This window comes from Gluconobacter vitians, from assembly GCF_015244565.1.
Classification (GTDB): domain Bacteria; phylum Pseudomonadota; class Alphaproteobacteria; order Acetobacterales; family Acetobacteraceae; genus Gluconobacter; species Gluconobacter vitians.
This window is the reverse complement of record NZ_JABCQG010000013.1, coordinates 56,043-99,647: the sequence shown is the minus strand read 5'-3', so window position 1 is coordinate 99,647 and position 43,605 is coordinate 56,043. Positions and strand designations below refer to the sequence as shown.

The window sequence follows — 43,605 nt, the reverse complement described above, 5'->3', positions numbered from 1 at the left end:
ACGTCGATGGCGGGGGCGTCTCCGACCATGTGTTCGCGCTATGTCATCTGCTTGGGTTCCGGTTCGCGCCGCGTATCCCGAATATCGCCGCACGCCGTTTGCACCTGTTTAGGGGTCGGTACACAGAACGGACCCAGGATGGGGTGCTCGTGCGCCCAGCCTACGAGCTATGCGCTCTGATCCAGCTACGCGAGCGCCTGCGCGCTGGTGACGTCTGGCTGACGGAAAGCCGTCAGTACCGCGCCTTCGACAGCTATCTCTTGCCGGAGGCTACCTTTGCAGCGATGCGTACCCGTGGTCTGCTGCCCCTGGCGATCAACGGAACAGCCGAGGCCTTCCTCTCCCAACGGCGCGCCACGCTGGATACCGCGTTGATGCAAGTATCGGACTTGGCTCGACAGGGGAAACTGCCGCAGGTGCGCCTGGACGGAAGTGGCCTCGTGATTTCGCCGTTGAAAGCGATCACGCCCTCAGTCGTCGAGGATCTGCGGCGGGCTGCGTATAATCGGCTGCCACGGGTCAAGATCACCGATCTTCTGCTGGAGGTCGATTCCTGGACCGGCTTCACCGACTGTTTCACCCATCGGCGCTCCAGCCGTATCGCTGATGACAAGAACGCGCTGCTGACGGTGATCCTGGCGGACGGGATCAATCTCGGGCTGACTCGTATGGCCGATACCTGTCAGGGTGCTACCCTGCGCCAGCTGGCCCATCTGCATGACTGGCACATCAGCGAGACCGGCTATACCGAAGCGCTCGGCCGCCTCATCGAGGCGCATCGCACCGTGCCGCTGGCGGCATTGTGGGGCGACGGCACATCATCGTCGAGCGACGGACAGCAGTTTCTTGCCGGTGGCCGGGGTGCTGCGATCAGCGACATCAACGCGCGTAACGGCAGTGAACCGGGCGTGAGTTTCTACACCCATGTCTCCGATCAGTATGATCCGTTTGCGACCCGGGTAATTGCCGCAACGGCCGGGGAAGCGCCGTATGTGCTGGACGGCCTGTTGTATCACGCGACCGGTGTATCGATCGAGGAACACTATACCGATACGGGCGGCGCCTCGGATCATGTCTTCGGGCTGATGCCGTTTTTCGGCTATCGGTTCGCACCCCGACTGCGGGATCTGAAAGAGCGCAAGCTGCATCTGCTGCCCGGCCAGATCCCGGGTGATCTTTTGGGCGGCATGACCGGTGATCCGATTGCGGCCGATCATGTCGCGGTGCACTGGAACGACGTTCTGCGTCTGACAACGTCCATTCGCAGCGGTACCGTGGCGGCCTCGGCCATGCTGCGCAAACTCGCATCCTATCCCCGGCAAAACGGTCTGGCGGTCGCCTTGCGCGAAATCGGCCGGATAGAGCGCTCGATCTTTATGCTCGACTGGATGCGGGATCTGGATTTGCGCCGACGGACCCAGGCCGGTCTCAACAAGGGCGAGGCCCGCAATGCGCTCGCCCGGGCGCTGTTCTTCAACCAGTTAGGTGAATTGCGGGACCGGCGTTTTGAAAATCAGGCCTACCGCGCATCGGGCCTGAACCTGCTGGTCGCGGCAATCATTCTCTGGAACACGCGCTATCTGCAAGCCGCCATCCAGTCACTCGGCATTCCCGATGATCTGGCGCGGCATATCGCGCCGCTCGGCTGGGAGCATATCTCCCTGACGGGCGACTATCGGTGGAACGTCGAGGAACAACCGGAAACCGGAAAGCTGCGGCCGCTCCGGATGCCTGCTTCCTTGCTGGCTGCATGACTTCGAACGGGATGTTCTTCAGGCGTTCACCCTAAGCGTACGTAAAACGCACTTTCGTGTAGTCAGCCCTATATGCGCGTTTCTTCCGTCGATGAGCGCCAGTCAGTGGACTTGCAGCGCGATGCTCTGGTGCAGGCGGGCGTCGATGAGCGACACATCTTCCAGGACAAGGCTTCTGGAGCACGCGATGACAGACCCGGTCTTAAAAAATGTCTCTCTTATATAAAGAGTGGTGACACACTCGTTGTCTGGAAGCTGGATCGGCTGGGGCGATCTCTTCCGCATCTTCTGACAATCATAGAAGATCTGAAGGCCAAATCCGTGTCCTTCCGTTCCCTGACCGAACAGATGGACACAACAACGTCTCATGGCGAGCTGATGTTCTCCTTGTTTGGCGCTTTGGCTCAATACGAACGCGCTTTGATTCATGAGCGTGTCATGGCAGGGCTTGCGGCCGCAAAACGTCGAGGCCGAATAGGCGGACGGCCTCCGTCGATCAGTCAGGAGCGTTTGGACATGGCGCTCGACTACCTCAACAAGGGTGAGAGTAAGCTCTCCGTTGCGCGACGTCTCACAATTCCACGCACAACCCTGTTGAACACTCTTGAGCGGATAGGCTGGCAACCACGCTCAAAGAGTGAGGAAGGCGACGGTGATGTTGACGAGCGTACCGCAGAAAATAACCAGAAGAAGCCTCTCAACCGCCGCAGACGACAGGCCTGACGGGGATCGGTTCGACCGCAGATATTTCACCCGCGCATACCCGGCCAGGATCAGACTGATCCCAACAATCCCGGATACCATGGCCACACGGTAGGACAATGCCGTCATTGCTGGCGTAGAAATCTGGCTTCTCCTTTAAGGTGTGTCCGCAATGGACACACCACTAAGTCACATTCCCAAAGCACGGCGATAGATGTCCAGAAGGGTTTCCTGTTCCTCGACTTGGGCGGGCTCCATTTTCCGCAGCTTCAGGATCTGTTTGATGATCTTGACGTCGAACCCAGCCGACTTGGCTTCGCTGAAGATGTCCTTGATATCTCCGGCCAACGCCTTTCGTTCTTCTTCCAGGCGTTCAACCCGCTCAATGATGGATCTCAGGCGATCCGCTGCAATTCCTCCGGTCTGAACGGTGGTTTCAGCAGATGCTGTGTCCTGTTCTTCATGTGCCAACATACAGTTCTCCTTTCACTCGCCCAATCTGCCACCTCAGTCTGCGACTGATGCGTCAATGGTAAGTCCGATCAGTCGAAAGGTCCGACGCCAGCCCATAGAGGGTCCGGTCCAGAGCCAGCGTACCGTCAAGGTGGCGCTCGATCATGGCCCGAAGCAGGCCACCAGCCGACCGCACTTTCCCTTTGCGGGACTTCGCGGAAATCACACAGACGGCGACGGCGGCCTCGTATCGGCCCATGACGCTGCACGCCTGGCGCCAAGCATGAGAGGAAATTCCCAGAGAACCTGTCAGCATCTCGACGGCCTCGATCAGCTCGGCCTCATGTGGGCGACTGCTAGTGCACAGGTCTCGCAAGTCAGGAACAAGCTGGAGAAGGAAATTCGGTCCGGCCTTGAAGCCCCGAAGCGGTGAGGCCTTGGAACGGGAGACACTGTCAGACCCAACTACTCCTTCCTCTATGCCAACGCCGGCGCAGCCGGCTCCGCTTACAGTAACTTTAGTTATAGTATTTGGGTTTGTATTAGTATTGTGGGGTCCATCAGTGCGCCCCATGGGGTCCATTTCCACAGGGTCAGCCCCTGCAATCATGGCCTCCAGACGCTCGACCAAACCCTCCATCTGCTCAACCAGCGGCGACAGGATGTCCAGGTCGTGGTCATTACCACGCAACGCCAGGAGCTGATGCCCGTTCTGCTGGATGCTCATGACCGTCGGCCTGTCAGCCGTCGTCTCCAGGGCCGTGGCACAAAGGGCCGTAATACGGCGGCCTAAGACCATCGCCCGCTTGTGCAGACGCTTTCCTTCGCGTTCCCGCTCTCTGAAGGCCTCAACGCGTTGGAGCATTTCGTCGTAGCGCCGAGACAGCGGGGACAGATCGAACCCGTATCCCTCTAGGATCGCACCATTGCGGCCCTCGCGCCTTAGCCAGCGCTGCTGATTCGGGCTATCGCGCATGATGATCCAGCCCAATTCGCTGAGGCCGCGAAGCCAGCGCTTGACCGTGGATCTCTCGATCCCAAACCGCTCGCAGATGTCGCGATTGCGCACAGAGCAGATGGTGAGGTTGTCATCTTCCCAATCCACTGGCTTCGTGCGGCTGATCAGAAAGCCAAGCAGATCGGACTGGCGCGGCTGAAGGCCAAGCGCTCGGGGCTCCGTATGCAAAGCGCTCAGGATCTGAGCCTTGGTGGCACCGCTGCGGGGCAGGGCCTCACACTGCAGTTCAGCCAGAATCATGGCCGGGGTGATGCGTCTCACCCCAGCCTGATGGGGGTCATGCGAAAGAGAACAGGTCATGGAAAACTTCTCAGGATTTCGGGTTTCCGAAGCCCTGCTTTCCAACCCTTCAAACAAGCCCCTCCCGTTTGCAAGAAACTCTTGCATTCGAAGCTGAAATGTAGGATTGAAAAATCAGCGGAAGATATTTCAATCCAGTTCAATCGGTTTGGCGACCGATGGGACTACGTTCTTAGGGCCTCGCGAAAGCGGGGCCTTAAACGTATCTGGGCTCTGGCTAACTCACTCAAACAGTTCCTTCTTCAAGCCCAAATAGGCGATTTGCCTTTATGCTTCTCCTGTAGCGAGAAAGAAAGGCCCTTTTCAGAGTCTCCCGGCCGCTGAGACCTCGCCACAAGGATCTGCGACTTTCATCTGTAACATGAGTCTGTTCCACGCTCGCAAGGGAGTGATGAGAACAAAAGCGGCCTTTCGTAATTTTTTTTCACAATTCGTTAAGGAAACCTTTTTTCTTTGCGCTAGCCCGTGCTAGAGCGAAAGGGAAGAAAGAGAGAGCAGATAAAGTCCATAAAGAGACTGTATCCAGAACTCTGGTGCGATCTGACCTCATGTCCTAGTATTGTGGTAAAGGTGACGGATGGGTTCGGTTTTTATACCAGAGAATAATCAAGCAAGTTCTCTGTCGGATGACTTGAATTTCGCATCCTTCTGCGCTGAAACACGGTCAAGCATAGATTGTGTTATTTATACGCTCTCGATTATTTCAAATATGACAGTCAAATCTCCTTCAGTCCTACAAGACTATGCTTTGCAGGTTACTGAGTGTGAGCGACGCATGCACCGTCTGAAAATGCTAGAGTCCTCCAATCCGATGCTCCAGAAGTGTAAGAACGAGTGTCTCGCAAAATTTGCTATTTTCGAAGCTGATAGCTCTGGCGAGTTTTGTACTTCTTCTCGGGCATCTTCTTTCGATTTCAAGACCGAGATCGTTTCCTGAAGAAAGTCGCAGATGAAGCCTTCAGTCTCCTACGCATCGCAAAGGAGACTGAAGTCATGAAGCATTATCTTGTGTGCATTCCACTGCTACTGGCGCTAGGGGCTTGCTCTGGCAACGTCTCGGCCGATCATGGTCACGGCCCGAAGCCGCCGCCACTCAAACACGCTCGCTATGAGCCGGGCGCGGCCTATGGATCAGCCCGAGCGGTCTGGGCACCACCTGTCTATGATCGGCAAGGTCATATCGTGAAGGTGGAAGATCCCCGCAATTCTGGGGGCCGTGAAGACTACGAGCACGCGGCCTGGGCCGTTGGTGGCCCCAACAACAACTCCACGCACCCACCCGGAACCTTCTAAAAGAAAAGCGGCCCTCTGGGGCCGCTTCCTGTTTCAGGACCGTCGAGGAAAAAGGGTGTCGGCCTCTCTGATATAGGCCAGCATCCCGGCCTTCCTTCGCTGACGAAACTGCCAGTTCATCCACCCATTCTGCAGAATATAGAGCCCCAGGGCGAACCAGAACGGCATCATCTCGATCGCAGTCACAAGCGTCTGACTCCGCCATAACCCGCTGAGGCCGACAATGATCCACGCTGCAAGAAGGCAAGCCCCGATGAGGGCTGCGGCCCAGGCGCGTTGATACGTCCTGGCCTGCTGGTTCTGGAGATAGATCTCTACCGCTGCCGGACTGACATCGTACACTTCTGCCGTCGCAACAATGTCGATGCGGCCCGAATCATCAACGCGAAACCCGTCTTCCGCTTCAGGCTTTCTTCGGACAATGCCCCACAGTGTCCGAAGCAGACTGTAGCCATCCCGAATACTCGCGGCCCCAACCGCAACGGATGGAGAACCTACGACAAATCGGGCTGCCCGGCCTGTTTTGGCCAGGACTCCCTTCTTTTCGTTCGCCCCACTCACTGGCTGACATCCGTCAGGAACTTGTTCAGGTCTGGAGGCACGCCGTCGAGACGCCCCAGAGACCCATCATGATGCTTCCAGAAAAAGGTCGGTGTGCCTGTCAGCGACACCGCTTTAGCCGCTGCCATGTTGGCATCAAGTCGGGACTGCGCTTCAGGAGACGGTTGATCCAGCACATTCGAGAGGCCGCCAGACGTCCAGGCCTGAACCATACTCGCATCCGCAGGCAGCGAGGTCATGGCCTTGGCGTAACGCGTACTTGCGCCGCCATCCTCGTAGTCCAAGAGCGAAAGCGGCACGACCCTCAGACGCAGCTTGCCGCTATCAACGGCAGGCTGAAGGAGCTGCATGGCGCGGATCGAGAACGTGCAGCGCGGATCAATAAACATGATCACTTCCGGCGCACCCTTCTGGCCGACCACACCGGCATAGATCTGCTCGGACAACGAACCGGCCGGGGCCTTTCCACCTCCCGGGACGTCGATCCGAACCGTGGGAACGGCCCCTGGAATGTAGCGGATCTGCTGTCTTGTGATGTTTTTGCCTGCGGTATCCCACACCGTACCGGCAATCGCGGCCTGACCGTCTGGCGTCGCATAAACGACCTGGAAACGGTCGCCGTTGCGCACAAACATGCCCCTGGTGCCATGCCAGACCTCCAGATCTGTCGCCCGCTTACCCATCAGCTCATGAAGACGGTCATAGGGGACGGGAATGAGTGTTCCGCCAATGATGAAGCTGTGATTTTCAGGCGTGAAGAATACCAGAAGCTGGTTATCGCCGTGAGCAACACCTGTCTGAAGGCCGTGCTGTGGCTCTGCCCACAGGATCTCGCTGCCTGCCTGCACCAGCCGCTGGATCGCGTCAGTCGGCTGAGGCCCGAGCGGAGCAGTTTTTTGAGGTGCTGATGTTTGGGCAGGCGAAGAAGGAACAGCGCATTGGGTCTGCGCCATTGCCGGTGCTGCCAGGAGCAGCGATCCGGCGAGATAAAGAGAGGTACGAGAACGCATAATGGGTCTCCTGAAGAATTAAGGAGACCCTATCGAGCTAAGATGCGACTAAGAGCTGCTTTTTGGAGCGTCTGGCAGAGGACCGTAAAGGGAGCGATACTGTTTGAGCGAAGCCTCGGCTTTATCTGCCCAAGCCTTCAACTCGTCGTAGTTAGCTTCCGACTTATCGCCAAAATCTTTCCACTGGTTTGTTAAAGACTGCTGACGCTCCAAATCAGAGCGCGCCTGGACCAGATCTGCCTCAAGAGCCGCAATCTGGTCCTTACGCTCTTTCATGATCCCTTCTTGCCACTTGATATGGTCGAGGAACTCAACACCCTTTGCAGTGAGAGTGTTGATAAGATCCTCTTGTTTGCGGCGTTGTGAGCGATGTTGAATGCGTTCGGCAAATTGACGGTGTTCTAGGTCCGTCTCTGCGGACATGCGTCCGAGAGTATATCCAGCCCAACCGCTCAATCCGTTGCCATCACTGCCCACTGCCTGCACCTTTAGGTCGTTCTTGAAAGAGTTGTATCCACAACTCGTTGCCGATCACCGGAGGCCTGCTGCCCAATCTGATTTTGGCCACCTTCTTTTTTCACCATTGAGTTAAGCGAGCTGTCAATTCCTTTCAGCGTCCCAGCCATACCAACGACGGCCGCGTCCCTAGAAAACTGATCCAGATCGACACGGTTCCCTTCATGGAAGCCGATCATGGCAGGAACACGCTCTGGCAGGATCGCAATCAGCCTGAAGCACATGAGAGCAAGCGTAATATGGACCGTGACGTACATGCCGAGCATGACGACGACACCAATAAGATTGGTCACGATCCAGCCATGCGAGAGCACGAACCCTGCGGCTACGCCGAATGTCTGGTGGATCAGCCAGGACATGGCGTCAAATACGAAGTAGCCGAGGAAAAGCCCGAACAGCATCAGGGTCGGTCGGAAAAGGACGTTGAAGATCAGCGCATATCCTGCTTTCGCGTGCCCATGCAGGCCTTCGCCGGACATTGTCATGTGGGCCAGCATCCAGAGCGGGACAGCGATTACGCCTTCGCACACCAGAATGAGCCAGCCAGCAACGCCCGCCATCCACATCACCCAGGGGATCATCGGCAGCACGAACGCGAGTGTAAGGCCCGGAAGCAGAAGCGCCATTGCGCCTGTGAGAATTGGCGTGCTGAGGAACTGCACGACGACATGCCCCACACCAATGCCAGCAGCCCCCGCGAAATTGCCGGTTAGAGCCGCGCCAGCCGCTGTGACTGCCGATCCTGCGTCTGAACTAAGGAGTGCTGCGGACGCCATGACCAGGAGGGCCGTGGTGATCATCCAGTTCCCGAGGCCCATGAGATTGCCGAACGGATCCGTCCAGTAACCTTCAGCGCCAGACGGTTCGATGAAGGCCATGACCGTCTGGAGCGTGTAGTCGCTCAGATGAAGAGACCGCGCGACCTGAGACAGCACCCCCGCGCCGTCACCGCTCGGAGTAACGCCGGCATAGAGATCACTGCTTCCGCCTGGAGCATTCATGCCGTCCTGCGTGGCGACCATATTGGAGATATTGGCCAGAAGTGCACCAATCGACTGCATCATGGGCGCAATATCTCCGTGAACGTCCTCGCCCAGTCCAACATAGGTCGGGGCACTGACAGTCGGCGTTGACGCCATCAGGGACATGGTTTCCCCATTGAGACGGGCAAACTCAAGGTAGTAGGCCCCCGCACCGGTCCAGCCGAGGCTATCAAGCCGGTTCTTGGTGTTGGCCGCGTCTCCGTTGGTCCCGCTGTTCCACGCCTGAAAGCTGGTGCTACGCTGTGTGACGGCTGCCTGAACCTGCTGGCGGATACTGGCAGCTTTGGCCGTCAGCTTGCTGGTGTAGTCATTGGTCGCCTGCGTCATAAGGGTCACGAGCGGTGCCAGACTGGAGGACTTCTTGGTCTGCCAGAACTGGGTTGCAACCTGCTGGACCTGTGGCCGGATCTCGCCCACCAGAACGCTATCCAGAATCTGCTGCTGCATGGAGGCCGTATCGACCGTGATCCCCAGAATCTTCGTCGCGGCGCGCGGAGCCTGGATGGTGACAGAACCGCAAACGGGCTGCCCGTCTCCCGTGGTCATCTGATACGGATAGGTAATCATACCCAGATCGGAGCCGGATACGGCCTTTACGGTTCTCCCGGTCGGGGCTGGCACGAGGCTCGAATTGGATGAGGCCAGGTTGACCAGATCCCGGCACATTTCATTGGCGATCAGGCCAGCCACAATGGTTTTCGTACCCGGCACCATGGGCTGTGCGATGGTTTTTCCGTCCGGACCAATCGCCTGCACGGCGGAGGAATAGACCGTCTTCGCCATACCGACCCCCCAGAGCGAGCCCTGAACGAACGCAGCCTGACCGGCACTAAAACCCCCTGCGACCGGAAGCATCATGATGGCGCCAAAGGCCATGCGCACGATACTCATGGAGGTCTGATTCGATCCAAGCACCTTCGACGTCTCAGCCGAGCGATGCATGTTCATCATCATGACGTAAGAAACAAAGGCCATGGCCAGCGCCATGACGAAGCCGGAGAGGTCGCCCAGCATGGTCCCGATGACCGTGGCCTCGGTGCCGGTGGACGTCGAGGATGATCCGAAGACCGGAAAGACCGACTTGATCATGGTCGCGGCCCAGTCATCACCGGGATCGAGCATGTTCCAGGTCACGCCATAGGTGGAGTTTCCCGACGTCGAATTGCCTGTGACCGACTGTGCGTGAGCCACCCCTGTCGCGAGTAAGATGGGCAGGACGCTGAGCGCCCTACCCGTGTTTCTGAAGCGTCTGAGAGAAGTCATCACTTATAATCCCAAGCTGGCGCTGGCTGACGCAGAAGGGGACGGCCGGAAAACAGAGGCGACGGCCTCAACCGCCTTTTTCACCAGCTCACGGGCCTTCTTTGAGAGATCTTCGACCATGCTGGTCCCGGCTTCCTTTCCCGGCACCCCCTTGGCAAGCTCGCCAATCTTGCTGTCCAGGCCGTTGAAGCGCTGCTAGACCTGAGCCTCTGTCCCGCGCTGCACCCCAATATCGGCAGCTTTCTCACGATGAGCGCCGTAGGCCGCGACCGCCTCACCCGCTTCCTTCAACTGCGCTGCGAACGCCTGGTTGGTGCTCCGCTCGGCTTGAAATCGCGATTGCAGGCCTTCATGCCGACCTCCCGGCCGCATTTCGCTCAACACACCATCCATACCGTTCGGCTCGGATTTTGCGGCCTCAGCGATTTCCCGCATGACTGACGATGCCGGTGTATTCTGCACGGCTTCCAGAGCACTCTGGGCCTTCAGGCCCAGGGCCTCGGTCTGATCCAGATGATTGGCGTCGGCCTGCTGCCCGTGGGCCGCATTCATCGTCTGGGCCTTGGCCATCCAGTTAGACCCGGGCGTGACGGTCTGCTGCACGGCCTCAGGACGAATGGCCTGTGCGAGACGGGTAAAGAGACCCGGGCCGCGCACCTGATAAACGACCTTCTCATCGGCTTCCTGTTCAGGGGTCTTCGCCTCCTCCTTCGCCGGCCCAGGTCTATTCTGCGCTTTAGCTCCGGTATCAGCTTTGCTCGATGCCTCTGGTGCTGCCTTCTTGTTCTCGGTTGCGCCAGCGTTTACCGGTCGCTCAGGGCGTTGGGCCTGTGGCTGGTCTGCTCCCGGCTCCCCGCCTCCAGGAGAGGCGTGCATCCGTGGATCAGCCTTTTCTCCCGAGGGATGAGTTGGGGTGTCACCCTCTTGCACGCGTGGATCCTCACTATCCTCTGGCTCAGGGGCGTCCGGAATATCATCGAAAGGTGGTGGCTCAGGACTTCCATCAAACTCGGAGGCCGGTTCCACAGGTCTGACGTCTGCCTGTTCGTCCTGTGTAACGGTCTGCGCGTCAGGGTCGTGTGTCGAGAACCGTGCGGCAGTGGCAACCCGCTCGGACAGGGATTGAAGAACCTCGTCAATCTCCGGATTACCCTGCTGATCGGCCCCCATGGAGGCGACGCGCTCCGACACAGAGCGCACCGTGTCCACCAGTCGCTGATCCATCAGATCGGCGGTCTGCCCCATAAAGCCCTTGAGGGTCTCGGACGTCAGGCCGGGCACGCTCATGGCACGCTGTGTCATCTCTTCGCGCAGCCCATTTTCCTGCGGCAGAACCGGTCCGACCAGACGCTCGGCGTCCTGAAGCACATAGGCCACGTTGGTCCGAAACCGCTCATTGGCTGCAAGGTCCGGGTCCTGATGCTTCTGGGCAAGCAGGGTAATCTGACCGGCCAGTTGGGGCGCATCCTTCTCAAGTTGGGGCCGCACACGCTCCAGGCTCTGGAAGACGTCCGCGAGGGCAGGGATCTGCGTATCGTTCTGGGCCATGTCAGCCTCCGGGATTGACGTTTGGGGATGGGATGGGGGCAAGTCTCTTGGCCTCGCTTTCCTCTTCGTGCTGGGCCACCTGCGTTGCGGCGAGCGAAGACTGGAAAAGGCCGAGACGGTAAGTCTGCAGGGCGAGGTAGTTGGCCTGCGCCTGCTCTATCGCCAGCTCACGCATGACTGTTGCGGGCGGCATCTGCTGAAGGTTCTTGTTCCAGGTCACGCCAGAGACACGGCGATTGACCTCAAGACTCATCGACGTCAGCCACGAGGCCTGATCCGAGACAGTCATGCCCTCGGCCTGCATCTCGGTTTTCTGCACGTCGGTCAGGTTGATCGAGGGGATCTCCAGCGAGGTGATGAAATTCATCACGTAGCGCGAGAGCGACATGCGGGCGTTGTAGGCGCGACGACGCAACGCGGCCTCACGTCCGGACGTGGACGTAAGCTGCTCGCCGCGCAATGCGGCCGGAGCCACAGGCTGGATAAGTGTGGTGCTGTAATCGTTGGCGGCGTCCACACCACCATCAGCCGACAGGGTGTCCTGCCCGAACAGGGAAATGGCTCGTTGATCCGCATTGGGCAGACGGGAAAGAGCCGAGCAGAGACCGGCTGTGACGTCCTCCTGCGAGCAATACCGCCGCCCGTGCAGCGCCATGCTCGATGCCACGCCCTGGCCCTTGCCATAGTAAGACGGCGTTCCGGCGTCGGCCTCTCCACGACTGTCCGTAATCGTCGCAATCGCGCGGGTTGCCGTTCTGGCCGACTGAGACGCACCCTGGGTGGCCTGCGCCCCGTCAATCCCCGTGCAGAACTCCGGGTTCATCATATGCTCGTCGCGGATCGTCGTATCCTGCTGGCGGCGAGCAAACTCCGCCATCGCTGTATTGGACGCATCCGCAATACGCTGCTCGGCGGCGACACCCGCCTTTTCGTAGTTACTGAGCTGAGTGAAACCCTTGTTCAGCATCGAGCTAACGGAGTTCGGGTTGCTCAGGCTCTCCATTGAGCTCGTAATCTGGGACGTCAGTGTCTTGGTCATGGAAGACAAAGCGTTGCCGGTAAATTTTTGTAGCCCGCTGATGGCCGCAACCACGGCGGCTTCACCGATGAACGCGTTCGCAGGCTTCGGCATCACAACAAGAACGGTCGTGCAGAGGAGCATCGTTGCGATTGTCGGATTGAGGCGGATCTTCATCAGAATACCCCATCCAGAGAGGTGCTGGTGTAGCCGGTCGGCAGACGTGGCTCCCCCCGGACATACCCGTTTGAGTCGCCATTTCCGAGGCTCCCGGCCGCAAGCTGCGGGCCGCTGCCGCCAAAATTCAGGGAGGGGCACATGAGGCCGTTTCCGCCTGACAGGCCGAGACCGACATTCACACCGTTCAGGCTCAGGCCACATTGTTGCGCGGCCCCGACGGTATTGTCCCATTCGGTCTGGGCGGCCGAACAGATTTCTCCTTCGACCTGCCCGACAACGTCATTGATCAGCGCTGCCGGGTTCGCAATGTTCGTCAGGAGATTGAGGCCCGTCCCATTGAAAAACTTGTCCAGGCAGGAGAGGCCACTGACACTTTCGGGTTGCTTCTCATAAGCATTGTTAGCCTTGATGCGCCCGTTTACGGCGTCCGCTGCCGCCTGCGTGAGGGTTGCGCAGGCCTGACTGCCCTGTGATGCGGCAGATGCGCTCAAAGGGACCGACAAAGCAGCGGCTACGAAAAGAAAGGATGTCCGTTTCATGCGGCCACCCTTTCTGCTTCTGGATCGAGAAGGTCGCGCAGAAGCGCGAGACGATCGTCAGAGAAGACGCGCGCGGACAGCTCTGCCCGCTTCTGGTTGTCTGTCCATGCGACCAGTACAGCACGGCTGGAGACCGCAGATGCTACAAGATCCTCTCCGCCGCTGACGGTCGAGACCACTTCGGAAACAAAGGTCCGTCGCTCCTCGCTCGGTAAAGACACAAGGAGATCGGCCAGAGAGGCGATGATCGCCCCGTCCGTGCCGGAAGTGTGTCCATTCCGGACACGGAAATGCTCAAGCAGATTGTGCCGTGCAAGAGCAAGGTTAGGGGCCAGAGAACTCTGCGGGGTGTCCCTGTGCGGTGTTGGATCGTCTGGTGACATGCCTCTCTCCTGGGTAAGTCCCAGCAGAGAAGCAGTTCGATCTGCGACTAACGCTTATTTCTTCAAAATAGTGACGTGTGCGCGCCCGACCTCGATACGCTCGCCGAGCGGGCTGACCGTTGTGGCCAGAACCTTGTTCCATTCCCGACCGCCCTGCCAGTCAACGGCCTCACCTGGATCAACGCCCGCACCGTAGGTGACACGCACACCTGATGGCACGATCTGCCTGATCGCAAACGAGAGTGGCACCTGATGGCCATAGCCGGACGTCATGCGGAAGTGATGAACCACCTTCGGCGGATCCGTCTGCACGGATGGTTCTGCGGGAGGTGCAAGAGAGACCGGTCCCGAAGGGGCTGGCGAAGGAAGGGGCGGGGGGGCGTGACTGATCTCGAAGGCCGCTTCCGTCAGTATTGCTTTGGGCATCGCTGGAGCTGGCTGCACATGGGCGGGGGGCAAGATTATAAACACATGGTCTCTCCTGAAATAACTTAAAATTCTAAATCGCAGATCGACATGCGACTGAGGAGAAATGTTAAATTCGAACTCAGTTGTCAGGGGCGCTCTCGTGGGTATTTTGCAGTATCCGGACCCGAAGTCTGGTGTGTAAGCCTGCCGAGAGAGAGAACTAGCCATGAACAAGAAAACAGAGACGCAGGTAAGTGACGGCCAAACTGACGAATATCTTGTGGACCTAGGACAGAGAATTAAAGAAGTTCGGGAAGGCAAGGGAATGAATGTGGTAAACATTTGTTTCGTAACAGATTTGGCTGTTGGGACGATTTCAAATATCGAGAGGGGGAAAAATGTATCTTATGTGACCCTTCATAAGATACTTCTAGCCCTTAAGACACCTCCCAATGAAATACTCCCCCCTGATGATCATGATATACTTCCGATCGAAGTAAAAATAAGCGATGAAGACACACAGAAGTATCTGGACTTGGTCAGTGCCTTCCAAAAAACGTCTGCATCTTTATCTCTTCTAATACATAAGCTCCAGCTAGCCCGTGAGCATGACGTTGCCGAGAGCAAGAATGTCACCTCGTCAGAAACTGACCCACGAGAACCTGTTGTGAGGCAGCTTGGTGAACGAATCAGAGATATTCGACTTGCCCGTGGGATGAACGTCTCTGAGTTAGGCGCGGCTAGCGGGCATCAGACGCCCGCTCTGCAACTAATAGAAATCGGTTTGAGAAAGCCCTCAATCGAGTCTCTTCGACGTATCGCAGCGGCCTTGAAGGTCGCTACATTCGATCTATTCCCTGGGCTTCCCAATCAGAAAGAGATTTTCAATTCTCTCCGGACGCTCGGACTCTACAGCAACATTCAGAGCGTCCGCGAGCAGGTGGAATTTTTTAACGATAGCTTCATCGCATTAGGCGCCGCCGTTCAGAAACAGGTGAACTAACGAAAAACTTTTTGTCGTTTCTTGTAATAAGACTTGAAACGGATGATCTATCGTCGGATAAGACCTTACACGTTGAAACGCGATAGGGACTTCCGACGATGTTTGCACACACCCGCTGCTCCCCACTTCCGGCTTCCGGCGTCGTAGCAGGTGGGCTTTTCCAACCGTCACTCGTAGAACGCAGCAATACGCATTCCCCGATTTCCCTTGGGAAAGCTCCTGAGGAAATCAGAACGCTCGTCATCACGATGGCCACCAAGGGCGTAAATGCTGCACACATCGCGGCCGCACTTTTCATAAGCCGCCTGGAGATTGAAGCCATTGCGCGAGAGGAAGGACTTCCTCTCAAGCGCACCCCGCTCAGAAATGGGCCTCGGGCATGGTCTCTTCTCGACATCAGCCGCCTCAGCCGCGCATGGGCCGAGGGCGAAGACCTTTCCGCCATAGCAAAGCGTCTCGACCGCACAGTCATGGCGGTTCGCAAAAAGCGCGCTGCCCTCGGCTTGCCCGCGCGGGAACGCTATGCCGAGGTGGTCTGGACGGACGCCGACGTTGCCACTCTTCTGGCTCACCGTGAGCGTCGCATCGGGCTCCAGCGCATTGCCAAACAGATGGGCCGCAGTGTCCGCAGCCTGCAACGAAAGCTCGTCAGCCTCCGCCCAGGTGCTGACTCTTGCGCCATTCCGGCCGACCCATCCGTCGTCCTGACCTGGGAACAGGCGTCACGCCTGACGCCAGAAGAGCGTCGGGGCCGCAGATGGCAGGTCCGGAACTCACCAACCGGGCTGACCATCGGCTTCAGCCGGAATGCCTGCACCACGCGCTGGTCCGTGGAAATGCAGCACGAGCTGGCCATGCGGCATTTTGCCCACCAGTCTCCTGACGCAGTGGCCGAGGACTTTCTCCTGACCGATCGCACCATCGTCAGTCAGTCCGGATGGCTCCATCTGCCGCGCCGCTCCAAGAAAGACATGCGCAACACGTTCGATCCGGACCTGTATGAGGTCTATCTGAAGAAGATGGATTACGTGCGCCGCGAATGCCTCGGTAAGGCCGGGTTCTATTTCTGGACCACCCGCCGTAACGGCCGCCGTATCAGCCGCTTGCACCAGCAGACCGCCGTCATGCGCTCGGGCGATTAATCCGCAAATATCGCCATTTTTTCAGCTTCAGTCGCAGATCAACGGGTCACGGTGACGATGACACAGTCATCATGAGGTTTGAAATGCCATCCGCAGCCCCGCTGTCGTTCCACGGAGACATCGCGCCATGAGCCGCTCCTCGGGATCCCTGAGCCGACGCCTGACCGATCCTGATTTTCAGGGAAAGATCGTTGAGCGTTCCTTGCAGACGTCCATCGCCCTCTCGGCTGTCGTGGTCGTTCTGGCCGTTCTTCTGGCCCGCGCCTGGTCGTATCATCCACTCCCGAAGTATTTCTTCGTGGATGGGATCAACGCCCCTCGCCCGGCTATCGCGCTGAACAGCCCGATCCTCAGTCAGGAAGATTTCCTGTCGTGGGTCATCAAGTGGTCGCTCAAGCCCTACAACATCAATTACCGGGATTATCCGTCGCAGCTTAACGCAGCCGGGTCGCATTTCACCATCAATGGCTGGAATACGTTCGCGCAGTCCTTCGTCCAGGACGGCAATCTGGCGAAAATGAAAGAGGCCAAGCTGCTCTGCTACGCGCAGCCGACGCGTGCCGCCACCATTCGCCAGCAAAGCATGGTCAACGGTCATCACCATTACGTTGTGCAGTTCCCGTTCGTTCAGACCTGCGAGAACGTCAATGTGGAAAGCTCCCAGACCCTGATTGCAACCGTGCATGTCGAGCGTGTCGATGACGCTGATCACCCTGACGGTATTGCCATCACCCAGCTTGTGGCCAGCCCGCAGTGAGGATCCGTGCCATGAAAAACCGTTCCTTTTCGTTAGCCCTTCTTGGCCTCATGGGCTTCATGCCCTTCACCGCGCTGGCACAGTCGGCCGCCCCTGGTCCGGAGACCCCACCAGCGTCTCCCCCTCTCTCTGCCGAGCAACAGGATCAGCAGGCCGCCGAAGATGAGGCCATCCCCCTGACGCCGGAGATGATCCGTCGCCTCGGCAACCGTCTCAAGGAGAACCAGAAAGCGCGTGAGGATGTCGCTACGGAAGTCGCGGCTCCGACAAGCCGCCCGGCCATTCGCGTGTCTTTCGCACCCGGCCAGCAGACATCGCTGATTTTCACGACCAAGGGCTATCCCACGGCCGTCTCGTTCGTGGACCGCTCCGGAGCACCCTGGCCGATTGCGTGGAACACGACCAGCACGTCCGCCAATCCGGATGGTCTGAAGAACTGCTCGTCTGACGGGGGCAAAGGGGGTTCCCCTGCCGTGCAGACCACGGGTTTTTACACCTGCGTTCCTTATGCTGGCAGCAACACCATCAACATCGAGCCCCTGTCGCTGTCTCCGCGTGGTGGCCTGCTCGTCACGCTCAAAGGCGCCATCAAGCCGATCTCGTTCTTGCTTCTGGCCGGTCGGGGTACCTATGACGACAACCTGACAGTGCGCGTGAACGAAGACGGCCCTAACGCCAAACAGGAAATGGGACCGGAAGCCGCCCCTGGCACGGCAGAGCCCTTTATGAACGCCATGCTGTCGGGGATCGCTCCGGCCTCTGCCGTTCCCCAGAGCGTTGAAGGTCTCTCCCCTGACGACGTGCGGGCTTGGCGGATGGGGAATGAACTCTACATCCGCACGCGGCTGGCGCTCATGACGCCTGCCTGGGACAGTTCTGAGCGCGGTGAAGACGGCTACACCCTCTATGCCTTCCGCCAGACCCCCTACATTCTCCTGTCGGATTCCGGTCGGACCGTGTCCGCGTCTCTCAAGGACATGACGCCATGATGCCGAAGCTTCCCAAGTTCAAATCCGTCCTGTCGAGCGCGACACGCGGCGGAAACCGCCGCCTGGTCCTGCTCGGCGCCTCGGCCGTCTCCGTGATCGCTCTGGTGCTTGTCGTCTCACATCATGAGACCAAGCAGATGCCCAAGTCTGACCCGGGTCAGATCGCAGAGATGAACGCTCTGCCCGCTGGAACCAACACCAATCCGGAACAGGATCGTCTGCGTCATCTGCAGAACACTGAGACCGCGCAGAAGTCCGAAGGCGCTGGCCAGTCCTACACGCCGGATCTGGCACCGGCCGTTGCGCGCGCCGACAAGGGCGAAAAAAAGGATGCGGTCCTGTCCTATGATGGCTCACATGGTCAGCCGCAGGAAGTCGGGTACAACGCGCCGATTACCCCTCCTGCACCGCCGCCAACGCCGCCGCATATCGAAAATGCACCGCAGGCACCGCTTGTGCAGACCGATCCGGCCTATTCCTCTTCTGGCAATGGCGAAACCTCCCAGGCCGAGCAGCAGGAGCGTGAAAAGCGCCGCGCCCGCTATGTCGCCGAAATCGCGCGCATCGAAAGCGGGCTTCAGACCCGGCCCCCTGTCTCGGATCTTCAGGAAGCCGTGTTTAAGCCAGAGCAGGACGGCCAGCCTCAGGCCGAGAAGACAATGGCCACGCGTGGGGCAACGGGCGCATCCGCAGCGGCCACGGCCTCACACGATACGGCAGCTCCGCCAGCTCTGATTCCTGCCGGTCGCGGGATCTATGCCCATACCGTCACCGCGACGGACAGCGACCTGTCCGGTCAGATCGTGCTTGAGGCCGATAGCGGTCCCATCGCCGGCGACCGCATGATTGCGACTGTCGCAAGGGCACCCGGAAACGAGCAGCTCCTGGTCGTGCAGGTCAACAAGATCATTCATCAGGGCCGCAATCTGGCAACCAACGGCGTGGTGATGGCGCCCGACACCATGAAGCAGGGTGTCGCCTCCAGCGTCGATCCCCTGATTTTCCAGCGGTTCGTCATGCCAGCAGCGGCTGCATTCGTGCAGGGCCTCGGCCAGGCCATCGAGACGACATCGAACGTTTCCGGCAGCTACAGCGCTCTGGGTGGCATGAACTATATCCAGCGTCTGAACATGGGCCAGCAGCTCGGCGTCGCCGCAGGAAGTGCCGCCTCGGCCGTCAACAGCGCCCTCACACAGGACACGCCAACCCGCTCGCGGATCATTCTGGCCGCCAATGTGAATGTCGGCGTCATGTTCATGGATCCCGTTGTCGATAAGCCCTGAATTTCCGCACTCAGTCGCAGATCGTTCCCCGATCCTTCTGGCAGTCTCAGCCAGAAGGATCTTTTTTATGAGTTCCACAGTTCATCACCTGAACACCGAAACCACTCCGCGTCGGATGGAGCCCGCGTCGGCCTCACCCCCGCCGCCTTCTCACCACGACACCGTGGCGGACGATCCGGACGGTCACGACGCCGACGCAACGGCCCATGCTGACAGTCACACGGTCGAACCGGCGCCATCCGGCTCTCCTTCTTTTCTCACGCCCCTCATCTCGCGCTACGAGGCGCTGACACCCCGCCAGAAGCTCTACGGCGGTTCGGGTCTCGGGATCTGCGGCGTCCTGCTCGTGGGGATTCTGGCAGCCAGCGGGCATCACCATCGCGCTGTCTCCGCGCCTGGCCAGGAAGTCGGCATGGATCAGTCGGCAGCGCCCGTGGCTCAGGCCCCCGAACCGGCTCCGGTGGCGGCCCCTCCTGCAACCGCCGATCTTGCGGAAATGCAGACCCTCGGCCACCCGAAAGCTGCGGCGAACCCGCCCGCCTCTGCGACCGCCCCGAAAGCGCCGCCTGCGGCCGCCGTTGCCACGCCGTCAGCCGCATCGCAGTCTGCGCCAGCCCAGACTGACGCCCCGGCCGTTGCTCCGCCCACACCTCCTGCCGATCCGGTCAAGACAGCGCAGACCCTTCAGGCCGCGCCCATGGCGACCCAGCAGCAGATCGACGTGCTTCAGCTCGTCACCGAAGAGGCCCGCGTCATCGAACGCGAGCGGGGCGAGGTCGAGAGCCTGCGGCAATCTCTGGCAGGGCGCAGTAAAGCTGAAGAAGACCGCCTGAACGATCTGACACGGCGCATTTCCCTGATTGAAGCCAATCACGCCGTCACGGGTGCTGAAAACTCCGGTGCGGATGAGGCCGCACAGGCCCACGCAGCAGCCGAAAAGGCGCGTGCGGCCTTGAGTGCTGTCATGAACAGGCCTGCGGCTGCGGCCCCGACGTCTTCGAACGCTCCACCCGCTCCGGCCGCCGTGGCCGGCCCGGCTCCAAAGCCTGCCTGGATCCATCACTACCGGATCGTTGCGGCCTCACCACAACTCGCCATGATCGAAGACAGCGCGGCCCCAAGCGGACAAGCCCGTCAGTTCGAGGTCGGCGTTGGCACCGTCATTCCCGGTTACGGCGCCGTCCTGACCATTAGCCAGCAGGGCGCCACCTGGGTTCTGCACACGGCTCATGGCGACCTGAACTGAGGAGGCCAGCATGGAAGGCCTTGTCAATCTCGTCCATGAAATCGCCGTTGGCATGGGCTGGCTTCTGCCCACGGCCTGCTACGCTGCGGCCGTGAGCTGCCTGATCTTCAGTCTGGTCGGAATCTATCAGTATTACCACCCGACCATTCAGGCGCTGCAGGACAAGCCGTGGCTGCCCTACCTGTCGCTCGTTCTGTGCGGTGTCTTCGCCTCGTTCAACGTCATCCTCACCAAAAGCACGGCCTCGGCCGGAACCGACGTGCAGGTCACTCTGGGCGACGCGGCGACCAGTTACAGCACGGCGGACAGCCTGATCACCGGTACCGGCCCCAAAGACGCGATCCTGGCGATCGTCAAAGACTTTGCCCTGTTCTTTCAGATGTTCGGCGCATGGACGTGCTTCTTCGCCGTCCTGACTTGGTTTGCCATCCAAAGAGGCCGTTCAAACCGGGAGCGCCTTGGCTGCGGCATCCAGTACGTCTTTGGCGTCATGCTCCTCAATCCCGTCAAGGACGCCACCTGGATCCTTTCTTTCTGGCCCTGAAACGGGCTGACGAAAAAAAACACCCCTCGCCCGCCTCAGTCGCAGATCACGCGGTCAGATTGGTTGGCAGAGGGGATTGTCCCTCACAACGGAGAAACAACTCATGACATCCCAGACAGCCCCGTCTTCTTCCCGCGCTCTCACCAAGATCGGCGCGACCGTCGCGACAGCAACCATGCTGCCGATGGTGATGGCTGGCACCGCCCTTGCTGCCGCAGGTGGTACGGCCTCCAGCAACGGTCTTGGCAAGCAGATCCAGAACATGGCGCAGGAAGGCACGGACACCATAGGTGTCGGCTCTGCCGCAGCCCTCTACGCACTGGCCATTGCCGCGCTCGTGACGGGTATCGTGCTGTTCTACAAATCCCAGAAGGAAGAGACCAAGCGCCCGGGCATGGCGATTGCCGGCGTCGTCTGCTTCGTTCTGGCCGGTGTGGCGGCTACAGGTCCGAAGTGGATCAACAACTCTGCGAACACGGCCTCCAACGGGAATGCTGAAATCAGCAATACCGCCAAGAGCTACCAGTTCCAGTAAGCTGACATGACCTCCGATCCGTTCTTCCTCCAGCCTGGTCTCGACCAGGAGATCCGGCCCGGGAAAGACGGGTCGGATGGCTCGTTCACCTGCTCCTGCTGCGGTTTGCCGTCGCCCGGAGCAGGTCTTCCCTGGACTGGTCCCTCCTCGGGGGCCGGTCTCAGGGTCTGCCAGGTGTGCAATCTCCTGCAGGACACATCGCGTGCGGCCATCGACGCCGAGGCCATGCTGGTCTGGTGGCCGGAAATGTCCCAGTCGCGCCTGATGTTTCTTGTTCGCACGGCCCACCAGACGCTCCGCCTGATGGCCAGACAACAGGGTCAGTCTGACAGCCAGTTCTGGAACACCGTCCTGAAGGCCATTCCGGACCCTCTGCTCGGCACGCAGTTTTCCCCCTCTTTCCGGACGCCCATGACGCTCCTGCGTCTGCTGGAATCCAGACGTGCGGAAGCCGAGCATCGCCTGCAATCCGGCTCCATCCGTCAGATCACAACGGCCATGCGCCTGTGTGGCAGCGCCGATGAGGCCGTCCAACGCAATCTCGCTCTCCTCCGCGCAGGCCTGCGCATTCTGCCAACCGGCAGGCTGCTTGACGCTGGCGCTGACGTTTACCCGGCCTTCCTCGACAAGGCCCTTGCCCTCACCCCATCCTGACGCGGAGTTTCCAATGTCTGGCTTTTTGACCGAACTGCTTGCCAGCGCGAGCCTCTTTCTTCGTCAGCCCCTCGAATCCTTTTGCGACGTCGAGACCAATCATACGGACGCCGTCCATCAGGACCGGCTCGTGACACTCCGGGGCGAGTATGTCTCTGTTCTGCGCGTGAATGGTCTGCGCACCATGTGCTCGCGTGCAGACGTGGAGGCCGTCGCCGAACAGCAGCGCATCGAACTTCAGGGCCTGCTCGAAGGCACCGGTCATGTGATCGAAGGCTGGTATATCTCCGACCCGGATCAGGCCCGCGTCGCCGTGGATCTGCTGGCGCTCAATGGATGCGAACAGATTTCACGCATGATGAACGCTGACTTCCACGACATCATCAATGAGCGCCGCCTGCGGTGGCCTCAGGTGATGCGGTGGGAGGATGCCTGCTACATCCTGTGGACCCGACCGGCCGTTCTGACCCGCGAAGAAAAGAAGCAGGTGGCGGCCGAGAGAAAAGAGCAGGTCAAGGCGTGGCCAAAAGCGGGGAACGGTCAGCGCTTTACCCTGCGCTCCGAACTCATGGCAGGCCGACATGATGCGTTTGTGGCGCGTGTGCAGGACAGCATGTCCAATCTCGGCATCTCCACAACGCTGCTACGGGCCGATGAATCCATCACGCTGGCGCGTGAAACGCTCTACCGAGAGACGGCCGGAAGCAGCTGGAAGCCCACGCTGGTGGGCGACCCTGTCATGCCGCGTCTTCCGGATGACGAAAAACAGAGCAAAAAGACCGAAAACCTGCTCTGGCCGTCCCTGCGCGATCAGATTTTCAACGCGGATGCCGAAAATCAGGGCGGCCAGCTCGTGACGGTCGGTGACTACACCTATGCCCCCGTGGACATGCTTCTCGGCCCCGAGGATCCGCGCCCGTTCTCGGAACTGCTCAACACTCTGGGCCGCAAGCGTCTGCCCTGGCGCAGTTCCATGATCCTCGAAGGCGGTGGCAAAGCCGCGTTCGCCATCAAGGAAACAGGGGCCACCATGCTCGGCATGTTTCCGGGCAACAAAGACATTACGCGGGCTTTTCAGGCCATCAAACGTATGCGCGAGACGGAAAACCATAATTCCGTCCGGATGCGGATGACCGCCAGCACCTGGGCACCGGTCGGCGAAGACAAGCTGCTGCGTCGCCGTGCGGCCGATTTATCTCAGGGCCTCGAAAGCTGGGGCGGCTGCAAGACCACCCGTGTTCCGGGCGACCCGCTTGAGGCCGCCATGGGGTCGGTTCCCGTGCTCTCTCTGGGCTCCACAGCCACTCCGGCTCTTGCTCCTCTGGGGGATGCGATGGGCATGATGCCGTGGATGCGAAGCGCCTCCCCGTTCCCTCAAGGTTCCATCCTCTTTCGCAAGCCCGATGGCGGGATCTGGCCATTCGATCCGACTGGCGGCGGCGTACGTGAGCATATCGCGGATATCATCGTCGCCCCTCCAGGCAGCGGTAAGACAGTGCTCGGAAACACCATTCTTCTCGGCCTGCTCCTGAGTTCTGCGGCCATGGGCAATAATGGCGTCAAGCTGCCGCTGCTGGCGAAGCTGGACATCGGCCATGCGTCTCTCGGCTTCATCGAGATGGTCCGCAACGCGCTTGGGCCGGATCGTGCCCATGAGGCCATCTTCGTGGAAATGCAGATGGCACCCGGTTTCGAGGTCAACATCTTCGACCTTCAGGTGGGGCTCGAATATCCTCTGCCGCTCGAAGAGGTTGCCATCGAGAACTTTGTGTCCCTGCTGGCTACTCCTCTCGATGGCAAGCCTTTCGAGGGGATGGACCAGCTCGTCGGTGACGTCATCCCGGAAGCCTATCGTCAGTGCACGGGTGTTGCAGGTGGCAATCCGAAGCACTATCGCGAGGGCATCGAGCCTCTGGTGGATGAGGCTATCCACCGTCTCGGCCTCCAGCTTCCGCATCACGCGGCGGCCGAAGGCGATCTTGAAAGCGCGGACCCGACCTGGTGGCGTGACGTGGTGACGGCCCTGATCGCTGCGGGCGAGCATCGTCTGGCAGGGATTGCCCAACGTCATGCCGTTCCGGTTCTTCAGGATCTGATTGCAGCGGCCCGCGCGCCGGAAATCTTTGATCGCTATTCAAAGATCATCCTGCCGACGCAGGAAACGCTCATTCAGGCGTTCGAGCGCTACATCATGGCGGCCATCAAGAAGTATCCAACCCTCTCTGAACCGACCCAGCTTGATCTGGGAGATGCCCGGATCATCGTACTGGATCTAGCCCGCGTCGCCCCGCAGGGATCTGAGAGTGCGAACCGGCAGACGGCCCTGATGTATATGCTCGGCCGCTACCTGATCGGCCGGAACTTCTTCCTGCATCCGGAATATGCGGATCTGCCGGTCATGCCCGAGAATGTGCGGGAGTATCATCGCAGCCGCTTCACCGAGATGAAGGAGACGATCAAGCGTCTCGATTTTGAGGAGTGGCATCGTCCCAAGGAGGCCCCGCAGGTCGATAAGCAGGCGATCCGCGACGTTCGTGAAGGCCGTAAGCACAATGTGCAGCTTTCGTTCATCAGTCAGCGCAGCGGCGACTTCAGCGCTGATCTCGTGGGTCAGTCCACGGCCCGCTGGATCCTGAAATGCGGAGACGAGCGGGAGGCCAACGAGATGATCGAGAACTTCAAGCTCACACCTGCCAGCGCCTATGTGGTGCGGAACCGCCTGCCCGGTCCAGGCCGCAACGGTGCGCCGTTCTTCGTGGTGATGAACGCGGCCGAGGGTAAATATGAGCAGCTTCTGGTCAACGTGCTCGGCCCCATTGAACTCTGGGCCTTCTCCAGCACGCCAAACGATACCGCTCTGCGGTCGCGCCTCTTTGCCCGGATGCCCTCAAGCCGCGCCTTGCGGTGCCTTGCTATCGTGTTCCCGGGCGGGAGTGCGGAAAAGGAACTGGCACGCCGCAAGGCTCTGGCGATGAAAAGCTCGTTTCTTCAGGACGAGCAGGCACAGCAAGGCGTCATGGATGCGCTGGTGGATGAGATCCTGTCAGGCCGGGGCATTGCCGGGGGCTTGTACGAGCGCCTCGAAGCCATGGATGAGCAGCAGCGGGCCGCTGCGTAAGACGCACGATTAAAGAAAGAGGGGGGATAAGGCCCCCTCCTTTTACAATCGGTCTTTAGCAGTTTCATAAACGGCACTTTTGTCGCGCTTGCCGACCGCGATCAAAAGAACCGTGATCTCCTGATCGTGGACCTGATACACCCCACGGATGCCATCATCACGCAGTTTGATTTTATAACAATTCGGTAAACCGCGAAGCTTGCTCTTTGGAACATGCGGGTTATGCAGGATCTTGCGGAGCTTTTTTACGAACCGCTCCGCAACGCTGTAATCCAGCGCGTACAGCTCATCCCTTACGACGTCCGGGATGTCCAGAGAGTAGATCGTCAAGGTTCACGTTCCTCATAATTTCCCCCGGGTTCTTCAGGCGTTTCTTGACCAGATCAAGAAGAACGGCGTCATCATCGCTCACGACTTCCTTGCGGATCGGCAGACGGTTGTTTCTGACGACATATTCAAGAACGTCCCGAAACAGGTCAGCAGGCGTCGTTCCGAGTTCCTTGACCTTCCTGAAGGACTCTTCTTTGAAATCGGCTTCAAGCCGCATTCCGAAATGGGCTGTGTTTGCAGTGATCTGGGGCATCGTGTCGGGATCTCTCTTTACTCTGCGGCACTCACCGGCACTCACCGGCACTCACCGGCACTCACCGGCACTCGCGTATCTTCTCTTTGGGACCGACTTACTAGAAATATCTGTTAAACATATGTTCAACAAAAGCAACACAAAAATCCAACAGGGCAAGCAAAACTTGTCCCTGAGTGGCGATGAAATGCCTTCAATTTTTTTTTGAAAGTCGCAGATAGGCCCGCGATGATCCTTCCAACATCTGGAGGGATCCATGCGACACCACTACCTACTGACACCCGTTCTTCTGCTGGCCCTCTCGGCCTGCGCCACCAAACCGCCAGAGCCTGTGGCAACAACAGGCATGGCCAACCCCGAACTTGCGCTGCAACGCGCCATTGCCACAACCGACGCGGATCTGGCTCAGCTCGGCACGTTGCGGCCGACCCCGCCTCCCATGACCCCGGACCCCGGCCTTCCCGCTGACCTCAAGCGTCAGGTCTGGTTTGTCTGGCAAGGCCCCCTTGAGCCTGCGGTCCGCAAGCTCGGCAAAGACATCGGCTACAGCGTGACCGCGTTTGGCCAGCACCGGAAGGTCATTGTCCAGATCAATGCCGTGGCCCCGGTGATTGACCACCTGCGCACGCTCGGCGAGCAGGCGGCAGATCAGGCCACCGTCTCTGTCGATCCCCTCTCCCACGCAATCTCGGTGACGTACCATGGCTGATCGCGCCCTGCTCTGCGGCCTCGCAACGGCTGCCTTCCTCGCATTCCCATCTTTCGCAGGTGCGGCCGACACTGGCACCATTATGCCGTCCACAAGCTCCCTTCCTCCGCCAGCCCGGAGCGGAACGCTCGTTTCCATGCCAAACCCACCTGAGCCGGGAGCGGATCAGATCAACGCCAATGATGAGGCCCTGGGCAACCCTGCCAATACCCCGGTCACGGGCGCGCTTCAGCTCGACCGCATCACAGGCGGCGACGCCCCACCGTCACTCGAAGCCTTGCAGGATGCTCGGCCGAATGATGAAGCCGGCGACGACCTCAAGCCAGGCCGGCGCGAGCAGATCCGGCAGGCCGCGCTGACCTACGGCGCACAGGGCGGACAGGCGGCACGCTCCTTCGCCATCAATGAAATGCTGCGCCACAACGAGCCGATCCTCGACACGACGTTCGATTTCCGCCCATTCGTCCTGCCGGTCAGTGATGGTCAGACGCTCATGCAGCCCCCGATCGTAAGCCAGGCGCAGATGGCCTTCGCCCTGAACGACACAGGCACCATCGCTCATGAAAGCCGCTGCGTCTTTGAGATTACCCGAGAGGCACAGCTTACGTCCGCCGCACCGAACTGGCGGACCTATCTCGTCCGCTCCTGGAACAAGCCACGTCATCCGGCCTCATCCGCTTTGCCTCACACGGACAAGGAAGTGCGGCACTGGAACGACTGGGTGGCTGAGGGCTGGGCATCCGGAGAAAAGGTGGCAGATGAGATCTACCTGTCCGATCTCTCCCGTCTTCAGCGCGACATCACGGGCATGGCCCGCTACCGCGTGCTTCTGCGGGCCGGTCGCGTCGAAGAGCCACGCGTGGTGTTCGAGAACCGTCAGGCCGTGGGCGGCGGCGACAGTCTGCATCTTGGCGACCGTGTCATCCGGATCACCGGACAGCCCGGCCTCCAGGCCCGCACCCGCGTCGCCTATCCGGAGGACTGCCGATGAGCGCCGTCCTCAAACTGCGCGACACCGAAACCTGGGTACACGAACGGGCGAAGCGCGAGTACCCGTGGGTTGCTGAAGCCCGGAAACATGCACCCGGTCTCGATGACTTCCTGAAATGGGCGCATGGCCTCGGCGCGTCGCGCATCGACCTGCTGACCGGACACCGTGCCACGCTCACGGTTCATGGCCGCAACCGCTACGCCACCATGGACCCCACGACATCGCTGGATCTCAAGCAGATCGTGGATCACGTCTATGGCGCGGACGGCTCGGCGCGCGTCCTGATCAGCCTTCAGCTCGATACGGCCTATAGCGTGACGCTCAACCGTCGTGAGTCCCTGCGCTTTCGTATCAACATCTTTCCCGTACAGACCATGCGCGGCCCGGGCATGAATCTTGTCCTGCGGCCGATCCCGACCCTGCCGAAGAGCCTGGATGAGCAGCGCGTCGAGCAGGAGATCCGCGACACGAACCTGCTCAGAAGCGGCATGGTGCTCACGGGAGGATCGACCGGATCGGGCAAGACCACGTTGCAGTTCGGGCTGATCCATGAGCGTCTGATGGATCCGACCGTCTCGTGCAACATCTCCACGGGCGAGCAGCCGATCGAGTTCCTTTTCGACAGCCTCAAGCCTCCTAACGGCAACCGGATCACCCAGACGGAGATCCGACCGCCAAACATGACGCCGCCGTTGTTTGTCGAAGGCTCCATGCGCCGCGAAAACTCGGATCTGGTGCTGGGCGAGTGTCGTGACGGCCCGACCATGGAGGCGGCCATCAACTGCGCCATCACGGGCGGCAAGCTTTCCACCACCATTCATGCCGACAACGGCCCCCTCATGATCCAGCGCTCCATTGCGCTGTGCCCCCGGGCCGAGCGGGACAATCTCGTCAGCGCTCTGGCGCAGTCGCTGCGTTTCGTCATCAACCAGCGTCTGTTGGATCGGGTCGGCGGCGGCCGTGTCGCGGTGCGTGAATACCTGACCTTTCATCAGGATCTGCGCCGTCAGCTCATGCGCACCGAAAGCGAGCTTTGGCCCGATCTCGTGGCTCAGGCCATCGACAGCGATGGCCAGAGCTATGCAGTCGCCATCCGCAAGGCCCTGGAAGACGGGCTGATCACCGAACAGACGGCCAATGAGGCCTGGAGGAGAGACGCCTGATGTGGCGCGCAACCGCAAAACCTGTCCGTCTGGCCATCCTTGATGGCCGGGCGTGTCTGCCGCTTCTCGTGACGGTCACGTACTGGAGCTGGACGACGCTGTATATCGGCGTTCTGGGGACCGCCCTGTTTGCAACGATCAGCTTCTTTGGCCTGACGCTGCCGGCGGCCCTCAGAACCGTCCGCCGCCTCATCACCGGCCCCGTCCGGTCCGGTCGGCCGACCTGGAAGCGGAGGCGCTACGGATGACGGCCTCTCCTGCCATCGGCGTGCTGTCAGACGTTCTGGTCCGGGCCATCGACCGCAAGGGCCTTGGCGTTCTGTTGAGCGATGCCACCAACTCAACCCCCTGCGCCAGCACGGTCGCGGCGTCCTGCAGCGGTTTCCTGCCAGCCTTCCTGATCACCGCCGAGGCGCTGTGGTTTGAAATGACCCGGCACGGCTTTGGCCTGAAGCTGGTCGATGATCCTGAAGCCGCGCTCGGCGTGAGCGTCATCGACCATGACGCGCAGTCAGCCGTCACGGTCCTGCTCTGCCTGCTCGATGTGCTGGACGCGCTCCCGGTTCAGAACGGCCAGATCAATCTGTGTGATCTAACCGGCCTCTGGCAGGCCAGTATGGCACGTCTTCAGCCTGTCTCCGTCCAGAAGGAGCAGGCCGCATGAAAGCCCGCCTTTTCTTTCCGTTGGCCCTCGCGGCCCTCATGGCGGCCCCGGCTGCCTCGGCCGAAGACGATGGCGGACGCCAGATTGCGGCCTGCCTGAAGGAGTCCGCTCATAACGCGCATGTGCCGACGGGTGTCATGCTGGTCCTGCTTTATGTCGAAGGCGGCCATCCCGGTCAGGCCGTACAGAATACCAACGGGACTTCCGACCTTGGCCCCATGCAGGTCAACACGATCCATGTTCCCGAGATTGCGCGGCACTGGCACACCACCCCGTCCCGCGCCTACGCGGCGTTGCGGAACAATTCCTGCGCCAATCTTGAAGCGGGCGGCTGGATCCTCGGTCAGGAAATGACCAAGGCCCGGGGCGACCTCTGGCAGGCCGTCGCGGGCTATCACTCCCATACGCCCCGCTTTGGCACGGCCTATCTGAAGCGCTTTTACGAGATTTCCCAGACCCTGATCCGCACCAGCCATCAAGGAGACCCGGCATGAGTGGCACAGTTTCGCGGTCCTCAGGCACACGCTCGTCCGGGGAAATTACCCTGATGCTGGCCGGTGTTGCGCTGTTGGGCATGGTTGTCCTCGCCTATATGGTCTGGTCAACATTCCACACCGAGATCAGCCGCTTTTACTGCAAGGCCCTGATCTGGCAGATCGGCATCCTGTCGCCGACGCCCGAGCTGGCGCATCTGAATATCCAGCTTCATCAGGCCCTGCACCATCCGGCATCCATTCGTCTGATTCAGCTCTATTACGGCCTGTCCATCGTCGGGATGCACCTTCGGTGGGTTGCGGTCCTGGTCGGTGGGATCTGCGCGGGCCTGTGCCTCTTCTTCGGAGAGAACAAGGCGCTGCGGGCCGTCCTCGATCTCGAAGGCCTGATTGCCGTGCAGGCAAAAATGTTTCCGACCCTGCGCGGGTTTGCCAAGCGCCGCGTAACCAGGCTTGTTGCGCCTTCCACCGGGGCACCCCTCCCGGCCGATCCGGCCCTGACGGCCGACGAGTGGCGCAGCCGCTTTGCCACAGCCGCTGATGGCAGTTTCAGTGAGGTTTGCGCGCAGGAGGCGTTCGAGCGTCAGCTCGGCCCGCACTACACAACAGCCGGACCCGTCGCGACCCCACCTGCGGCCCAGGTGCTCTTTGCGGCCTTTGCGCTGCACAAACTCAAGCGTCGCGATGAGGCCATGACCCTGCTCGGTCAACTGTCTGAAGGTCTGGCAGACGCAGGACTTGATGGCGATACCGGCCCGAAGGTCAGCCTGAAGGTGCCCGCAGACGTTTTGAAGACCGCGCAGGACTTCCTTGCAGACCCCGATATGCAAGCCGCGATCGCGCAGAGCTGTGACCGTCACGGATGGACCACGACCGCCCTCATGACGCTTCTGTGCGATGCCCGATTTGAAGCTGGCGTGCTGGCGCCTCCGGCGTTCGCCATCGTCAAGCTGATCGACCGGCCGCTTTGGTACGCCCTGCACTCCCTGGGCTACCCGAGCGAAAACCCCAACGAAGACGTGCATCCCAATCCCCGGATCGAAGCCGCTGGCGCCCGCGCCCACTGGTCCGAGGAACAGCGCCTGCATCGGCCCCTCTACATCCCGGTGCTTGATCGCGCCCTTTCCACGCTCCGCTCCACTTGGAAGACAGTTTCATGACCCGCATCATTCTCCAGCATGGCCAGAACGCACCCCTCACGCTCGACATCGAGGAGGGGAGCACGGCCCCGATCCATCTTCATTTCTCGCAAGCCCTGCCTGTCGCGGCCCCTCAGGCAGAGATCGCCCCGGTTGGACTTCAGGCCGCTCCGGCCAGCAGGATCCGCCGCTTTCTGCCGGTTGCCGCCACAGCCGCCGTCTGCGCGTGTCTGTTGCTCACCTTTGGCGGCCTACGCGCGTCAGCGCCTACGATGCCAGAGTCCGCGCCTCTTCCGCCCTTGCCCTCCAGCGGCCCGCTGGAGACTCAGCCGCAAGCTCAGGCACCCACGGCACCACAGCAGATCCTGAAGGCGCTGCATCAGCCCGCCCATCTGGAAATGCCGTCCCCAGCACCCACGCCGGCACAGGCCGGTTCGCCATTTGGGCTGGAGAACTAAAGCCATGACGGCTCGAAAGATTGGTGCCCCGCTTGGCCATCAGCAGGTCGAGCGGGGGAAGACATACCGCGACACGCGCCCGTTCTGGACTAAGACGAAGGAAGAGCTTCGCTCCCCGCTAGCCGGATGGCTTGGATTTGTGGGGGTCAGTCTCGGCTGGTTCGTTCCTGCCATTGATGGAGCCCTGATCCTCGCGGCTCCAGCCGTGGCAGCCTGGGTCGTCTTACGGCCCGAGCGTCTTCCGCTCCATATGCCGCGCTACAGCGGGCTGAAGGATGCGAACGATCTCAATCCCAAAGATCGCAAGGCCCGCCAGGCCAACGGCATTCTTTATCTCGGCACCGAGGCGCGCACCCGTCGCCAGCTCTGGATGTCTTCGGACGCAGCCCGCCAGCACGCTGCCATTCCGGGCACCACCGGCTCCGGCAAGACCACGGCCATTGTCTCCTTGATGACGAACGCTCTGGCGCATGGCTCCGGTTGCATCCTGGTGGACGCCAAGGGCGACAACACCGTCTATGGCGATGTGCTGGCCCTCGCACGCCGCTTCGGGCTCGATGACCAGGTGCTGGCGCTGAACTTCCTCGCCGCGTCCGGCACGCGGGATTCCAACACGTTCAATCCGTTTGCCACTGGAAACGCTGATGCCATCCGCGAAATGCTGGTCAGCCAGCTTGGCGAGCAGTCGGCCAATGATTCCAACGGCGTCTTTCGTGACCGTGCTGTCGGCCTCATCGGAACAGTGGTTCCGGCCCTCGTCTGGATGCGCGACACCCACGGCATCCCCATCAACATCGACGCGATCCGCTACGCCACCGACCTGCGCTGGATCGGCACCCTCGCGCGGCACAAGGTCTTCCTTATCCGCAATCCCGGATCCAATCAGGCCATCGAGCGCAGGGTCGAGGATATTCCGGACGATGTGCTGTGGCCGCTTCAGGCGTATCTCGGCGAACTGCCCGGCTATGATTCCTCTCTGGAATGGAACGCGCAGAAGGAAAACAAGCCGTCCGAGCAGCACGGCTATGCGAAGATGTATTTCTCGCGCGTCTTCACCCAGCTTGGCGTCAGCCTCGGGCATATCTTCAGCGCCGAGACGGCCGACATCATCATGCGCGATGTGGTGCTGAACCGCCGTATCCTGATCGTCATTCTGCCGTCTCTGGAAAACTCCTCGGACAGTCTGGCGGGCCTGGGCAAAATTGTCGTGGCCTCGCTGCGCGGCGTCATGGCCCAGCTTCTCGGGGCGAAGCTGCACGGCTCTGCCAGCGAAGTGTTCAAGCTGAAGGCCGGTGCCGGTGATGCGCCATTCCAGATCTTCTTCGATGAGCTGGCCGCCTATGTGACGGACGGCATGGACCGGATGCTCGCCATGGGCCGTGGCCTGAACTGCATGTTCTGGATCTCGTTTCAGGACTTACCCGGCCTGACGGCCCGGATTGGCGAAAAAGCCTTCTCGCTTCTTGGCAATGCCAATCTCACCCATGCGCTGCGGCTTCAGGATGCCATGAAGACCCGTGAATGGCTGGAACAGCAGGCCGACAAGGTGGAAGTCACACAGGCAACCCGCGTGGAGAACGATGGCTACGGATATTACAACGGCTCAGGCGCTGAGGTCCGCGAGGTCTCCCGTCTGCCCTGGAACGATCTGCAAAGCCTGATCGAGGGTGAGGCCGTCACGATGTTCGGCGGCCGGGTCATTCATTCCAAGACCTTCTTTGCCGACATCAATGGACGCTCAGGCGAAGTGCGCCGTGCCCGTCCGGTCATGCTGCCGTCTTCCAAGACCGGCCATGGTGTGGATCCGGATGCCGAGACCTGGGGCATTGTCGAAACGCTGGAAAATGGCGACTTCCAGATCGAGACGGCCAGCTCGGGCTTCCCGCCAGCGGTCGCTGCCCTGATTGGCAGGATCGCGAATGAGAACCTGCGCGACGGCAAGGCCCTCATGGGCGATGTGAGCACGCACCTGACGGAAATCGCATCGTACCTGCGGACCGTGACGACTCAGGGACGGGCGGAAGGAAATACGCCGTTTGCCGGGATGCTGGCTTGGGGCCGCGTGCATCGTGATGACAACAAGGATGAAAGCCTTGTTCCCGCCCAGCCCATGGATGGAGCGTTTCTGGGGAAGGTTGAACAACTGGAGCGTCTCGTGGGCAGTCGGACGGGCCGGACGCCCCGTCGGCGTGCTGTGCTAATTCTGGCGACGCGGGATCAGCTTAAGGTGCTCCCTGCCAACACACCCGGAGCGAAGGGGGCGGACGAAAAAGAGATACTGGCATCTTTCCGCAAAATTGGGGAGCGCCTTCAGGCGTAACATCGGTCTGCGCAAGACGACTTACGGGCAATGCAGAACGCTTCGAAAAGCTCGCATCTTCCCCAGCGAGCCAGCCATAATATCCAAGACAAAGCAGCCCTGATCCGCTGTGGTAGCTTTATCCGGCGACCAACGGTTTACTGTCCTCAGACACCAAATATGATGAGACCATCCGGATTTGGGCGAGTATTCACCTCGCCCTTCTCAAGAAGCCATCAACCAGGAAAGCCTCCAGGCGCCACAGCTCTTTGGGCATCTCTTTCTACTGCAGTCCAGCAAGAGGAGATATGCTGCTTCTTACAATACTCGGCGCAGGCTAATCCAAAAGAAAATAGAGTGCGCCTATAATTACGATCGGACACTTGATAACCGGCTGACAGTTGTCTCCACCCATGGAAATATGGCCGCTCAGCGTCCGAAACAAAACGTGCGGGTGCAGGTACTTGGTGAGGTTCAGGGACTACTAAAGGGTTCGCGCCGTTCGGGATCTGCCCACTATCAGCAAAATTTCTTAAAAAGGCAGAGGTAGAAAACGGCCTAGCAGGGTCATAATTTAAACCCAGATAATTGCGAAGCCTTATATATTCTTCCCTGTCTATTAAAGTGTTAAATTCAAGGTTTAACGCCCCGTAAAAGATAAATGCAAACGGGTTTGCACCGGTAGCCCCGAAAAGTAGAGCTAAGGGTCTATCATTCTCTCCGGATTCTCTCGTGAATACTACCGAGAACCGTACACCATTTCTCTCGTAGGGAAAAACGCATCGCTGAATGCCCTGATTAACCATGCTATTTAGGAGGGGCCGAAGCTCATTCATCGCAACCATGACACGTCTCTTTACTGCAGAGTTTTTGAGCTTCGGAACAAGCCCTTACAGTTCCACTTTTGTTCTTTGTGAAAACATTTCAAGTGTTTGGGGCGGTTTTTTCTTCAGTCTTGAAAGCGTTCACTAAGCTTAGCCGGAAGGAGAGAGATGCTCCGAAAGCTTCATTACCCGCCTTGCGCGCAAGTCGCGCTCTTCTTGAGACGCAACAGAAGCATTGGCTGCCAGAAGCTCCCCGATCTGACGGTCAAGATCTTTCAGTCTCGGTCGGGCCGTTTTTTCCATTGTTTGCACTTGCACGCGGTTAGCCATCTCGCGCCCAAAGTCCCGGCCTTCCTGCGCCATTTCCTCCTGCATCTTACCAAGGCGGATCAACTCCTGAACGTGCTTCTCCCGTTCCTCCTGCGAGGTGAAGGGCAGATCCATGCCAAGCGCCTTGTAGGGCTTGTTGGACATGCCCTTGGCCACATGGTTCCACAGATCATCACTGGTGATCTCCGTCGTATCACCGAGCGCGCGCCCGTTGCGCACGGCCTCAAACGTCGCGCCATCTGAGATCATGGTCCAGGTCGTGCCCTTGGCCCGGCTTTCTGCCACGTAGGACGTAAACCCGGTTGCCGTCGCCACGCCTCGCGGAAGGGCGTTGATATGTTCGTCCGACGTGAGGCCTTGGGCCGCATCAATGGTCATGGCATGGCCGAAGCCAAGCAGGATCCGGCCGGTCTTGTGGTCCTTCAGCCGACGCCATTCAACGTCTGCCTCCCGCCCGTCCTTCATCCGCACCTTCAGGCCGTCCTTGCCGTGCGAGACAACCTCCACGACATCGCCGTTGTTGCCAACGGTGGTCCCCTTTCCTTCGACCGCCCCCCAGGTGCGCCGGAACAGGCGCAGCCTATCGCCAGCAGCGACCTGAAGCTCATAGGCCTCGCCGCGCTGATCGACCGCATCCAGCGTCACTTCGTCCCGGGAGATTTCGCCACGGTCCTGCAGGATCCTACGCACGGCGCGGCTGAGGTCGGCCGCGTCCTGGTTGGTCAGGGCCGACATGCTGATCCCGCGCTTTGATCCGGACGCGGCCAGAGCGTCGCGGCGCGTGACATAAAGCTCGGCAATCTTTTGCAGAACCTCGTCCTGATCGCCGCCGACCAGACGGATGGTGCCGTCTTCGCGCTTCATGTCGATGGCGCGGCGGACTTCCTCAAAGTGAAAGGCGTTGCGCGGATCGTCCGCATTTTCCTGATCCCGGTTGGCATAGGCGGCCTTTCCTTTGGGTCGAAGCGCGTCCAGTGCATCCGCATCTGGTGTCTCGCCACGGAACAGTCCGGCAATCTCACGATTGCGGGCCGTTGTCTGGCGGACCGTGGACAGCAGCTCCGGCATATCCTCCTTGGCCAGAACCCTGCGCAGGATCTCGACAGTATCACCGGCCTCAATGGATTGAGCCTGCTCCCGATCGCCCAGGGCCTTGATGGTGCAGCCGCTCGCGCGTTGCAGCTCCAGAAGCTGAAGCATCTGGCGCGGTGCGATCTGGCCGACCTCGTCAATGACCAGCACCGTGTTCTCGTCCACGGTCTGCTCACCTTTCTCAAGGCGGCTGAGGAAGGGCATCATGGCGTAGCGCTGATGGATCCCGGCATCGCCAAGCGCATCCGCCTGACGCCAGGCCGTCGCAAGACCGATCATCTCACGGCCCTTCTCCGAAAACCGGGTGTCCCGCCTCCAGGCGTCCACGAGCGGCTGAAGCAGCGTTGTCTTGCCAGAGCCGGCAACACCCGTGAGCATCGAAATCTTTCCGGCCTTCCCCAGGGCGTAGATCGCCGCCTTCTGGGACTGGCCGTGTTCGTTGTCGAAATCGAGGTCGCATCGCGCGATGGCCTCTGTGAGTTGGGCGTCCGAGAGGGAAGCACTGCGATCTGCCGAGGCCCGAACGGCCTCCTTGGCAAGGGTCTCCTCGACACGGATCTGTGCCGTGTTCGTCACGCGGACCCGGTCATTCTTCACGCACGACACAAGGCTGACCTGTTCGCCTCTAACCTCAAGGCCTTTGTCCTCGATCAGTTTGACCACCTGGTCGATGTCTTCAATGCCCCCGGGGATGCCCGCTCCAATGAGGCCGCGAGCGGCATACATCCTCAGCTTGTCGTGATCGAGAACGGCCGCCGTCTCAAATTCCTTTCCGAGATGCTTGGCCGCGAACACATAGGCCTGCTCATGCCGGTCCGCGACAGATACCTCCTTGGCCTCAGCCGTGCCCATGACGCTGTGATGCTCCCAGCCAATCGCGGCGGCCCGTTCGCGCCAGGCCTGAACGTCGTCAGCGGATTCATTCTTCTTCTGCCTGTGCGCCAGACTGGCGGCCTTGAGCATCTTGTTTTTCAGCTCGGCCGTCATGGTATTCCAGTCGTGCCCCTCCTTCTCGGCATAGGCCCGAGCGGATCGCGTCACCTCGGCCGTGCGGCTGGAAAAAGCGTCACAGGCCTCCTGCGGAACGGCGGAGATAACGGTCGCCTGCTCCTTGGCGTCGTAGGACTGCTCGATCCCGAGCTTGCGAAGCTCATCCGCCAGTTCCGCCTGGAAGAAGGCGCCGAACTCATGCACGCGGGAGCGCAGGCGTTTTGTGTCCAGCGAGCCCACATGCCCGCTCTCGGTCACAACCACATTGTAGAGCGAGTTATGGATGTGCATCTGCGGATCGCCCCCGGTCGGGGCCTCACGCAGATAAGTCGTATCGGTCTCGGCATCATGCAGGGTCAGGGTCGGGCGAGACGTGCGGTGACGGTAGGACGTCCAGGCGACCTCCCCGGCTTCTTCTCCGTCTTCCCCACCGTGACCGCGTCGGGCAAAGCCCAACTCGCGGGCCACATACTGCATGGTCGCGTCATTGGCCCGCTGAACAGCGTTCCAGATTGCGGCCCCTTCGGCCTGTGTTGGCGCGAACTCGGCAGCCAGTGTGACCGATTTATGCGGGGCCATGGTCAGATCATAGGCGCTGATCTTTCGCTTCGCCTGAGACCATTGCTCACCATTGTCAGCGCGCTTTCCCTCGAACAGGGCCGCAAGTGTTTCGGTTGTGGGCATGGCCCGCCGATCCACGCCGAGCACGTCCGCCATCTGCTGGCTCATACCCGGATTGAACGAGGCCCGGCCATCACGGCCGAGGTAGTAGTTCGTAAGGCGCTGACCGTCGCCGTCAGGCACTTTGCCGGTGTCCGTGCGGAAATCATGCTCCGGATCCGGTGCCCCTTCGGTAAAGTAGGCGGCCACGAACTTGCCGTTACACTCCGCCGAAATCTTGCGGAAGGTCATCATGACGTGCGGCCGTCCTCTGTCTTCGGACGAACCTTACGGCCTTCAAGGAGGTCATTGTTGCGGGCGGTCGTGTGGTCGATGCGCCTGATGACCGGCTCCTGATCCTTCATCAGCTCGACCAAGCGCGCAAGAATGTCGTCCAGTGTCGGGCCGTCTCCCTTCTCCGACGGCGTCAGAATCTCGATCAGGATACTCAGCTTTTCGCTGATGAACCGGATCTCCTCGCCCTGTTCGTCAGAGCGGGTGAGAAGGTGCTGAAGAAGCTCCCGATCCGAAACATCGGTCTCGGGAGCGCGGTCGGGGGTCTGAGTCTGATCTGTCATGAGGGCAGGATAGAAAGCCCTCATGCGACTGAGATCATTTCGTCAGGCCGTTCCCTCTCCTTCTGCGCGGTGCTGGCCGCCTGCATGACCCATTGCGCCAGTCGAGTGCTCAGAGAGATGGCCTGATCAAGCTGTTGGCAGCAGGAATTTTCGGTCACGGCCTTGTTCAGGATGACGTCCTCTGTTCGGAAGTTCCGCCACAAGGAGCCGACGAGTTGGGCAGAACTCACCAACGCCTGCACATCGGCCTGATCAACCTCGACAAGGATTTCTTCCAGATCTCGCGCTTCGATGTGAAGAGGCCGACCCGGCAGGTTCAGAACCATATACCGGCCTGGCAGTCGGAGCCTCTCTCTAAGCCGCATCATCTCGGCTCCCTCAACACCGGCCCGAGCACGGTCTTTGCCGAGGTAGGAGCCTGTCTCGAAAACTTCCGGCAAGACCACATCGGTAACCCATCGACGGAAGGCCTTTGCGTGAGGACAGCGAGAAACAAAGGTGAGGTGAAGGGCACCACTTCTGCTGACCGCGTTGACCGTCTGCAAACCTCCATGGGTCATCATCTTCATTGAAGTGTGCTCGTCATCATCCAGCCGCAGCATTGCATCGCGTGAATTCGAGAGCCCCAGTACCATGCAAACCTGGCTCGCCCGGAGCCAGAGTTTACCTTCGTGAACCACGCCCTCCAAACAGTGGTTTTGAAACATAAACTCGGTGGTACGGGCAGCATCATGAACTGGCTCTGCGGCGACAAATCCCGCTTCGGTATCCGTGTCCTTAGTCATGGATGGTCGGCTCCTGATGAGGCAGGCCCCTCACTGTGAGGTGGGCTTCTCTTCCTCTTTCGGCTGCCATGGTGCCGGGCCATTCTGCGACTAAGATGCCTGAAAGAAACGGCCTTGCACGCTTTGGAGACAGCAAAGGGCGTCGTTAGTTCCGACGCCCTTCCAAGCCCGCACGGCGGAGCCGTCCGCACCAACGGTGCAATGGTCTATGAAGAAGCTCTTTTCTTTGCCTCATAGTTGCCTCGTTAATTCTCAATCTCGCCTCGTAGTCGCTTCGAGAACGCCTCGAAATCGCTTCGTAGATGCCTCGTAGTCGCCTCTATGACGCCTCGAACTTGACACGGAGATGCCTCGCCTGCGAAAGAGGTTCGATACACCAGAGGCCGTGAAAACGGCGCAGCGTGAGAGGTGTGTCCGAAATGGACACAAAGCGGGGGCGAAAGTGAGCATGTCCAAGGCACTGAGAGAGATCCAGGAGGCACACAAGACACGCCCCGCTCAGCCGCATTCGAAAGCCGTCTATCAGTGGTTGAGAAATAATCAGGACATCGTGTCTGAACTTCGCGATGCGAAGATCGCCACCTGGGAGATGATCGCCAAAGCTGCGAGAAAAGATGGTGTGGAGGTCGAGCTCTCTCCGGTTGGACTTGGGGCCATCAGAAAAATGTGGTCCCGCCTCAAGAGCGAGCGAGAGAGAATCACAGTCGGAAAACCGGCAAACGACACACCCGATCAGACGCCAGAACCGCCGAGCCGAACCCCGGCAGACTGGCGGCCTGCCGCAGTAGAAGAGTATTACGCGGAACGTGAGGAAAGACCCGTCGCGCCACGACCTGCCGACACGCCACGGGTGCCCGCCATTTCAGTCGCCGTAACGCCATCGCCCTCCAGAGACGCCGACCCGCATACGAACATTTCTGCTGAGGGCCGCCAGTCTCTGGAGCACATCAGGGCAAAGCTTCGGGCACGTAAGGAAGAGAAGAGAAGGCTCACGCCAGACTGATTTTTTTTGCGCGGCAGGGTTAAGTCGCAGACTGGCCCCGCACTATGGCGTCCGAAAGAGGAAGAGAAGCCCACCTCACAGTGAGGGGGCTGCCTCATCAGGAGCCGACCATCCATGACCAAGGATATTGCCGCCAAAGCCGCTACGAGCGCTGCCGACCAGAAGGCAGCCCCCAAGCGCAAGCCGGTTATTTTTACGATCATTGGCCGCCAGCGGGTCGGGAAAACGACCCTGCTCAACGCTCTGGCTCAGACGATCCACGAGCAGGGCGGCACCCCCGAGATCTGGAACACCGACCTGCTGAACCGGTCGCACTCCATTTCCAGTTTCCATGATGCGAAAAGCCCCACAGGCGGTGACACGAAACGTCAGCGGAAATGGCTGGAAGAGAAGATCCAGTCTCTCATGGAAAGTCGCCATGACGCCATTCTCGACATCGGCGGCGGATGGACAGCGCTGCATGAGTTAATCCGCACGGAATCACTGACACGCGCCCTCGATATGATGGGCATCACGCTCTCTGTGGCTTTCCTCATCGGCCATGAACGCGCAGATCTCGATTATCTGGAAGACCTCCAGACGAACAAGAAGTTCTCTCCCCGGAACGCCGCAGTCATTCTCAACGAAGGCCTCATTCCTCCTTCCCTGGACGTGGATGATGTCTTCGAAGAAGTTGCCATTCATCCCGCAGTTGTCGAAGCCATGGACAACGGCGCAAAGCTCGTCCTCTATCCGGCTGCCGAACCCATGAAAGATGTCTGTGACCGAACGCTCACATTCCGCGCCTATGCCGAGGGCGAACAAAAGGACGGCTTCCCGACCAGTTCGATCTTCGACCGTCTCGCGATTGACCGCTGGTACCGCCGCGATTTCCCTATCTTCCTGCGAGAACTAGGCGCGCCTCGCCTGCCAGACATGCCTAAAGGCCTCCCTGTTCCGGCCGAAAGTGACGTGTGATGTCTGACGGCCTCACCCAGAGGATTTCTGACTGTCAGGGCAGGTTTGAAAGCTCACTGGATGCGCTGCGCGAGCAGACGCATCGTTGGACGCTCCGGCCGCGTTCACCTGAGGCCAAGGTTCTGGATGGCCTCATGATCCTGATGGAGATGAACAATCTTCATCAGGCCCTCCTTCTCAAGGATCGTGAACACTCGGAGGCAGCGCATAGAGCGCTGTTTCAGGAGGCCGAGACACGCATGGAGCAGTGCGTTGCCAAGTGCGAGAGCCTGCTGGATCAATGCACACGCTCGGCAACAGAAGAGGTTATTGAGGTCAGGCGTGCTCTTCATGAAGGCGTGGCAGCCTCTCGCCAGCTCCAGAAGATTGACGAAAAGACCGTCAAGGCGAAGGTCGCGGAAGTCCTTGGCACCGTTAAAGGCGAAATCGCCGAAAGCATGAAGGCGCAGATCGTGATGGCAGGCACTCGTGTTCGACGGGACGAAATCAGCAAGCGGGCCGGATGGTTCGCCACCATGATCGTGGGCGGAACCGTCTTCGGAATTATCCTCGATCACCTGATTTAGGTGTGTCCAAAACGGACACACCACCTCGGGCCAACAAGCGCTGTTCAGACAATACTCAAAGTCGCAGACTACAGGCGGATACTGACCACCCCAACACAGGAGTGCTCAATGCCGCCGCCCTTCAAACAATCCTTTTTGATTACAGGTCTGGCTTTCTCGGCCGGACTTGGCCTCAGCGGTTCGTGCCAGGCACAGTCGATTGAAGTGCCGAACGGCCTGCCGGAAGTCCCGCATGTCGTCTATCCGGAAGTCGGCCTGCCGAACTTCACGGTACCAGCAGGGACCGTCCAGCAGATCGGCGGAGACGGCAAGGTCATCCAGACCACTCAGCCCGTTTCGAATGGATCGGACGCCCTGCAAACACTTTATAGTCGCGCATGGGGCTATCAGGCCGCTGACAACGCATCTTCCCTCGGCGTCAATCCGGCCGCCTTGGCCGCAACCTGTCAGGTCGAATCAGGCTGTCAGAATGTCTATACGGCGAACAGCTCAGGAAACACGATTACCGGTGCGTTCCAGATGTCCAATGGAACCTACAGCGAAGAAATGAGCAAAGCACTCGCGGCCAACCCCGGCCTCGCCAGCACCATTACGTCCGGAACGGCAGGCCAACAGGATCCGGCAACACAAGCAGTAGCAGCCGCTCAGTACCTGAAGGACGGCGCGACCTATCTACAAAATCAAGGGATCAGCAACCCCACCTCCGTGGATGTCAGAGGTTACTATAATTTCGGGCCATCATCGGGTCGGGCCATCGCTCAGGCCAATCCGGACGCGACCATGGCCGAGACACTTCCTTCGTACAGCGCGTCTGCACTCGCAAAAAATGGCATTTCCGCAGGTGAGACGGTCAGTCAGTGGAGGCAATCAGTCGCAGACAAGATGGGATCAGGCGCAACATTGCCTGTTCTAAACTCTTAATAAACGCTAGGATTCAACCATGAAACGGACACTCTACTTCCCTTTGCTTGTCGTTGCGGCGTTTACATCGTCTCACGCCATGGCTGCCGCACGCCACGTAGTGAAGACCCTGCCGGGGTATAGCTGTGCGATGCTGAATTTGACCCACGAGCAGGAGATGGATTTCAACCATCCACCTATGCTTTACAGCGAGCCCCGGGACGGTGCGCAGACCATGGGCGGAGCCGCTGAAGTATTGGCCGTAAAATCAGATACGGCACCGGTAAACGGCTATATTTCAGCGCTGCAAATGAACATGAAGTCAGGCTGGGTAAAGCAGGCACTCATCAAGCCTTACGCAGCGGCAGCCGACCCGACAGCCCGCTGTGAGCCGGTTCTCATGTCAGATGGTACACAAGGTTTCAGCTATCATCACGACTGATAACAATGAGGCAGCCTCCGGGCTGCCTTTTTTGTATCCCCTGAGCCTGGACGTGGAGACACCGGAAGCCACCACGTCGCGGGCAATGTCACCCGGCTTTGCGGATCTCGGCGAGAATGGGATCGGCCTTTCTCTGCCGGGGACAGGGATGGGCCACATGGGCCGCTTCCAGATCCAGTAACCACAAAGACAGATCAGCCGGGAGAGAGGACGTGCCCTCCAGGCAGCGCCGGAACTGGTTGCGGTGCATGTCGCATTTCTCGGCGGCCTGACGCTCGGACCATCCGATCCGGAACAGGGCAAGAGACAGGCGCGGCCCGGTCAGGTGCTTCGGGCGGCTATCGAGAGGGGAAAGGCTCTTCGTCATAAAAGCATCCTGCCGTCGCGTTCTGCGACTGAGCGTAAAAAATCGCTCCTTCAAAATACGCATCCAGAGAGGCCGCGAAGCCCAGAAAACATTGCCATTCCGGGAAAAAACCGCTATTTTCTTCCTATGAGTTCAGCCAAAACCCTCTTCGCTCCGACGCCTTTTTCCGCCCTTTCGGATGAAGAGCGCGCGCGCCGTCAGGATGCGGTCGAATGGACCCTCGCGGCCCAGAGACGGCAGGGCTACACGCATGATCCCCTTATCGAGGATGCCTGCCAGTCGTTCGTCGCGGGACAGATCGACCTCGCCGAACTGGGGCGGAGACTGAATCCCGCCCTCTGACGCGTCGAT

47 protein-coding genes (1 of these 47 cut by a window edge) are annotated in these 43,605 nt (G+C 59.8%); 29 read left to right on the top strand and 18 right to left on the bottom strand.

Annotation, left to right across the window (positions count from 1 at the left end; translation table 11 throughout):
• Positions 1-1,754 (top strand): Tn3 family transposase (locus HKD24_RS10915; protein WP_194260302.1); only part of this gene is annotated, 1,754 nt, incomplete at its 5' end.
• A 72-nt stretch (positions 1,755-1,826) separates the two neighbouring features.
• On the top strand, positions 1,827-2,477 hold the full coding sequence (locus HKD24_RS10910; RefSeq protein WP_194260301.1) for a recombinase family protein: 651 nt from the start codon (positions 1,827-1,829) through the stop codon (positions 2,475-2,477).
• Between the two features lie 168 nt (positions 2,478-2,645).
• Here the strand turns inward: HKD24_RS10910 and HKD24_RS10905 are convergent, their stop codons facing one another.
• Both HKD24_RS10905 and repC read right to left on the bottom strand, forming a co-directional pair.
• Positions 2,646-2,930: a DUF2312 domain-containing protein gene (locus HKD24_RS10905; protein WP_061490889.1), complete on the bottom strand. Its 285-nt coding sequence runs from the start codon at positions 2,928-2,930 to the stop codon at positions 2,646-2,648.
• A 52-nt stretch (positions 2,931-2,982) separates the two neighbouring features.
• A complete protein-coding gene (gene repC, locus HKD24_RS10900) occupies positions 2,983-4,227 on the bottom strand; it encodes a plasmid replication protein RepC (protein ID WP_194260300.1) in 1,245 nt (414 codons plus the stop codon).
• 993 nt (positions 4,228-5,220) lie between these two features.
• Between repC and HKD24_RS10895 the strand changes: the two genes are divergently transcribed.
• The gene (locus tag HKD24_RS10895; protein WP_063905454.1) at positions 5,221-5,520 is read left to right on the top strand and encodes a hypothetical protein; all 300 of its coding nucleotides are present in this window, start codon (positions 5,221-5,223) and stop codon (positions 5,518-5,520) included.
• A gap of 33 nt (positions 5,521-5,553) precedes the next feature.
• Here HKD24_RS10895 and HKD24_RS10890 read toward each other — a convergent pair whose 3' ends face one another.
• The 9 genes from HKD24_RS10890 to HKD24_RS15305 form a co-directional block, all read right to left on the bottom strand.
• Positions 5,554-6,081, bottom strand: a complete 528-nt coding sequence (locus HKD24_RS10890) for a hypothetical protein (protein WP_194260299.1) — start codon at positions 6,079-6,081, stop codon at positions 5,554-5,556.
• Positions 6,078-7,091 (bottom strand): thiol:disulfide interchange protein, encoded by a 1,014-nt coding sequence (locus tag HKD24_RS10885; protein WP_194260298.1) that lies wholly within the window; start codon positions 7,089-7,091, stop codon positions 6,078-6,080. The genes HKD24_RS10890 and HKD24_RS10885 overlap by 4 nt, the downstream gene beginning before the upstream one ends.
• 48 nt (positions 7,092-7,139) lie before the next feature.
• Complete coding sequence (locus HKD24_RS10880; RefSeq protein ID WP_194260297.1) at positions 7,140-7,514, bottom strand: HlyD family secretion protein; 375 nt, start codon at positions 7,512-7,514, stop codon at positions 7,140-7,142.
• 65 nt (positions 7,515-7,579) lie between these two features.
• A complete protein-coding gene (locus tag HKD24_RS10875; protein ID WP_194260296.1) occupies positions 7,580-9,913 on the bottom strand; it encodes a DotA/TraY family protein in 2,334 nt (777 codons plus the stop codon).
• Positions 9,914-10,108: 195 nt separating this feature from the next.
• Positions 10,109-11,461, bottom strand: coding sequence for a chromosomal replication initiator protein DnaA (locus HKD24_RS10870; RefSeq protein WP_228124330.1), 1,353 nt, complete (start codon positions 11,459-11,461; stop codon positions 10,109-10,111).
• Between the two features lies 1 nt (position 11,462).
• Positions 11,463-12,656, bottom strand: a complete 1,194-nt coding sequence (locus HKD24_RS10865) for a hypothetical protein (protein ID WP_194260295.1) — start codon at positions 12,654-12,656, stop codon at positions 11,463-11,465.
• Positions 12,656-13,198, bottom strand: coding sequence for a hypothetical protein (locus tag HKD24_RS10860; RefSeq protein WP_194260294.1), 543 nt, complete (start codon positions 13,196-13,198; stop codon positions 12,656-12,658). The genes HKD24_RS10865 and HKD24_RS10860 overlap by 1 nt, the downstream gene beginning before the upstream one ends.
• On the bottom strand, positions 13,195-13,581 hold the full coding sequence (locus HKD24_RS10855; RefSeq protein ID WP_194260293.1) for a hypothetical protein: 387 nt from the start codon (positions 13,579-13,581) through the stop codon (positions 13,195-13,197). Before HKD24_RS10855 ends, HKD24_RS10860 begins: the two co-directional genes overlap by 4 nt.
• Before the next feature lie 54 nt (positions 13,582-13,635).
• Positions 13,636-14,007 (bottom strand): hypothetical protein, encoded by a 372-nt coding sequence (locus tag HKD24_RS15305; protein WP_228124329.1) that lies wholly within the window; start codon positions 14,005-14,007, stop codon positions 13,636-13,638.
• A 208-nt stretch (positions 14,008-14,215) separates the two neighbouring features.
• Here HKD24_RS15305 and HKD24_RS10845 point away from each other — a divergent pair, with 208 nt between their 5' ends.
• The 10 genes from HKD24_RS10845 to HKD24_RS10800 all read left to right on the top strand — a co-directional run bounded on the left by HKD24_RS10845 (position 14,216) and on the right by HKD24_RS10800 (position 25,260).
• A complete protein-coding gene (locus HKD24_RS10845; RefSeq protein WP_153430484.1) occupies positions 14,216-14,992 on the top strand; it encodes a helix-turn-helix domain-containing protein in 777 nt (258 codons plus the stop codon).
• Positions 14,993-15,090: 98 nt separating this feature from the next.
• Complete coding sequence (locus tag HKD24_RS10840; RefSeq protein WP_194260292.1) at positions 15,091-16,134, top strand: hypothetical protein; 1,044 nt, start codon at positions 15,091-15,093, stop codon at positions 16,132-16,134.
• Between the two features lie 127 nt (positions 16,135-16,261).
• Positions 16,262-16,891, top strand: a complete 630-nt coding sequence (locus HKD24_RS10835) for a DotI/IcmL/TraM family protein (protein WP_194260291.1) — start codon at positions 16,262-16,264, stop codon at positions 16,889-16,891.
• Positions 16,892-16,902: 11 nt separating this feature from the next.
• Entirely contained in the window at positions 16,903-17,880 is a 978-nt protein-coding gene (locus HKD24_RS10830; RefSeq protein ID WP_194260290.1) for a DotH/IcmK family type IV secretion protein, read from the top strand.
• Positions 17,877-19,163, top strand: a complete 1,287-nt coding sequence (locus HKD24_RS10825; RefSeq protein WP_194260289.1) for a DotG/IcmE/VirB10 family protein — start codon at positions 17,877-17,879, stop codon at positions 19,161-19,163. Before HKD24_RS10830 ends, HKD24_RS10825 begins: the two co-directional genes overlap by 4 nt.
• A 67-nt stretch (positions 19,164-19,230) precedes the next feature.
• A complete protein-coding gene (locus HKD24_RS10820; protein ID WP_194260288.1) occupies positions 19,231-20,409 on the top strand; it encodes a hypothetical protein in 1,179 nt (392 codons plus the stop codon).
• A 10-nt stretch (positions 20,410-20,419) separates the two neighbouring features.
• Positions 20,420-20,953: a hypothetical protein gene (locus HKD24_RS10815; protein WP_061500992.1), complete on the top strand. Its 534-nt coding sequence runs from the start codon at positions 20,420-20,422 to the stop codon at positions 20,951-20,953.
• Positions 20,954-21,056: 103 nt separating this feature from the next.
• Entirely contained in the window at positions 21,057-21,488 is a 432-nt protein-coding gene (locus HKD24_RS10810) for a hypothetical protein (protein WP_062501831.1), read from the top strand.
• A gap of 174 nt (positions 21,489-21,662) precedes the next feature.
• Entirely contained in the window at positions 21,663-22,142 is a 480-nt protein-coding gene (locus HKD24_RS10805) for a hypothetical protein (protein WP_225198646.1), read from the top strand.
• 13 nt (positions 22,143-22,155) lie between these two features.
• Complete coding sequence (locus HKD24_RS10800; RefSeq protein ID WP_194260287.1) at positions 22,156-25,260, top strand: ATP-binding protein; 3,105 nt, start codon at positions 22,156-22,158, stop codon at positions 25,258-25,260.
• Positions 25,261-25,302: 42 nt separating this feature from the next.
• Here HKD24_RS10800 and HKD24_RS10795 read toward each other — a convergent pair whose 3' ends face one another.
• Positions 25,303-25,590 (bottom strand): type II toxin-antitoxin system RelE family toxin, encoded by a 288-nt coding sequence (locus tag HKD24_RS10795; protein WP_265589065.1) that lies wholly within the window; start codon positions 25,588-25,590, stop codon positions 25,303-25,305.
• Positions 25,547-25,843: a type II toxin-antitoxin system RelB/DinJ family antitoxin gene (locus HKD24_RS10790; RefSeq protein WP_194258207.1), complete on the bottom strand. Its 297-nt coding sequence runs from the start codon at positions 25,841-25,843 to the stop codon at positions 25,547-25,549. The genes HKD24_RS10795 and HKD24_RS10790 overlap by 44 nt, the downstream gene beginning before the upstream one ends.
• Before the next feature lie 256 nt (positions 25,844-26,099).
• Here HKD24_RS10790 and HKD24_RS10785 point away from each other — a divergent pair, with 256 nt between their 5' ends.
• Genes HKD24_RS10785 through HKD24_RS10745 form a run of 9 tightly spaced genes read left to right on the top strand, consistent with a single transcriptional unit; the run spans position 26,100 to position 33,781 of the window.
• A complete protein-coding gene (locus HKD24_RS10785; protein WP_194260286.1) occupies positions 26,100-26,552 on the top strand; it encodes a DotD/TraH family lipoprotein in 453 nt (150 codons plus the stop codon).
• Positions 26,545-27,543 (top strand): type IV secretory system conjugative DNA transfer family protein, encoded by a 999-nt coding sequence (locus tag HKD24_RS10780; protein WP_194260285.1) that lies wholly within the window; start codon positions 26,545-26,547, stop codon positions 27,541-27,543. Before HKD24_RS10785 ends, HKD24_RS10780 begins: the two co-directional genes overlap by 8 nt.
• A complete protein-coding gene (locus tag HKD24_RS10775) occupies positions 27,540-28,706 on the top strand; it encodes a type IV pilus twitching motility protein PilT (RefSeq protein ID WP_062501828.1) in 1,167 nt (388 codons plus the stop codon). Before HKD24_RS10780 ends, HKD24_RS10775 begins: the two co-directional genes overlap by 4 nt.
• Positions 28,706-28,954 carry an IcmT/TraK family protein gene (gene icmT / locus HKD24_RS10770; RefSeq protein ID WP_015074953.1) on the top strand — a complete coding sequence of 83 codons (249 nt, stop codon included), beginning with the start codon at positions 28,706-28,708 and terminating at the stop codon, positions 28,952-28,954. The genes HKD24_RS10775 and icmT overlap by 1 nt, the downstream gene beginning before the upstream one ends.
• Positions 28,951-29,370 carry a hypothetical protein gene (locus tag HKD24_RS10765; RefSeq protein WP_194260284.1) on the top strand — a complete coding sequence of 140 codons (420 nt, stop codon included), beginning with the start codon at positions 28,951-28,953 and terminating at the stop codon, positions 29,368-29,370. The genes icmT and HKD24_RS10765 overlap by 4 nt, the downstream gene beginning before the upstream one ends.
• Positions 29,367-29,864 (top strand): lytic transglycosylase domain-containing protein, encoded by a 498-nt coding sequence (locus HKD24_RS10760; protein WP_061500976.1) that lies wholly within the window; start codon positions 29,367-29,369, stop codon positions 29,862-29,864. Before HKD24_RS10765 ends, HKD24_RS10760 begins: the two co-directional genes overlap by 4 nt.
• Entirely contained in the window at positions 29,861-31,024 is a 1,164-nt protein-coding gene (locus tag HKD24_RS10755) for a secretion/conjugation apparatus DotM-related subunit (protein WP_194260283.1), read from the top strand. Before HKD24_RS10760 ends, HKD24_RS10755 begins: the two co-directional genes overlap by 4 nt.
• Positions 31,021-31,461, top strand: a complete 441-nt coding sequence (locus HKD24_RS10750) for a hypothetical protein (protein WP_194260282.1) — start codon at positions 31,021-31,023, stop codon at positions 31,459-31,461. Before HKD24_RS10755 ends, HKD24_RS10750 begins: the two co-directional genes overlap by 4 nt.
• A gap of 4 nt (positions 31,462-31,465) precedes the next feature.
• Positions 31,466-33,781, top strand: coding sequence for a type IV secretory system conjugative DNA transfer family protein (locus HKD24_RS10745; RefSeq protein WP_194260281.1), 2,316 nt, complete (start codon positions 31,466-31,468; stop codon positions 33,779-33,781).
• A 215-nt stretch (positions 33,782-33,996) separates the two neighbouring features.
• On the opposite strand, the gene HKD24_RS15595 is transcribed toward HKD24_RS10745, so the two are convergent.
• The 4 genes from HKD24_RS15595 to HKD24_RS10730 all read right to left on the bottom strand — a co-directional run bounded on the left by HKD24_RS15595 (position 33,997) and on the right by HKD24_RS10730 (position 39,019).
• Positions 33,997-34,596 carry a DUF6037 family protein gene (locus HKD24_RS15595; protein ID WP_407646370.1) on the bottom strand — a complete coding sequence of 200 codons (600 nt, stop codon included), beginning with the start codon at positions 34,594-34,596 and terminating at the stop codon, positions 33,997-33,999.
• A 138-nt stretch (positions 34,597-34,734) separates the two neighbouring features.
• Entirely contained in the window at positions 34,735-37,911 is a 3,177-nt protein-coding gene (gene mobF, locus HKD24_RS10740) for a MobF family relaxase (RefSeq protein WP_194260280.1), read from the bottom strand.
• Positions 37,908-38,258, bottom strand: a complete 351-nt coding sequence (locus tag HKD24_RS10735; RefSeq protein WP_194260279.1) for a hypothetical protein — start codon at positions 38,256-38,258, stop codon at positions 37,908-37,910. Before HKD24_RS10735 ends, mobF begins: the two co-directional genes overlap by 4 nt.
• A complete protein-coding gene (locus tag HKD24_RS10730; RefSeq protein WP_194260278.1) occupies positions 38,255-39,019 on the bottom strand; it encodes a BRO-N domain-containing protein in 765 nt (254 codons plus the stop codon). The genes HKD24_RS10735 and HKD24_RS10730 overlap by 4 nt, the downstream gene beginning before the upstream one ends.
• Before the next feature lie 448 nt (positions 39,020-39,467).
• Here HKD24_RS10730 and HKD24_RS10725 point away from each other — a divergent pair, with 448 nt between their 5' ends.
• From HKD24_RS10725 to HKD24_RS10705, 5 genes are all read left to right on the top strand, one after another.
• Positions 39,468-40,022 carry a hypothetical protein gene (locus HKD24_RS10725; protein WP_194260277.1) on the top strand — a complete coding sequence of 185 codons (555 nt, stop codon included), beginning with the start codon at positions 39,468-39,470 and terminating at the stop codon, positions 40,020-40,022.
• Between the two features lie 114 nt (positions 40,023-40,136).
• A complete protein-coding gene (locus HKD24_RS10720) occupies positions 40,137-40,979 on the top strand; it encodes an FAD-binding oxidoreductase (protein ID WP_194260276.1) in 843 nt (280 codons plus the stop codon).
• Complete coding sequence (locus tag HKD24_RS10715; protein WP_194260275.1) at positions 40,979-41,545, top strand: hypothetical protein; 567 nt, start codon at positions 40,979-40,981, stop codon at positions 41,543-41,545. The genes HKD24_RS10720 and HKD24_RS10715 overlap by 1 nt, the downstream gene beginning before the upstream one ends.
• Before the next feature lie 108 nt (positions 41,546-41,653).
• The gene (locus HKD24_RS10710) at positions 41,654-42,466 is read left to right on the top strand and encodes a hypothetical protein (protein ID WP_064273028.1); all 813 of its coding nucleotides are present in this window, start codon (positions 41,654-41,656) and stop codon (positions 42,464-42,466) included.
• A gap of 19 nt (positions 42,467-42,485) precedes the next feature.
• Positions 42,486-42,887, top strand: a complete 402-nt coding sequence (locus HKD24_RS10705) for a hypothetical protein (protein WP_194260274.1) — start codon at positions 42,486-42,488, stop codon at positions 42,885-42,887.
• A gap of 88 nt (positions 42,888-42,975) precedes the next feature.
• Here HKD24_RS10705 and HKD24_RS15300 read toward each other — a convergent pair whose 3' ends face one another.
• Positions 42,976-43,254, bottom strand: coding sequence for a hypothetical protein (locus HKD24_RS15300; RefSeq protein WP_225198652.1), 279 nt, complete (start codon positions 43,252-43,254; stop codon positions 42,976-42,978).
• 126 nt (positions 43,255-43,380) lie between these two features.
• On the opposite strand from HKD24_RS15300, the gene HKD24_RS15295 reads away from it, so the two are divergent.
• Together HKD24_RS15295 and HKD24_RS10695 are read left to right on the top strand one after the other, a co-directional pair.
• On the top strand, positions 43,381-43,596 hold the full coding sequence (locus tag HKD24_RS15295) for an antitoxin VbhA family protein (protein ID WP_063905511.1): 216 nt from the start codon (positions 43,381-43,383) through the stop codon (positions 43,594-43,596).
• A gap of 7 nt (positions 43,597-43,603) precedes the next feature.
• Positions 43,604-43,605, top strand: partial view of a Fic/DOC family protein gene (locus HKD24_RS10695; RefSeq protein WP_194260273.1) — a 2-nt sliver only. 1,474 nt of this gene lie beyond the right edge of the window; a 2-nt sliver of its 1,476-nt coding sequence is all that appears in the window; only part of the start codon is in view: it crosses the right edge, with 2 bases visible at positions 43,604-43,605; its stop codon lies off the right edge, out of view.

Bases quoted from the DNA above. Each gene is read 5' to 3' on its own strand.
- HKD24_RS10910 (WP_194260301.1), top strand. From the start codon at position 1,827: ATGCGCGTTTCTTCCGTCGATGAGCGCCAGTCAGTGGACTTGCAGCGC.
- HKD24_RS10905 (WP_061490889.1), bottom strand. From the start codon at position 2,930: ATGTTGGCACATGAAGAACAGGACACAGCATCTGCTGAAACCACCGTT.
- repC (WP_194260300.1), bottom strand. From the start codon at position 4,227: ATGACCTGTTCTCTTTCGCATGACCCCCATCAGGCTGGGGTGAGACGC.
- HKD24_RS10895 (WP_063905454.1), top strand. From the start codon at position 5,221: ATGAAGCATTATCTTGTGTGCATTCCACTGCTACTGGCGCTAGGGGCT.
- HKD24_RS10885 (WP_194260298.1), bottom strand. From the start codon at position 7,091: ATGCGTTCTCGTACCTCTCTTTATCTCGCCGGATCGCTGCTCCTGGCA.
- HKD24_RS10880 (WP_194260297.1), bottom strand. From the start codon at position 7,514: ATGTCCGCAGAGACGGACCTAGAACACCGTCAATTTGCCGAACGCATT.
- HKD24_RS10875 (WP_194260296.1), bottom strand. From the start codon at position 9,913: ATGACTTCTCTCAGACGCTTCAGAAACACGGGTAGGGCGCTCAGCGTC.
- HKD24_RS10870 (WP_228124330.1), bottom strand. From the start codon at position 11,461: ATGGCCCAGAACGATACGCAGATCCCTGCCCTCGCGGACGTCTTCCAG.
- HKD24_RS10865 (WP_194260295.1), bottom strand. From the start codon at position 12,656: ATGAAGATCCGCCTCAATCCGACAATCGCAACGATGCTCCTCTGCACG.
- HKD24_RS10860 (WP_194260294.1), bottom strand. From the start codon at position 13,198: ATGAAACGGACATCCTTTCTTTTCGTAGCCGCTGCTTTGTCGGTCCCT.
- HKD24_RS10855 (WP_194260293.1), bottom strand. From the start codon at position 13,581: ATGTCACCAGACGATCCAACACCGCACAGGGACACCCCGCAGAGTTCT.
- HKD24_RS15305 (WP_228124329.1), bottom strand. From the start codon at position 14,007: ATGCCCAAAGCAATACTGACGGAAGCGGCCTTCGAGATCAGTCACGCC.
- HKD24_RS10845 (WP_153430484.1), top strand. From the start codon at position 14,216: ATGAACAAGAAAACAGAGACGCAGGTAAGTGACGGCCAAACTGACGAA.
- HKD24_RS10840 (WP_194260292.1), top strand. From the start codon at position 15,091: ATGTTTGCACACACCCGCTGCTCCCCACTTCCGGCTTCCGGCGTCGTA.
- HKD24_RS10835 (WP_194260291.1), top strand. From the start codon at position 16,262: ATGAGCCGCTCCTCGGGATCCCTGAGCCGACGCCTGACCGATCCTGAT.
- HKD24_RS10830 (WP_194260290.1), top strand. From the start codon at position 16,903: ATGAAAAACCGTTCCTTTTCGTTAGCCCTTCTTGGCCTCATGGGCTTC.
- HKD24_RS10825 (WP_194260289.1), top strand. From the start codon at position 17,877: ATGATGCCGAAGCTTCCCAAGTTCAAATCCGTCCTGTCGAGCGCGACA.
- HKD24_RS10820 (WP_194260288.1), top strand. From the start codon at position 19,231: ATGAGTTCCACAGTTCATCACCTGAACACCGAAACCACTCCGCGTCGG.
- HKD24_RS10815 (WP_061500992.1), top strand. From the start codon at position 20,420: ATGGAAGGCCTTGTCAATCTCGTCCATGAAATCGCCGTTGGCATGGGC.
- HKD24_RS10810 (WP_062501831.1), top strand. From the start codon at position 21,057: ATGACATCCCAGACAGCCCCGTCTTCTTCCCGCGCTCTCACCAAGATC.
- HKD24_RS10800 (WP_194260287.1), top strand. From the start codon at position 22,156: ATGTCTGGCTTTTTGACCGAACTGCTTGCCAGCGCGAGCCTCTTTCTT.
- HKD24_RS10790 (WP_194258207.1), bottom strand. From the start codon at position 25,843: ATGCCCCAGATCACTGCAAACACAGCCCATTTCGGAATGCGGCTTGAA.
- HKD24_RS10785 (WP_194260286.1), top strand. From the start codon at position 26,100: ATGCGACACCACTACCTACTGACACCCGTTCTTCTGCTGGCCCTCTCG.
- HKD24_RS10780 (WP_194260285.1), top strand. From the start codon at position 26,545: ATGGCTGATCGCGCCCTGCTCTGCGGCCTCGCAACGGCTGCCTTCCTC.
- HKD24_RS10775 (WP_062501828.1), top strand. From the start codon at position 27,540: ATGAGCGCCGTCCTCAAACTGCGCGACACCGAAACCTGGGTACACGAA.
- icmT (WP_015074953.1), top strand. From the start codon at position 28,706: ATGTGGCGCGCAACCGCAAAACCTGTCCGTCTGGCCATCCTTGATGGC.
- HKD24_RS10765 (WP_194260284.1), top strand. From the start codon at position 28,951: ATGACGGCCTCTCCTGCCATCGGCGTGCTGTCAGACGTTCTGGTCCGG.
- HKD24_RS10760 (WP_061500976.1), top strand. From the start codon at position 29,367: ATGAAAGCCCGCCTTTTCTTTCCGTTGGCCCTCGCGGCCCTCATGGCG.
- HKD24_RS10755 (WP_194260283.1), top strand. From the start codon at position 29,861: ATGAGTGGCACAGTTTCGCGGTCCTCAGGCACACGCTCGTCCGGGGAA.
- HKD24_RS10750 (WP_194260282.1), top strand. From the start codon at position 31,021: ATGACCCGCATCATTCTCCAGCATGGCCAGAACGCACCCCTCACGCTC.
- HKD24_RS10745 (WP_194260281.1), top strand. From the start codon at position 31,466: ATGACGGCTCGAAAGATTGGTGCCCCGCTTGGCCATCAGCAGGTCGAG.
- HKD24_RS15595 (WP_407646370.1), bottom strand. From the start codon at position 34,596: ATGAATGAGCTTCGGCCCCTCCTAAATAGCATGGTTAATCAGGGCATT.
- mobF (WP_194260280.1), bottom strand. From the start codon at position 37,911: ATGATGACCTTCCGCAAGATTTCGGCGGAGTGTAACGGCAAGTTCGTG.
- HKD24_RS10735 (WP_194260279.1), bottom strand. From the start codon at position 38,258: ATGAGGGCTTTCTATCCTGCCCTCATGACAGATCAGACTCAGACCCCC.
- HKD24_RS10730 (WP_194260278.1), bottom strand. From the start codon at position 39,019: ATGACTAAGGACACGGATACCGAAGCGGGATTTGTCGCCGCAGAGCCA.
- HKD24_RS10725 (WP_194260277.1), top strand. From the start codon at position 39,468: ATGTCCAAGGCACTGAGAGAGATCCAGGAGGCACACAAGACACGCCCC.
- HKD24_RS10720 (WP_194260276.1), top strand. From the start codon at position 40,137: ATGACCAAGGATATTGCCGCCAAAGCCGCTACGAGCGCTGCCGACCAG.
- HKD24_RS10715 (WP_194260275.1), top strand. From the start codon at position 40,979: ATGTCTGACGGCCTCACCCAGAGGATTTCTGACTGTCAGGGCAGGTTT.
- HKD24_RS10710 (WP_064273028.1), top strand. From the start codon at position 41,654: ATGCCGCCGCCCTTCAAACAATCCTTTTTGATTACAGGTCTGGCTTTC.
- HKD24_RS10705 (WP_194260274.1), top strand. From the start codon at position 42,486: ATGAAACGGACACTCTACTTCCCTTTGCTTGTCGTTGCGGCGTTTACA.
- HKD24_RS15300 (WP_225198652.1), bottom strand. From the start codon at position 43,254: ATGACGAAGAGCCTTTCCCCTCTCGATAGCCGCCCGAAGCACCTGACC.
- HKD24_RS15295 (WP_063905511.1), top strand. From the start codon at position 43,381: ATGAGTTCAGCCAAAACCCTCTTCGCTCCGACGCCTTTTTCCGCCCTT.